This window comes from Parabacteroides sp. AF14-59, assembly GCF_003479515.1.
Taxonomy (GTDB): domain Bacteria; phylum Bacteroidota; class Bacteroidia; order Bacteroidales; family Tannerellaceae; genus Parabacteroides; species Parabacteroides faecis.
In genome coordinates, this window is the sequence record NZ_QUHH01000035.1 from 1 (window position 1) to 57,671 (window position 57,671).

Consider the following 57,671-nt stretch of genomic DNA (forward strand, 5'->3'; position numbering starts at 1 on the left):
TTGTTTTTAGTAATAAATGTTTTATCTGTAAACTACTTTCAGTAAAGGTCAATTGTTCTGTCTTTTCTTTTGTTTGACAGCTATCGAACGCTTATTTGACAATTGAAAAACGCTTGTAGCACATTTGTCAAACAAGCATTCGACAGATGACAAACGATCATATATATATAACCTTCAGAATAGAAGACTATTAGGCCGCCCCTAATTATCAATTAGCCGACTCCTACTTCTTTTCTACCTGTTAACAAAGCAAATTCCTTCATCCCGATCATTATCCTTCAGATGTAAAACAAAGATTATTAATAAGATATCACAGAGATGAAGGAATGAAGGATTCTTATTAAAGAACTTTTATTGAGATAGAACCTGACATCTATCGATCGATCTTTATTTCTATCTTTGTTATCTTTTTACCGTCTTTATCTTTAAAATATTCGTTATCGGTAAATTCTTTTCTTCCTAACTCTTTATCCATTATTATTCCATCCACCCAGAAATCAGGTTTTCTACTGGTCAACGGATTATAGTTCTCCACATAGAAACAAGATTTTATATAGACAGTATCATTAGTATGCTTAACAGGCAACAAAATATCCTGATCCCTTTTCTGGCCTAACGAGCTATAATAAATCTTTAAATCCAATGTATCTCCTACATTCGTTGTTATATCGAATATGGCCCTGCCCCTATTACCTATTTTCAAATAAGATACCGAATCTATTAAAATAGTTTGTTTCACCCACTTACCCTCTTTTCTGTTTTCCCGATAAAAACAGATCGTATAACGGGCATCCTTTTCATTCTCACATTGAGCGAATACACTCAATGTAGAAATAAAGAAAAGCAGAATCAGGCAGAAGACTAATTTCATACTGTATATTGATTTATTGTTTGTGCAAAAATAAACATTTCAGATTAAGCAAGTCTAATCTATTCATATATAAAAGAGCCCCTGAAGCCTTTTTGTTCAACTTCAGGGGTACAACTCTCCACATCTCCTTTACCTATTTCACTTATTCAATCAGCTTTTCTTTGCCAGTTCCGATTCGATCGGATCGTCGTATTGTTTTTGTAATTTATGGAGTTCGTCCATTAATTGTTTCGTGATCTCTTCCGTTCCGGGTTTGTTATAAATATTATTCATTTCCATCGGGTCGTTTTGCAGGTCGTAAAGTTCCCACATATCGATGTCACTATAGAAATGCATCAGTTTATAACGGTCGGTACGTACTCCGTAATGACGTTTTACCATATGTTCCGCCGGGAATTCATAATAATGGTAATACAAGGAAGTACGCCAGTCTTTCGGATGTTCGCCTTTCAGCAACGGCAGATAAGAATCGCCCTGGATATCTTCAGGAACCGGAGCACCCGCCAGTTCCAGGAAGGTAGCAGCATGGTCGATGTTCTGAACCATTTCAGGAATATCGCCTTTTATACCACCCGGATAACGAACCAACATCGGTGTACGGAAAGATTCTTCATACATGAAACGTTTGTCGAACCAGCCATGTTCACCCATATAGAATCCCTGGTCTGATGTATAGACAATGATCGTATTGTCCAGCATGTTATTTTTTTCCAGATAATCCAGGACACGGCCCACATTGCGGTCAACCGAATGGATTACACGGATATAATCATGCATATACTGCTGGTATTTCCATTCTGCCAATGCTTTACCGGACAGTTTCTTTTCTTTGAACTCCTTGATGATCGGTTCGTAATGTTTGTCCCAGGCAGCTTTCTGTTCCGCATTGAGTTTATTATACATTGCACGACCGGCTTTTTCCAGTCCCGGATTGGAATGTATTTCATTCTCTTTGTCAGCCAGTTTCAGGTCATAGACAAGGTCCATATCCTTGATGATACTCATTTCCTGCTGAGAGGCGGCAACACGGCCTTCATACTTGTCATAGAATGTTTCCGGAATAGGGAAAACAACGTCCTTATACAACTCCAGGTCGCAGGTATCGGGCATCCATGTACGATGCGGAGCCTTATGATGGAGGAGCAGGCAGAACGGTTTATCCTTATCCCTTTTCTGATCCAGCCAGTCGATAGCCAGATCGGTCGTTATATTGGTGGCGTATCCTTCTATTTGTTTCTTCTCACCGTTATCGATGAAATGCGGGTTGTAATAATCTCCCTGTCCGATCAGGATATTCCAGTAATCGAATCCGGTCGGTTCGGAAGTCAAATGCCATTTACCGACGATAGCAGTCTGGTAACCGGCTTGTTTCAGCAATTTAGGAAAAGTCTGCTGGCCACCGTCAAACGTTTTCGTATTGTCGGTAAAGCCATTCTTGTGACTATGCTTACCCGTCAACAGACAGGCACGACTGGGACCGCTCAGCGAGTTGGCAACAAAACTGTTGGTAAAACGAACTCCTTCCTTGGCGATCCGGTCAATATTCGGAGTCTCGATGAACCGATTATCGTACGCACTGATAGTCTGGTACGAATGGTCATCACACATAATGTAGAGGATATTCATCGGCTTCTTAGCCTCCTCTGCCACTTTTTTCTCCTTGCAGGAGGGCAACGATGCCAACACCGCTGCTCCTGTCAAAGAAAATAATACTGTAGATCTAACGTTTTTCATATATTTTGCTTATATAAATGAGTTTACCAACCCGGATTCTGCTCCCATTTACCTCCTGTCAACGACAGCATACGAGGCTGGATAGGCAACAGATAGTCGCGACCGACATTAAACTTCCATCCTTGTCCGTAACCGGCCGGATTCGTCGGTACTACGTACCGTAAGGCATCACCCGGTTTTCCTGTGAGGAAAAGATTGTTTCCGGAAGCCTGGTCATAAATCAACTTTCCTTCATATTTCGGATGGTTTTCCAGATCACTTCCGGTATACAACGCTCCTTTCGGCCATTTACCAACGATCAGTTCTTCGGCAGCAGCCCAACGCAGGATATCTTCCAGGCGGCGACCTTCGCAAGCCTTTTCAATGCGGCGTTCGCGACGAACAACCTGAATATATTTATCTAAATGACGGAACGGATAATCAGATTCCTGATTATATTCTCTGTCAAAATCAACGGCAGGCATGCCGACACGGTCACGTAACGGTTGCAAAGCTACAATAATTTTCTGAGCATTTGCGGCTCCATCCAACTCTGCTAACGCTTCTGCATAATTTAACAGGATATCGGCATAGCGGAACTGAATTGCCGGAGTAGCTCCCTTGAATTCGGCATCCAAACTACCGGTATAATCGATCTGCACATATTTCAGCAAAGAATAACCTGTCATATTCTGGTTATAAGAAGAAGAACCGATCAGCGGCGGAACAACATAATAAGGAGGCGTATCATCCGGACGCAGCTGTTGTCCCGGCATACAGATCGTTTGTGACAAACGCGGGTCACGTACGGTAGGTAATAACTCATTACCAAATACCTTCTTTGCATTTATAAGAGCGGCACCGACAAACGGTTTGCCGTCTTTCGTCAGATAATCATCGATCAACGATGCCGTCACTCCGACACTGCCACCACCCTGATTCAAATAACGATTCACATTATTTCCCACCTGGTCGCCATCATACATTTTGAACCAAAGTACTTCCGGGTTAGCCGATAAATCAGTCGTCTGGAACATCTGACGATAGTCATTCAGCTCATTACCTGTGGAATAAATTTTCCATACACCACGGTCCATCACAGCTTGCGCTGCATTAACAGCTTGTGTGAGATAGTCACGAATTTTTTCATCAGTTACTGAAGGATCGAAGAACTTATCTCCCTTCGCTTTGTGATACTTTTCCCAGGTTCCTTCAAAAAGAGCAACTTCACTCTTCAAAGCACGTGCCACATCTTTATGGACACGCATGGAACCGCTGCTATTTTGTTCACCTAAATGAGAGATAGCATTATCCAGATCCGCCAGAATATTATCAGCAATAGTAGTACGGCTGTCACGCGGCAAAAGCATTTCCTCCGCATTCGGATCAAGCGGAGTACTGATCCAGGTCAGTGGCCCGTAATCGATAAACATCTTATAATAATACCAGGCACGGAAATAATAGGCTTCACCCACATACTGGTTATAATCGGCACTACCTTGCTCTGCACAGTTCTCCAAATTAGTCAACAAAAAGTTCAGATTACGGATAGCCGTATAATTCGTCAGCTTGGAAGCCCCGCTCAACGTTGTTTCTCCTGCCAGGCGTGCACTTACGGAACTTGCCGACATATTATCGCTATGTGTATCATAACCGGCAATACCACTTCCTCCACCGGCACCAAAGTCTTGTGTACGCAAGCCGTCACCAAAATTCACTTTTATTTTATCATCTTGATATTTCGGATTACCAGTCTGATAAAACTGGTCCAAATAGTTTCTCATTTCACCTGTACTACTGAAAGGCTGTGCAGTAGAAAGTACTCCTTCCGGCATTTTATCCAGATCGAAACACCCGGAAAGGCTGAACGCCAATGCTAAACCTAAAAATATATTTCTTTTCTTCATAAAAGCTCTAAATTATAAGTTAATAACCAAACCGACAGATAGTACACGATTCATCGGATAATTCTTTCCACCCTCACTGGTGTAATCATTCTTTGTGTAGATCGCTTCCGGATCAAACATACCTTTCAACTTTGTAAAAGTCAGTAAGTTTTCACCCGAGAAGAAGACCTGGGCTTTCTGTAATCCCACTTTATTTGTCCATATAGTCGGAAGATCATAACTGATCGTCAGGTTCTTCAGGCGACAATAGGCACCGCTCTGAATATAACGGTCACTGGTAGTCATTGTCTTGTTACTGAAAGGAACCACACCACCTGCAGTATGGATATAGGGTTTCGGATAATAGGCACCTGGATTCGATTCGCTCCAGTAATCCATATGTTCCTTAAATACGGTCACCTGTGCATATGGACCGCTTCCCCAGAAATAAGCACCAGTTCCCGGATTCCAGTCACGCTTGCCGACCCCCTGGAACATCATGCTCAGACTAATACCTTTCCAACTGATAGAACCGTTCACTGTATACTGATAACGCGGAGTCGTATTACCGATAACCGTCATATCACCCATATCGTCCAAAGTATTGGTTCCGTTATTGATCTTATTGTCATTGTTCAGGTCGCGATACTTCACATCCCCTGGCGTCCAAGGCTTACCACTGATAAATGACAGGTCGTATTTTTCGTTGTAAGCATCCGCTTCTTCCTGTGTCTGGATCAAGCCATCGGCACGGTAACCCCAGATTTCACCGACCTTTTTACCGGTATACCAGTTCTCTTTCGGATTGGTTCCTGTCGGGTTCGCATATTCTGTTACTTCAGATATCGCATCAGAGATAGAACCTCCGACTGTATACTGGATGTCATTACCGATCTGTCCGCGATAATTCAAAGCCAACTCCCACCCCCGGTTACGCATACGGGCATTATTTGTCTTAGGTGCATCTGCTCCGAAGAAATCAGGGAAATCGACACCGGGACCTAACATATCTTTCGTATCACGCTGGAAGATATCGAGCGTACCTGTCAACGAATTCCCTAAGAAACCAAAGTCAAGACCAATATTCTTGCTTTCCACCTTTTCCCAGGTAGTTGTCGGATTTACTACACCCGGCGCTCTTGTAAAAATATGGCGTCCGTCAGAGAAAATATAGTTCCCCAGGACATTGTTGAGTTCCATTGTCGAAGCGAAAGTATATAATGCTGCACCGGCCTGGTTGCCGAGTAAACCATAAGAAGCACGAAGTTTCAGGTTAGACAATACATCTGTTACAGAACTCATGAATTGTTCACGGGTGATATTCCATCCCAATGAAACAGAAGGGAAGAATCCCCAGCGATGTCCGGATGCAAAACGGGAAGAACCGTCATAACGTCCGTTCACTTCCAACAGATAACGTCCGTCGTAATCATAATTGATACGTCCGAAGAAACCACGGGTAGCCCAGCCGTTACGGATATCAGCAACGGTTTTGTCACCGGTTCCCATACCTACGTTCGGGTTGCTGGTCGAATAAAGTCCTGTGATCGAATTTTTCATCAGGCTGTAATCATAATCTTCTTCCTGGAAACCAGCCATTACAGTAAAGTTGTGCTTTTCAGCGATGCTGAAAAGGTAATTTGTATACAAATTGATCGACTGATAACGTGAACGGTCATAACTACGGGTAAATTTACCGTCAGGAGACATACCTAGCTCAGAACGTACCCCTTTGGAAGTACTTACGCCGTCAGCTCCATAAATAAGCGGACTTATATTCAGTGCTTCATATTCCTTATTACCTAATTTATAGGTATAATCAAAAAATATAAACCAGTTCTTCAACGGCTGGATATCCAAACCGGCTGTAATATTCATATTATCACGCTGCGTATTCGTATAAGTTCCACTCTGCAGATAAGGAATCATTGTCAGTTCCGTAAAATGTCCGTTCGGGTCGACAGGAGAAACTGTCGGACGGAAACGGGCCAGTGAATGGTAGAAACCTTCACTGATACCACCGTCACCAAACGGCGTATTCTGGTCAGAATGCATAAATTTCGTATTCACTTTCAGTTTCATCCAGCTCGTCAGCTGTGAAGTGATATTGGCAGCAAAGTTATAACGTTTATAATCCATATCTGCATACCGGAGGATACCGTCTTCTGAATAATATCCGCCGGAAATATAATATTGTGCCGCTTTACCGCCACCGCTCAGGCTGACATTATGATTCTGTTTGAAAGCCCAGTTCTTATAATGTAAATCGAAATAGTCCACATTGCCGACACCAGATTCCGAGTTTTCAAAAGCCGGGTTCATATTTGAGTTAGCCGGCAATTCAAACCAGGGATCGACACTGCTCGGATCTTTGATATATTGCTGTAACAAAGCCATTTTCTCATCACTATACAAACGAGGTGAACCGGCATTGACACAACCTGCATTCCAATATTGTGCAAAAGAGTACGAATCGACCATATCGGGTAAAACTGTCGGAGCACTCCAACCTACCGTACCCTGATAGTTCACACGCATCTTGCCTTCTTCTCCTTTCTTTGTCGTCACCAGGATTACACCATAAGCAGCACGTGCACCATAGATGGCACAAGCCGCGGCATCTTTCAAAACGGATATATTTTCAATATCACTGGGATTTACATCCGAAAGGCTCATTTCCACGCCATCCACCAATACGTAAGGATTAGCATTATTATCCAGGTTTCCCTGCCCGCGCAATGTCAAAGTACCTGCACCTCCGGGACGGCCACCATCCGAATTGCTTACCAACAAACCCGGTACCATACCTTGCAAACTTTGTACAGCATCAGCAACCGGACGACGTTCCAAAGCCTCTCCCTTAACGGCTGATACGGAACCGGTCAGATTCACTTTTTTCTGTACACCATAACCTACAACTACTACTTCATTAATATCAACCGCATCACTGAGCATCTTTACGGTTATATCATTCATACCGCTCTTTATCAGAATTTCCTGTGAGATCATACCGATATAAGAGACTAACAATGTTTGTCCGGGCGATACCGAAATGGAAAAACGGCCATCCGCATCGGCTATCGTGCCACTTTGTGAATCCTTCACCTGGACAGCTGCTCCAGCCAGGGGTTCTGACGTAGCTTCTTCAAGAATAATCCCGGTCACATTTTGCTGAGCAAAACTTACCAGGCAAAATAACATCAAGAAAAATGTTAGAAAAGTTTTTTTCATAAAACACTAAATTTAATAATAACATACTTAATTTCTCAAGACAGACAAGTTTCTTCAAACTTACATCTAATAACATCCAATCAGTCCTATTTCATAAGCACTCTCGATTAGTTAATAATTGCAAAGGCAAAGTTGCATTTTCCGTCATATCCCGACGTCAACAAACGTACTTTTCATGTCAAAAACCATCCTAATGTTCTGATTATGCCGAATACTTTCATCTTTGGACATGTTTTAGTACATTTGCGGATATTAGAATAGGAGACTATGGGGAACAGCTATATTTTTAGGATATTATACATTTTGTTCTTGTTTTTCACCTGCACCGGATATGGAAGGGGAGCTAATCCCAGCTACTATTTCCAGCAGTTGGGGCTCGACAAAGGATTATCGCAGACGACCGTCCATTGTATCCTGGCAGACAACAAAGGACTGATATGGATCGGCACAGCTTCCGGTCTGAACTGTTTCGACCGTTACGACATGAAAAGTTATTATCATGAAAAAGATAATCCACATTCTTTACCCGGCAACACAATCTATTTTATAGCCGAAGATGCCGAAAATAACATCTGGATATCGACCAACAACGGATTAACCCTGTATGATAAAAGCAGCGACTCATTCCGTCCCGCTAAATTTGAAGATAAAGCGATCATCTCCTATTCATTCTGCTCACTTTCCGGTTCGATCCTGTTCACTGCCCATGAAGGGATATATATTTACGACTATAAAAAGCAGACATTCCGCAAAAGGCCGGTCCTACTGGAGGATTCTTCCAATTTCAGTCCTTACTACATAAAACCCTGGGATAAGGACGAACTATTACTGGTTTCCCAATACAAAGGCGTTCTCAAATACAATCCGGTTACCGACCAGCTCTCCCCTACCGACTATCCGGTTCAGACCGGTTTGAATGCCATATACCTGGACAGCAAGAAAAGACTTTATCTCTCCTCTTATAATAAAGGTTTCGTCTGTTATGCTCCGGACGGCAAAAAACTGTATACTATCCACGCCGGAAATTCCAGACTGACCTCGAACCTGGTCCTCGACTTCATGGAGATAAACAATAAACTTTGGGTCACCACCGATGGTGGAGGCATCAATATCATGGATATGGATGATCCTTCCGATATGACCGCTATCATGCACACTCCCGGGGATATGAGTACGATCCCGGTAAACTCCATCAAATGTATTTATAAAGACAAGCAGGAGAATATCTGGGTGGGAACAGTACGAGGCGGTATGATAGGCATTAAAGAAGTTTTCATGAAAACATATAAAGACGTGCCTCTCAATAATACCAACGGATTGAGCGACATATCGGTCAGCAGTATCCACGAAGATAAAAAAGGGCGTTTATGGTTGGGGACAGACGGAGGCGGCATCAATCAGTATAACCCCTATACCGATACATTCAAACATTATCCGGCCACCTACGGAGATAAAGTCGTTTCCATAACGGATTATTCCGATTCAGAACTGCTTGTTTCCCTATACACGAAAGGTCTCTACCTGTTCAATAAAGAGACAGGGCGTTACAGCCGTCCTTTTTATGTGATCGACGAAGCGACCACGATCGACCAGTTTCATGGCGGTAATGCCTCAATGGCTTACCGTATAACAGATGAATGGTCCTATTTTCTCGGCAAAAATGCTATCAGCCACAATCTCCGGACCGGCAAATATTCATTCCTGAAAATCGACGGAAATAAGTTAGCCGTCGGACCGATGAAAATGGTTTGTACCGATAACAGATCCGCATACATCATCCAAAGTAATAAACTCTATGAAGCCCATCATGGCAACGATACATTATATACACTTCTCAGCATAGGAACACACGAAGCCATTAAAGCCGTTGCCCGCGATAAAAACGGTATATTCTGGATCGGGACAGAATATGGTTTCGGCTATTTCGATTCAAAGACCAAAGTGTTCACCAAGATCGAAACCAAACTCTTCAACAGTGTCTCGACTTTGCTGCTGGACGACCAGGACAGACTGTGGATCGGAGCACGTAATATGTTATTCTCGTATGACCTGAAAAAGAAACGGTTTGCCTCATGGGGAGAATCGGACGGTTATACCACGAATGAGTTTATTTATAAATATCAGGTTTCTTCTATTTCGGATTATATTTATCTGGGAGGAGCCTCCGGACTGCTCCGCATCAACAAAAATATATCCACTAAGGAAGCTCCCCTGCCGGAGGTAAGGCTTATGGACGTCTTACTGAACGGAAATTCATGTATCGACCAACTCGAAGCCAGCGGTAAGAACCGGATAACCATTCCTCATACGCACAGCTCGATAGAAATAAAAGTAATCTCTATGGAAAAGGACGTGTTCAGAAACAAACTGTACCGTTACATGATCAATGGGACAGACAAGCAATATACTGAAACATACAACCATATCCTTTCTTTACGCATGCTGGCCCCGGGCGATTACTCCATCCTGGTCTCCTGTAATTCGAAAAGCGGAGAATGGAGCGAACCGGCCGAAGTGCTTCATATCACGGTAACTCCTCCCTGGTATCAACGTCCTTACGTTTTTGCTATTTTTATTATTCTGCTGACCCTGATGCTCTTCTGGACCGACCGTGTATCGCGCCGACGCAGGAACAGAAAGATGCAATGGCAAATGAAGGAGCATACCAACAGGATGAATGAAGAAAAGGTACATTTCCTCATCAATATCAGTCACGAACTACGTACACCCCTGACCCTGATCTATGCCCCGCTGAAAAGGATACTCGACAAAAAAGGATGGAACGATCCGGAAATGATGAAAGGGCAGTTGGCAGGCATATACAAACAAGTGCTGGACATGCGGAACACGATCAATATGGTACTGGACATGAACAGCTTGAAAGAAACAAAGACCGCTTTACACAAGACGCCTTACCAACTGAACGAGTGGATCGTATCAGTTGCCAAAGATTTTGAAAGCGAACTGGAAGCCCGGAATATCAGGATAAAATACCAATTGGATGAAAACATCCGTCAGGTTACATTCGACGGGGCGAAATGTACGACCGTCTTATCGAATTTGTTGATGAATGCCCTTAAATTCAGTCCTACAGATACGACGATCACTGTTTCCAGTCAGTTGGAAGATGGAAAAGTACGTGTCAGTGTAGCGGACCAGGGTATCGGTCTGGGTAATCTGGATGCGAACAAACTGTTCACACGTTACTATCAGGGGAATCACGAACAATCCGGAAGCGGCATCGGCCTTTCTTTTGCCAAAATACTGATCGAGAAGCATAACGGTACCATTGGAGCCATGAACAATGACGACGGAGGAGCTACTTTCTTCTTCGAACTTCCGCTCGGAGACGATCGTGGAGAACAGTTGGACGAAGAGAACCGACAGGATACATGGTTTGCAGTCGACACACCATCCGAACCCGACATGTTCTCTACAAATAACTATTCCATTATTATAGTGGAAGATAAAAAGGAATTAAGTTCTTTCCTGAAAGAAGCCCTGCTCGATTCTTTCAAAAACATTTATGTGGCAGGTGACGGAGAGGAAGCGCTTGAAATAATCAACCAGAAGCATCCGGACATTATCGTCAGCGACATTATGATGCCGAAGATGAACGGATATGAATTATGTAAAAAGATCAAGGAAGATATGGCAACCAGCCATATTCCGGTGATACTGCTCACCGCCAGGGGCGACCTGGATAGCACGACAATGGGATATAAACTCGGAGCAGATGCTTATCTGGCAAAACCGTTCGATATGGAACTGTTGCTAGCCGTCATTGTCAACCAATTAAAGAACAGGGAGGCGATCAAACAGAAATATAAAGAAAGCCATTTGCATCTGGCCGAAGCAATCCCGGCACAAACAAACAATCTGGATGAAGAATTCATGTTGAAACTGAATAAGCTGATCCATGACAATATCTCTTCCCGTGAACTCGATGTCAAGTTCCTGACCACTCAAATGGGCATGAGCCGTACGCCGCTCTATGCCAAACTAAAGGCACTGACCAATATGGGGGTCAATGACTATATCAATATGATCCGTATTGAAAAGGCTTCGCTGTTACTGCTCCATTCGACGATGAATATCACAGAAATATCCGAAGCCGTAGGATTTGAATACCCCCGTCATTTCAGCACGATGTTCAAACAGATCAAAGGAATGCCCCCATCGCAATACAGAAATAATGCAGAGGCAGGAAAAGGGTAGATTCAATATTTATCAATTTCGAGCTATCCCCCTTATCAAAGTGACTTAGCTATTACAGGTCTATTTGCCTTCAGTTTTAACTGACGGTTTACAAGTTTTCTCTCTTTTTTGGCTTCAGCCACATTTCTCTTCAATAGAGAGACTGCTTAAATGGGACTAAAGTCCAATGAGAGAGAGTATTTACTAATCCGTTGGTTAAAACCAGCGGCAAATGAACCTGTAACTAAGCATGTTTTATGTATGACTGATCGCTTGCTCGGATAGTTCAATTATTGCTAAATTCATTTCCAATACGGCAACGTATAAGGATTACGATACTGGTACCAGTATAAACGGTGTGCTGCAGCTTCTTTATCGTCGACGAAGCTTAATGTGGCAGGATTCCATTTTACCGGGCGATTCAGTTCGCGGGAAATATTTGCCAGACAGCAAAGCGTATTGGTACTACAACCCACTTCTACCGGAGCAATCGGATTTTCACGTGAACGGACGCAATCGATAAAGTTCTGCATATGAGGTGAGCTTACTTCATATTCACCCTTGCCAACTTCTTTCTTTTCTGCTTTCAGCAACGACGGGTCAGAGCATTCGATATAACCGCGTGCCACTTTCAACCATCCTTTATCACCGATAAATTGCAGTCCCTGCGCATTCTCGTTATCTTCACGATAAGGCTGTTCGGTCATGACAATACCGTTCGCATATTTCATGGAAGCATATTTCTGTCCGTTATAACCGGCCGGAGCAAATTCTACCGGACCGGAACCATCCATACCGATAGCAGCCTGAGCAATATCGAACATATGAGCACCCCAGTCTGCAGTAAATCCGTTACCTGTTTCCTGATACCAACGCCATGCACCCCACAACTGTTCGTTCTGTTCCGGGTCAAGCGAGATAGGAGGACAAAGATCGGGATGATAATGTACTTTCGGATCATTCAACGGTCCCATCCACTGATTGAAATTCAGATTGCCGGGAACAGGCATTTCCGGTAAATCCAACGGTTTGGGAGGCGCACCGACACGGGCGTATATCTTTTCGATATGACCGATCGCACCGCTACGAACCAGTTCGATCGCTTTCTGAAATTCTGCACTCGAGCGTTGCTGGCTACCCACCTGCAATACCCGTTTGTTGTCACGCACCGCTTTTACCATCGCCAAACCTTCAGCTATCGTATAAGCTAACGGTTTCTGGCAATATACATCTTTTCCCGCCTGGCAGGCATGAATCGTGGCCAAAGCATGCCAATGGTCAGGTGTTGCCACTTCGATCGCATCGATATCCTTGCGTTCCAGCATATCTTCATAAAACTCATAGCTGTCGCAACGAGGCGCTACGCCTTGTTTTTTCTGCCATGCCATTATCCTGCGGGCAAAACGCTCACGTTTCATGGAATCGACGTCACAACCGGCAGCGACCTGCACGCCCGGACAATTGGAAAAACTGGTAAAATCGGACAAACCCTGCTGCCCCAACCCGATGAACCCCAGCACAACACGGTCGCTCGGTGCGATGCGTATGCCATTGATCGACCAGCTGGGAAGGATTGTAAAACTGGCAAGTCCCAGTGCGGACAAACCTAAGAACTCCCTGCGGGAGATCCCTTTCTTCTCGTTCTCTTTCATGGTACTAAATTAAATTGGTCTTAAAAAATCATTACCGCAAATGTATAGAAATTATTACAATTACAAAAAAAAGCGGGAACATTTGATGAAATATTCCCGCTCGCATGATATTGTATTACAATTTAAAACGCATAACCGAAACCCATATTCAAATAGATGGGATACATGGCGAAAGTAATCGTATCGAAATTCTTCTTGAAAATATCATTCAATCCCCAGGTCAGATCGGCGTACACATTCAAATGTTTGAAGGCTCTCCACTCACCTCCCAGCTGTACTCCCCACGCAAAACGGCGCAAGTCATCTGAAAAATCATATGTGGCTTCAGTTACATATATTTTTTCTCCAGTTGGATTCTGATCCCTTAGATAACCGTCATAAGCAGAACCTGAAAAATCTCCATCAATCAGATAACTAGCGTAAAGTCCTCCCTTTACCCGCCAACGATTATTAAATTTATAAGTAGCTAAAACAGGTAACGATAAATATGAATTACGCACATTTGTTTTTACATATCCTGTCCATGCACCTTTCATGTGTCCACCATCGTTTGCCACCATTTCAAGATTGTAGTTTTTGACACGGGCGTCTGTTTTCATATTCTTATTTTCCAAACGAAGACCAACTACCATGCCCCAATCCTGATTGAACCACTTCGTTGCGTTCCCCTCAATGGAAATAGCCACGGTTGGACGATATCCTTCAATAGACCGTATCTCTGCAGGAAGTGGAACCGGTGCTGTTCCTCCGATACTGAATCCGGCTTTTACTTCATATTCCAATCCATGAAGAGATGATCTAATAATAGCCATATTCCGATCTTTTTGCGCCACGGCAGAGAGCGATAAACCAAATAAAATAATCAGACTTAACAATAATGTTCTATTCATTTTCATCTCTTCTTTAATTATTATGAACTAATTCAACTTCATCAATCAGAAGACGGCTTCCTACTGCTCCGCGGAACAAATCACCTTCTATACTCGATGAAAAAACGATTGCTATATTATATTTACCTGCTGTCAACTTTTCTGCATCTACTGTCTTTCCCGGCTGATACACAAACGGTAAATTAAAATAAGTCCATTCATCCGTTTCCTTCTTTTCATCTTCACCGATACGGGCTATTGCGATCAGGTTCGGGCTAGTCAGGAAGTTTGTCCCATCCAAATATTTCACATTATCATCTGTTTCATACAAAATAGAGTAAATATCAAAATTATCCTTAGCATCGGGATTGACAGAACCGTCTTTTTCTGTAAACACTTCTCCACGCTTATATTTATAATACCCGGTTAACGAAACCGGAACAAAACTAAACGGAAGTCCGAAATGAGTTGCCTTCAGAGCATTCGCCATGGCTTCTAGTGGATAAAATTCGCCGATAAACAGATTTCCGGCAGCAATACGCATATTGACCATTGCTCCCAAGTCCCCTGTACTTCGTGTTTCGAGCTTTAGACATTTACCATTTTTTCCAAAGTCATAAGGCGTCGTCGGATATTCATCAGCCGTTTTATTTCCACCAACAATAGCAAAACCGGAATTACCACTAGCCCACATATATTGCTTCTCTTCCCCTTCGAGAATCTCATAAAAGACATAATATTTATTGCCCTCCAATTCTGAATGTTCAAAATCAAACTTAGTCGTAAGTCCTTCCGTCGTACAACGCACCGTATACGTTTTCTTCCAGTTCTTATCTTCCGATGTAACCACATATGACTGGGGAGTCGTAAAATCCCGTACCGTTCCACTAACCGGTTCAATCGTTGCTCCCGGAGTAAGTTCAAATTGCGGTGCCAGATTCGTTAGATCAACGCTATCCTTGACCATTAATATAACAGTTGCGTTTTGGATTATCGGATCCCTTTTTAAAATATCAGAGGAGACAATGCAACTCACTATATCGGCTTCCGCATTTGGTGCTTCGTCTTGAATACAAGACATTCCTATAATACATAAAAAAAGACAGCTTAATAAACGTGTCAGTTTCATTTTGTTCCTTTTTGTGTGAATAATCTAAACTTCTTTTTTACTCAAAAACAGATGCAAATTTACTCTCCTTTTTTGGAATACGCCTCAATATTATATTTTTATTACATATTTTATTGGGAAAAGCCGTCCTTTCTTCCTATTTTTGACACTTTACAAACTATTGTGTATCATCACCAAATTCATTCAGACCATGACAACACGCAGAGATTTTATCCGGCAGGCAGCTATCCTGGGAGCCGGTCTTTCTATGAACCCGTTCTTTATTAAAGCTAGTGGCGAATCTATCGGAGCAAACGACAAAATCAGGGTCGGTCTGATCGGTTGCAAAGGAATGGGATTTGCCGACTTGCAGGCTTTTCTCCGCAATCCGGAAGTCGAATGTATCGCTTTAGCGGATATTGATGAAAATGTGTTAAACGACCGTGCAGCAGAGACCCTGAAACAGACAGGAAAGAAGGTAAAGTATCTTTATAAAGATTGGCGGAAGTTGATCGATAACAAAGATGTGGACGTCGTTATTGTCGGAACTCCCGACCATTGGCATTGCCTTCAAATGGTTGCCGCCTGCGAAGCAGGAAAAGATGTTTATTGCGAGAAACCATTGGGTAACAGTATCGAAGAATGCAACATCATGGTACGTGCCGCCGAAAAATACAACCGTGTCGTACAGGTCGGACAATGGCAGCGCAGCGATCCTCACTGGCAGGATGCCATGGCATTCGTACATAGCGGCCAGTTAGGGAAGATACGTACCGTCCGTGTGTTCTCCTATCAGGGATGGTGTCCTTCTATTCCGGTGGTAGCCGACGAACCGGTTCCGGCTGGCGTCGACTACGATATGTGGCTCGGTCCGGCACCGAAACGTCCGTTCAACCGTAACCGCTTCCATTTTACCTTCCGTTGGTTCTGGGATTACGCGGGAGGATTGATGACAGACTGGGGCGTGCACTTGCTCGATTATGCCTTGTATGGCATGAACGTAACGGCACCGAACTCGATCATGGCTTCGGGAGGCAAGTTCGGTTATCCGGATGATGCCTGCGAAACACCTGACCTGCTCCAGACAATTTATACTTTTGATGACTTTACGGTAATGTGGGATCATGCCATCGGTATCGATGACGGAGCTTACGGACGCAATCACGGCCTGGGCTTCGTGGGTGAGAACGGGACATTGGTCATCGACCGCGGAGGCTGGGAGGTTATCCCTGAAAAGGTAAACGGCAAAGCACGCATGGAAGCTGTCGCCCTGAAAAAAGCATACGGCGAAGGCGGCTTGAACCTGCATGTCAAAAACCATTTGGAATGCATCAAATCACGTAACCGCAACTGTAATGCGAGCATCGAAATCGGTGCACATATCGCTAAATTTTCACAGTTGGGAAATATCGCCTACCGTACCGGGAAGAAATTAACATGGGACGGCAAGAGTTTCCATGATACGGAAGCGGACAAATATCTTTGCAAGGAATACCGCGCACCGTGGGAATTACCGAAAATATGAACCTAAAAATAGAAAGGCAGGCTCGAAAGAACCTGCCTTTTCAATAAACCTTATTTATCTACACATTATGCCGACATTATTGGTGTTCAGGACGCAACAAGTCGTTGACCGTCTTCACCGGATTGAATGTTTCGATAGGAACTTCCACGAATACCGTGTTCCAGTCGCTCATCGCTCCATTCCACAAACCGGGTAATTCCAGCGCCTTCAGTTCACGTCCATCCTTACTCTTATAAGAGATGAACCCTGTATTTTTATCTACATAATCAGGCAGATTATATTTCTCGCCTTTATGATTCTTCAATGCACAAACCAGATCGACCGGATTGAAATGCGTACCTTGTTCAAACATCGCTTTCTTTTCCGGATCTTTCAAATCGATCTGCGAGCTTTCCAGTATCTGCAAAGAGATAGTACCATCCGGATTCTGAGCCAGGAACGGACCGCCACCCGGTTCTCCTACATTCTTCACCATACCGCAAACACGCAACGGACGAAGCAATTTATTCTTGATATAAAGAATCAGTTCCGCATCTTCAAGCAGTTTAGTATCCGGATTCTTTATGCAAAGATCATCCTGAAGGAAATGAATCATTTCTTCAACCTGGTCATGGGAATATTTACCGGTCTCAATCAGATCCAGATAGTTAAATATACGTTCCTGCAAAGTGACCAGCACACCGGCTATCACCTTTTTAAAGATAACGGTCGAACATTTGAAGCTGTCGGGAACGACATTATCGATATTCTTCACAAATACCACATCGGCATCTATATCGTTCAGATTCTCGATCAAAGCGCCGTGACCGCCGGGACGGAACAACAGCTTATCGTTCTTATCGCGGAAAGGATTATTATCCATGTCGGCTGCCACCGTATCCGTACTCGGTTTCTGTACACTGAAAGAGATATCGTAACCAACCGAGAATTTTTCTTCGTAAGCCTGTTTCTTTTCTGATACGAGTTTTTCAAACAACGCTTTATGCTCCGGAGAGACAGTAAAATGGATGTTCACTTCACCCGCATTGTTCTTGGCATACATAGCCCCTTCCGCCAGATGTTCCTCCATAGCCGTACGTATCGTCTCGCCTGACCGGTGGAACAACAACAAACCTTTAGGCAACTGCCCGTAATTCAACCCTTTCCCATCCAACAAATTGGATACAACAGCCTTATAATTACCGGCTGCAACCAGCGCCGGAATATCTTTATCTTCATTCGCCAGGCAAACGGCATTCAACGCGTCATAAAAAGCAAAATGAGTGATCTCATTGAAAAACTTCTTTTCAAAATCGTTTGCCGGTACATCGTAGGAAGCCGATAAAAACTCATACAGGTTCTTGAACATACGGCTGGCGGCGCCGGATGCCGGAACGAACTTCAGGATTCTCTTATTTTTAGCAAGATAAGCATCCCATGCCTCCATATAGGTTGCCTGGTCTTCCTGCGACACGACCCTGACTCCTTTTTCTACTGATGCTGATGCGGCTATCTCCAGATAGGGGAAACCTTTGGCAAAACAAGCCAGTTGTTCTTCGATCTGCTGTTCGCTGATCCCTTTATCAGCCAGTTGCTTTAAATCGTTTGCGTTTAACATAGTATATCTTTTTAAATTAGTATTTTTTGCATTGTTACATAACATTTTCTGCGTATGCTTCTCGCAAATGTATAAAAATACCATTAGAATCGCATTGATATTCCAAGAAAAAAGATACTTTTACAGTATGTTTTACGGCCTGTCCTAAAATGGGCAGTAAAAAAGCTGACGCAACTATGGATATACAACCGTTCTTTACAGAGGAAGAAAGAAAAGACTTCTTCTCGAAATACAGACAATTGGTACGTAGCCTCTACTCCTTTTTGCAAAAAGAGGATATAAGGAAAATGAGAGAGTTGATGCAACGGGTTGTCGCACTCGACTGTTACGGGAGAGACAAGAATGGCATCAACGGCTTGATCCGCAATATAAATACCGCCCTGATAGCAACGACAGAGATCGGCTTGAAACGGACTTCCGTCATCGCCCTCCTGCTCTATCGCCCGGTCCTGAAAAAGGCCATTACGTTGGAAGAGGTAGAAAAAACGTTCGATGCCGATGTGACACTGATCATTCAGCGCCTGTTGAAAACGTCCGACCTGTATGCACGCAATACGGCAGTCAACTCCGAGAACTTCCATCACCTGCTCTTCTCATTTGCGGAAGATGTGAGGGTTATCCTCATCATGATCGCCGACCGCCTCTGCCTGATGCGCCTCGGTAAACAACTGAAGGAAGACGACCGGCTGCGGCTGGCAACGGAAGCCTCTTATCTGTATGCACCGCTCGCACACCGGCTCGGATTGTATAAGATCAAAAGCGAACTGGAAGATCTGTCGCTGAAATATACCGACAGCAAACAATACGATTTCATCAAACGGAAGCTGAACGAGACTAAACGTTCGCGCGACCTTTATATTGCCGGATTCATCGCACCTATCGAGAAGAAACTGAAAGAAGCCGGATTGCATTTCGACATTAAAGGACGTACCAAGTCGATCCATTCCATTAATAATAAGCTGAAAAAGCAGAAGATCGAGTTTGAAGGCATATACGATCTGTTCGCCATCCGTGTCGTACTGGATACGCCGCTGGAAAAGGAGCGTTCGGAATGCTGGCAGGTCTATTCGATCATCACCGACATGTACCAGCCGAACCCGAACCGTATGAAAGACTGGATATCCATTCCGAAAACGAACGGATACGAGAGCTTGCATATCACGGTCATGGGGCCGCAGAATAAATGGGTGGAAGTACAGATCCGTACCCGGCGAATGGACGAGATCGCCGAGCGAGGTCTTGCCGCCCACTGGAAATACAAAGGGGTAAAGGCGGAAAGCGGACTGGATGAATTTCTGAATACCGTACGTGCCGCCCTCGAGGAAAAAGAGAACAACCCGCTCGACCTGATGCAGGATTTCAAAATGGACCTGTATAAGGACGAGATATATGTCTTCACCCCGACAGGCGAGTTGATCAAGCTGGCTAAAGGGGCAACTGTGCTCGACTTCGCTTTCGCCATCCATTCGAAGCTGGGATGCAAATGTGTATCGGCAAAAGTGAATGAGAAGAATGTACCTATTAAATATGTACTCCATAACGGGGACACGGTTTCGATCGTGACCGCTCCCTCACAAAGCCCGAAGCGCGACTGGCTGAATATCGTCGTGACCTCCAAGGCACGTGTAAAGATCAAACAGGCTTTACGCGAAGAGACTGCCAAGGCCGTCGACTTTGCGAAGGAGATGCTCCAGCGCCGTTTCAAGAACCGGAAGATCGAGATGGAGGAACCGCACCTGATGCGCTACATCAAAAAGAAAGGGTTCAAAACCGTCACCGACTTTTATGTAGAACTGGCGGAAGAACGTCTCGACCCGAACAATGTGATCGACGAATACCAGGAATATGTGCGGAAAGAGACGGAAGCCAACGAACGTTCGGAAGTACGCAGTGCCGGGGAATATAGCACGACGACCGAGGTAGAAGAAATATCCACGAACAAGGATGTCCTTGTCATCGATAAGAACCTGACCGGCATAGAATATAAACTGGCCAAATGCTGTAACCCGATCTACGGGGACGAAGTCTTCGGTTTTGTATCCACGCAAGGTATCAAGATCCACCGCCTGGACTGCCCAAATGCGCAGGAGATGTTCAGCCGTTTCGGCTACCGTATCATCCGTGCCAAGTGGAGCGGGAAAGGCGACAACGGCTATGTCGTTACCCTGCGGGTGATCGGACGCGACGATATAACGATCGTGACCAATATCACCTCCGTTATCGGGAAAGAGAGCAATGTGACGCTCCGCTCATTGAATATAGATTCGGTAGACGGCATCTTCCAGGGGAACTTCGCCGTACTCGTCAGGGACACCAATTCCCTGAACATGCTGGTCAAAAAGATCAAAGCGGTCAAAGGGGTTAAAACCGTAGACCGCCTGAATTCATAAGGACTATTACTGAACGCAGATGACGCAGAAAACGCAGAATTGCGCAGATATATTTAAATAAAATCTGCGGGCATCTGCGTATTCAGCGTCATCTGTGGTCCTTAATACGGACTTGTGACATTCTTTTTATAATCAAATAATTAATACTAAAGTAATAAAATAAAGTCCTTAATATTTTTACCTTAAAAACGTTCTCTGTAACTTATCTTTTCAAATTGATAGACAAAGATAAATCTTTTTGCCCAACTTTTTAACCTATTATTACCGGGCAAACAAACCCTGTCGGTTATTGAACAAAAAGATTTATTTTAAGGACAAAATCAGTTTTTTGCCTGATGCACCGTCAGTTGTGGGAAAGGGAAACCGATACCTTCGGCATTGAAGGTCGCATAGATCGCCTTATTCGTGTCGAAGAAAACACCCCAGTAATCCGGACTTTTCACCCATGCACGGACCACCACATTGACACTGCTGTCGGCCAGGGCACTCAGGGCAATGAAAGGAGCCGGATCATTCAATATACGGGCATCCTGTGCCAGGACGGATTCGATAACTCTTTTCACCTGTTCGTAATCGCTACCGTAATCCACACCGAAAGTCCATTCCACACGGCGTGTCGGTTCTCTCCCGATATTCGTTACCACACCGCTGCTCAGGGAACCGTTCGGGATATAAATGTTTTTATTGTCGGCAGTGAGTAGGATCGTATGGAATATCTGTATCTCCTTTACCGTACCGCCAACACCCTGCGACTCGATATAATCGCCCACCTTATAAGGTTTGAACAGCAGGATGATCAGCCCACCGGCAAAGTTAGACAGGTTTCCGCTCAAAGCCATACCGATAGCGACACCGGCAGAGGCAAGCAGAGCTGCGAACGAAGTAGTCTGTACGCCCAGCGCACCCACCACGGAAATGATCAGTAAGACCATCAAAGTGACATTCACCAGACTACCTACAAATGTTTTAACAGAAGGGTCGAAATCACGTTTAGTCAAAATACGGCGGACAAGTTTATTGATCATCCGGATGACAAAGCGGCCTATTATAAAAACAAGGATCGCCTTGATGATCGTCCAGCCTAAATGACTCCCCTGTTCGACCAGGGAATTGACAATTTTTTCCAGCCTCGGACTGGAAGCCAACACATCTAATAATATCATAAATCTATCATTTTTAATTAAACACTTTTATCTTATAACAATCAAAGTCTCGAAAAGTCTTATAAAATGTGGCAAAGGTATAAAGTTTTTTTAATCTGTCCACGGAAGAATATATTTACGTAGCTTTGCGGCGATCAAATAACAGATAAAAACAACAGAATGAGATTACTGCTGATATTCATCACTTTTATACTGGCAACAGCCAATAGTTTTGCTCAGTCATACGAAGAACTGATCGAAAAAAGTTATGACTTTCTGGATAAAAAAGACCTGGTGTCTGCCGAGGAAAGTTTGCGGTCGGCCATGCGTAAAGAACCGGGCAACCCGATGAACTATGCCTTGCTGACCAATCTGGGAAGCATACAACGCCGCCAGGGAAAACTGGAAGATGCTTTGCTATCCTATACAGCTGCACTTAGCGGACGACCCAATAATCCGACTATCCTGGAGAACCGTGCCTCCCTCTATTCTGAAATGGGTGAAACAGAAAAAGCATTGAACGATTACAACGCGTTACTGATCGTCGAACCGACAAACGAAGAAGCTCTTTACTGCCGCGGTCTGATCTATATCCAGAAAAAGAATTATATATGGGCGGAACAGGATTTCGATAAGATACTCGAAATGAACGAGAAGTCTGTGCGTGCCCGCCTGGGACATGCCATTCTGGAGAAGATGCGCGGTAATTACGATGAAAGTGAAAAGATATTCAATTACCTGATCAGCCAGATGCCCCGTGACTGGCTTTTGTATGAAGGCCGTGCCGATGTTTATTTCATGATGGGTAAGAATGCCCGTGCTATGGCCGATATCAATAAGGTATTTACAGAAAGTACGCCCAGCGCTTCTCTATATGTGTTGCGTGGGAAAGTAAAGCTCGCCCAATACGAAAAGGAATCCGCTGCAAAGGATTTCCTGAAAGCGCAGGAGATGGGATATGACCAGACGGTGATAGACGAACTGATGAAAATGACAAAATAATTTTTCTCAAGATAAATTCTTCATTTCTGCATCTGTTATAATCAGTATTGATTACAACCTGTAATATGTCAAAATGCTATTTTAACCGGTACAGGAAACAGGTATACCGGCAAGGGATGGAAGAGATAGATTTTATAGGATTCTCCGAGAGTTTAGAATTATCAAACAGGACGCTTTACAGCGAAATAATGAGCAGATAGACAATATTCTTTTGCTTATTGCATCCGTTTATTTCACAAAACCGATATTCATACCATTTATATCAGTTCATTTTCGACCTGTTTTGATAGTGTCCTAGAGGTAAGAAACTGCTAAAAAGCATATAATTCAGGCTTTAAAAAGCGTCGGACTATCGCGTACGCAACTTCTTTTAACACTTTTCCCGTCTTAAACAAAGCACCTATTCCTTTAAAACAAAAAAAAATTCGTTTTAAACGAAGTGGCAATTTCTTTAAAATGAGTTTCAAGAAATGATTTACGGAGAAATTTGTTAATTATTGTAACAATATATTTTTCAAAAGGGTTATTCCGGTAGATTATGCAGTTACACACCCATTAATATATCTGACATATTAATACTAAAACAAAAGACAAACAAACATTTTGTCACAATCACAAATCATCTGTTATAAATAAGGGATATTAGTTACAGGTTCATTTGCTGTCGGTTAAAATCGACGGCAAATAAACCTGTGATGACTAAGTCACTTTGACCACGGGATAGTTAAAAGTAATAATGAGCTTACTGCTATCTTCATTGAGATATTGGCACATTAGTCAATTGGCCCATTATTGATAACATCCCGACTTTTACTTCTTTGCAATATAATCAGCAATCCAATCCCCTACCTCGCTGGTCTTGTAAGCCTTGCCGTTTTCAGCAATATCCTCTGTTACGACATTGGCATCCATCGAGGCAGTAACAGCTTCACGGATCAGGGCACCTTCTTCCATCAGGTTGAAAGCATATTCAAACATCAGGGCGGCACTCAGGATAGTAGCCAGCGGATTGGCTATATTCTTTCCGGCTGCCTGCGGATAAGAACCGTGGATCGGTTCGAATACGGAAGTATGTACGCCTATGGAAGCAGAAGGAAGCATCCCCAGTGAACCGGTGATCACAGAGGCCTCATCGGTCAGAATATCACCGAACATGTTTTCAGTAACCATCACATCGAAACTCTTCGGCCACTGAACCAGACGCATAGCAGCGTTGTCGACAAACATATATTCAGTTTCCACATCCGGATATTCCTTTTCTATCTCCTGTGCTACCTGACGCCACAGACGGGAAGTTGCCAGCACGTTCGCCTTATCGACAACCGTCACTTTCTTACGACGTTTCTGTGCATACTGGTAAGCCAGGCGGACAATACGTTCGATCTCTTCGCGGGTGTAAACACACGTATCGTAAGCGGTATTTCCGTCTTCGCTTCTTCCCTGCGGACGACCGAAATACATACCTCCGGTCAATTCGCGGATACACATGAAATCAGCCCCTTCGATCAGTTCGGCACGAAGCGGAGACTTATGCAGCAACGACGGGAAAGTAGTTACCGGACGGATATTGGCAAAAAGCCCCAGTTTCTTGCGCATACCCAGCAACCCCTGTTCGGGACGGACTTTCGCTGACGGATTATTATCGTATTTCGGAGAACCGATCGCTCCAAAATAAACGGCATCGCTCTGCATACACAGTTCGTGCGTTTCATCCGGATACGGATTACCTGTCTCGTCAATGGCAACGGCTCCCACCAAAGCGTGTTTGTAACTTAGTTCATGGCCGTATTTCTCACATATAGCTTTTACGGCTTTCATGCCTTGTTCTACAATCTCGGGACCGATACCGTCACCGGGAAGGACTGCAATATTCAATTTCATTTCAGTTTGTTATTTTAGTCTCTTTTAAATAGCACATATTTGGGTTCTGTAGGAACATAACTGTCATCATCCCACAGGGTGCTCGTAATCATCAGGTCGGCACTGTAACGGTTACAAGCGATAGGCACGTTATGAACACGACACTGGCGAAGCAACATCTGAATGTCGGCTTCATGAGGCTGCGGATTCAGGTCGTCGATCAAAAAAATCGCCAGATCCACCTCTTTACGTACTACCATGGCTGCAATCTCGGCATCTCCGCCTAACGGGCCGGAATGCATACAAGTAATTTCCGCACCTACCCCCTTCTCGTCGAAGGCACTGCGTATAAGCCCTCCGGTGGTTCCGGTACATACCAAATGGTGATGGGAAAGGAATTCTGCATTGTGCACAGCCCATTCTACCATGTCTGCCTTACGGTTATCGTGCGCTACCAGCGCAATCGTCAATCTTTTGTTCATAACTATACTTTTTAAGTTGACAGTTGACAAGTGACAGTGGACAGTTATCTCGGCTTTCAGACAATTTGTTTTACCGAGCGCGAAGCTCATCTGTCATCTGTCAACTGTCAACTGTCACTTGTCAACTAGTTTATTGTTCGATCTTATTCAGCATCTTCAGCGTTGCCTTGATAGCGGCTTCTGTCTGGTCGGCATCGAGGCCACGGGTCTTGAAATCTACTCCGGCATAATTCCAGCTGATGATCGTCTGAACGAAAGCGTCGGTACGACCTCCGGGGGGAATGGATACGGAATAGTTCGTCAACATCGGGAACGGACGGCCGAGGTCTGAATAGATCCTGCGGAGGGCACGTACAAAAGCGTCGTACTGACCGTCACCGGAAGCCGATTCTTCGTAAGCTTCTCCGTCGATCTCTATTTTCAGTGTAGCTACGGGCCTCAGTCCCTGTGCCAAAGATAAGGAATAATTTAATATACGGATACGTTGATCTGCCATTGTATCATGGTGAAGGACATCACTGATGATATAGGGCAGGTCCTCGGTCGTCACCATTTCCTTCTTGTCTCCCAGTTCGATGATGCGCTCGGTAATCTTACGCATGGATTCGTCATCCACATCGATACCCAGCGATTCAAGATTCATGCGGATATTCGCCTTGCCGGACGTTTTGCCCAGGGCATATTCACGGACACGGCCGAAACGTTCGGGGATCAGGTCGTTGCAATACAGATTATTTTTGCTGTCGCCGTCGGCATGCACACCGGCACATTGCGTAAAGACATGCTCACCGATGATGGGGCGGTTCGGCGCGATATGAATACCCGAGTAGGTTTCGACCAGGCGGCTTGCCGCATTGATCTTTTCTTCGCGGACAGAGGTCTCTTCACCCAGATGGTCTTTGATCACGGCGATCACACTGCTGAGCGGTGCATTTCCGGCACGTTCACCCAGACCGTTTATCGTGGTATGGACACCGTGTACGCCTGCCCGCACGGCCGAATAGACGTTGGCTACCGCCAGGTCGTAATCGTTATGGGCATGGAAATCGAAATGCAGGTCGGGATAACGTTCGATCATCTGTTTGCAAAATTCGTATGTGTTGCCCGGATTCAGTATTCCCAACGTATCGGGAAGCATGAAACGGCGGATCGGAAGATCTTTCAACGCATCGACCAGCTGGAAAACATAGTCGGGGGAGTTCTTGATCCCGTTCGACCAGTCTTCCAGATAAATATTTACTTCAATACCTTTTTCGGTAGCCAGCGATACAACAGAACGGATATCTGCAATATGCTGTTCAGGCAATTTGCGGAGTTGTTCGGTCACGTGTTTATACGAACCTTTACAGAGAAGGTTTACCACGCGGCAACCGGCCGATTCGATCCAGTTGAGCGAGGCGTCGCCATCTACAAAGCCAAGTACTTCGAGCTTATGCAGATTACCGGTACGTTCGGCCCAGGCAGCCACACGCTTCACGGCTTCGAACTCTCCGTCCGATACGCGAGCAGAGGCGATCTCTACGCGGTTTACCCCCAGATCGCTCAACAGCACTTGCGCTATATTGAGCTTTTCGTGAGCTGCAAAAGAGACACCCGATGTTTGTTCCCCGTCCCGAAGGGTTGTATCCATTATTTCTACCATAATACTAATTTTATTGGTATTTTACTGGACGCAGACTACGCAGAGAACGCAGACTTACGCAGATTTTTATTTGTTTGTGTTTCTAAATATCTTTCTCTTAATTTGAGGGCGAACTCCAAAATTAAGCAACAAACCTATTTCTATATGTGTTGCCTTTAAATAATTCAACAATTGAGACTCATGCTCTGAAGATAATTCGTTTACAGCCTTCAATTCCAATATAATATGATCGTTCACAACAATATCGGCAATATACTCCCCGACTAGCTGATCTTCATAATACACATTTATAGGATGCTGAGCCTCACATGTAAAACCTCGTTTCAATAATTCAAAGAATAATGCATTCTGATAAACTCTTTCAAGAAAACCATATCCTAATGAGCGATAAACTTTATAAAAAGCCCCAATTATCTCATCAGTTTCTTTCTTAAATAAAAAATCTGCGTCAGTCTGCGTATTCTGCGTCATCTGCGTCCCCTTTCAAATGTTTCTATTTTTTCTTTATTAGCCAAGAGGTAATCGATATCGTCCAGACCGTTTACCAGGCAATCTTTCTTATAGGCATTGATATCGAAATGTTCAGTTTTTCCGGTTGCGTTGTTGGTGATTGTCTGGGCAGGCAGATCGACCGTCAATGTCGCTTTCGGATCAGCTTCTACGGATGCGAATATCTCAGCCAGGAACTCCGGAGAAACAACAACCGGAACAAGACCGTTGTTCATGGAGTTGTTCTTGAAGATGTCAGCGAAGAAACTGCTGACAACGACACGGAATCCGTATCCGGCAATCGCCCAGGCCGCATGTTCACGGCTCGAACCGCTACCGAAGTTCTTTCCGGCTACCAGGATCTCACCTTTATATGTATTCTGATTCAGCACAAAGTCCGGATTAGGGTTGCCCGCCTTGTCATAACGCCAGTCGCGGAAAAGATTATCGCCGAAGCCCTCGCGTGTGGTCGCTTTCAGGAAGCGGGCCGGGATGATCTGGTCTGTGTCTACATTTTCCAGAGGAAGAGGTACACAGGTGGATGTTACTATCGTGAATTTTTCTTTCATTTCGTTCTTTTGATTTTTCAGTTCGTAATCTTATTACATTAAATCTCTCGGATCGGTAATCTTTCCCGTTACCGCTGCAGCCGCAGCCACCAACGGACCGGCCAGGATCGTACGTGCACCGGGTCCCTGACGTCCTTCGAAGTTACGGTTGGAAGTAGATACGGCATATTTACCTGCCGGAACCTTGTCTTCATTCATTGCCAGACAAGCCGAACAACCCGGCTGACGCAATTCAAAACCGGCTTCCGTCAGGACTTTATCGATACCTTCCGCACGGATCTGGCGTTCTACCTGCCAACTTCCCGGCACCAGCCATACGATCACATCGTCGGCTTTCTTCTTTCCTTTCACCAAAGAGGCGAAAGCGCGGAAATCCTCGATACGGCCATTCGTACAACTTCCCAGGAAGACGTAATCGATTTTTTTGCCCATGATCGGTTCACCGGCAGTGAACCCCATATAGTCGAGCGATTTTTTATAAGAGATACGACCGGCTTCATCTACGCTTTCCATAGCCGGAATGCTTTCGCGGATGCCCATGCCCATACCAGGGTTGGTTCCGTAAGTCACCATCGGGTCGATATCTTCCGCATGAAATACGATCTCCTTATCGAAAGATGCATCCGGATCGCTGTATAACTCACGCCATTCAGCCAGTTTCTTTTCCCAAGCCTCGCCACGGGGAGCAAATTCACGGTCTTTCAGATAATCGAAAGTGACCTGGTCCGGAGCGATCATACCACCGCGGGCACCCATTTCGATGGACAGGTTACAGATGGTAAGGCGTTCTTCCATCGTCGTATTACGGATCGCTTCGCCGGCATACTCTACGAAATAACCGGTAGCACCTCCGGTAGTCATTTTACTGATAATATAGAGAGCAAAGTCCTTTGCCGTCACACCCGGCTTACGCTTACCGTCGATAGTAATACGCATCGTCTTCGGCTTACGCTGCATAATACATTGGGTAGCTAATGTCATTTCCACCTCGCTGGTACCGATACCGAAAGCGATAGCGCCCATAGCGCCGTGGGTAGAAGTATGGGAGTCGCCGCAAACGATCGTCATGCCCGGTTGGGTCAAGCCCGTTTCCGGTCCTACCACATGGATAATCCCGTTTTTCGGGTGCTGCAAACCGTAATAAGTCAGGCTGAAATCTTTCGCATTCTTTTCCAACGTGTCCACCTGGTTCTTGGAAACCGGGTCTTCGATGGGTTTTTCCTGATGCAATGTCGGAATATTATGGTCCGGCATACAAGTGATCTGTTCCGGACGGAACGGCTTCAGGCCACGGGCACGTAACCCCGCAAATGCCTGCGGACTGGTTACTTCATGGCAGAACAGACGGTCGATGTAAAACTGGATCGTTCCGTCGGGCAGTGTGTCTACCACATGTTTTTCCCAAATCTTCTCAAATAATGTCTTGCTCATTGCTAATTATGTATTATGTTATTTTACGAACTTATTGATTGCGTCGATAAAGGCTTCTACAGAAGCGGCAATAATATCGGTATTGGCGGCAAAGCCGTAGTAGTTGTTTCCATCGTATTCCACCTGCATATGTACCTTACCCATATCGTCGCTACCCTTATTAATCGCCTGAATGAGAAATTCCTGGATAGTCATCGTACGGTGGATGATCGATTTAACCGCTTTGATGGCAGCGTCTACCGGACCGTTACCGGAAGCAGCAGCTTCAAATTTTTCGCCTGCGATATCCAGACATACACTGGCTACAGACTGTAAGCCGACACCCGATGTCACCTGCAGATAATCCAGCTTGATACGGTGCATGGCTGTTCGGTCTTTTCCTGCCAGCATCAACACATCGTCATCGTTGATATCTTTCTTGCGGTCAGCCAGTTTCAGAAATTCTTCATATACCTTATCCAGTTTTTCCTGGCTCAGTTCCACTCCTAACACACTCAGACGATGTTTCAGGGCTGCACGTCCGCTACGGGCAGTCAACACGATGGCATTATCGTCGATACCCACATCTTTCGGGTCGATGATCTCATAGCTTTCACGGTTCTTCAAAACGCCGTCCTGGTGGATACCGGAAGAGTGAGCGAAGGCATTACGTCCGACGATCGCCTTGTTGGGCTGGATCGGCATATTCATCAGGCTGGAAACCATACGGCTGATACCGTAGATCTTCGTAGTATTGATATTGGTTTCAATGCCGCGCTCTTTATGGCTGCGGAAGATCATGGCGACTTCTTCCAGTGAAGTGTTACCGGCACGTTCGCCGATACCGTTGATAGTTACTTCCACCTGGCGTGCCCCGTTCAGGACACCCTGCACGGTATTGGCTGTCGCCATACCCAGGTCGTTATGGCAGTGTGTAGAGATAATTGCATTCTGTATGCCGTCTACGTGTTCCATCAGATATTTGATCTTTGCTCCATATTCGTCCGGCAGGCAATAACCGGTCGTATCAGGGATATTCACAACGGTAGCACCCGCTTTGATCACCGCCTCGACGACACGTGCCAGATAAGCATTGTCCGTACGCCCGGCATCTTCACAGTAAAATTCAATATCTTCAACATATCTCTTCGCATATTTCGTAGCAGCGATGGCACGCTCCAGAATCTCCTCCTGATTGGAATTGAATTTATAACGGATATGATAATCCGAAGTACCGATACCAGTATGGATACGTCCGCGTTTAGCGAACTTCAATGCTTCGGCGGCAACATCGATATCTTTCTCGACAGCACGGGTCAACGCACAGATAGTAGGCCATGTAACGGCTTTGGATATCTCAACCACACTATTGAAATCGCCCGGACTCGACACTGGGAATCCTGCTTCAATCACATCCACGCCCAGCTCCTCGAGTGCTCTGGCAACCTGAATCTTTTCAATACTGTTTAACTGGCAACCCGGCACTTGCTCACCGTCACGCAACGTGGTGTCGAAAATAAATAATCTGTCTGACATAATCTTATACTCTTAAATTTGTTTATATTCTTGTTTGTATCCATAAAAAAGCCTCTCTCACCAGGAAGTGAGAAAGGCTCTTTAATATCTTCATGCATCAGAAAAGCACGTACAGTCTCACTTCCTATCCCGTTCCCAGAGTAGAATAATGTTTAGAGAAATAATGAGACTATTTGCTATGTTCTGTTTCATTGTCTTTTTTTATTTAACGCTGCAAAGATACAGCCTTTTTCCAAACCACCAAATATAAAACGATATTTTTTATGTGTTTTTTCTTATAAACTGAAAGAGGAAACACAATTGAATCTACAATTCATTAGTTTATGTTCCCTTTTTCACTTATAAATTGCTGTCAAACCTTAACAATCGGTATTCCCAGCAGGAATGCAATTTTTTCCAGTTTATCTATCTGATGGCCAATACCTATCGCACAGTGATGGGAAGGTCCTGCTTTGCTCCAGTTATCGATAAATGCGCGGGCGCCGCAGGTAAAACGGTAACGGCTGTTCGTATTACCGATCTTCAGCGTCGGGCCTTCTACCGATTCTCCTTCTGCCGCCAGCAGGAAGATACCGTCTTTTCCTTCGCAGACCGACAACAGGGTTACCGGACCATGTTTTACCGTCATCTGAATGGAAAGTCCTTTACCCGGTTTGCCATGATAGACCGGCAGCGGAACCAAACGGACTTTTCCTTCGGATATCGCGAAATGGGCGGGGCCATCATGTCCCAGCATAACGATATCATCGTTAAAATCAAGTGCATAAAATTCAGAGAAAGAGCCGCCTGCTCCCAGCAAAGACATGATCTTCATTGCCTGGACATTCTTCACTTCACATTCACCGGCAATCGGTATATTCCGTCCTGTCAGCAGGGTATTACCGGCGATAACGGATGTTACTATATTTTCATATTCATTGCCTGCATACCCTTCATAATAATAAGCCATCGCTCCCAGGTCATGAGCATCGATCAAACGGTCCAGCGCGATCGAAGTACGGGCTGCCCGGTCCAGTTCATAAGGTTCACACTGGCTGTCGATATCAAAACAGGCATTGAATTCATCCAGTTTATCCTTTACATCTTCCTCCGTGACATTGTCGCGATAAGCTTTCAGTTCACACATTTCCACGATTTCCACATGCGTCCCGAAAACAGACGACTGCTGTGTTAAATCGGTATATACGTCCAACATGCCACAGTAATAATGGCCCAGAATTCCCATACGGTTATTCTTCATGCCATTCACCACACGGACTGCATCGATCCAGTTATTAATCTGTTTCCACACATACTCTTCCTGCAGATAGCCGCTCACAATTTCATACGGGATGCCGGAACGGTTGAATACGCTGGCAAACTCGGGCACGGAACAAGCCTGGCAATGTGCCAGCCACTCCCCTGTCATTTTTCCTCTGTCACCCAGATTATTTATATAGTCATAGTCGATGGCTGCGGCCGGCTGAATATTCAACAGGATAACAGGTACTTTTACGCGTTGGGCAAGCGGTAAGACGGTCGATGACAACGCATACGTAGAGATAAACACAAACAAAATACTAATATCTTCTTTCTTTAAATCTTCTGCCACATCCACCGCTTTAACCGGATTATCGGCAATCCCGGCATTAATGACTTCCGTATCCGGACGGGACATTTTCGATGCAATCCAATCCTGGTACCCGCAAAGGCGCGCATACAGCCCCTCAAATTGCGGCCAATACGTATCCAGGCCCAGCCCTACAAGGCCGACTTTTGTTTTTCTTTTTTCCATGGTATATATCTTTTCTAATGAATATTATCGATCAGGAATACTGATGAATTCTTTTCTATCGGTAACACAACTGTCGTCGTTTCCATGCCGTGAACATTCTTATGCTTATATGCCACTTTGGCCTGCTGCCCTGTATGAGGGTCCAGCAATACCGGTTTCAGTTTGCCACGTAACACGACATTTGCACGGTATGGCTTCTCTTTTAAATTAGCAAAATAATAGACTGACTGATCTTTCAACTCCTTATGTATATAATTCAATTCGGCCCCTTCTTCAAAAGCCACATCAGGAACACGGCAGGACTCTGTTATGGCAGCCCGCAAAACATCGGGCGCGGGTTTACCGATGAAAAAAGCTTTACCGGAAGCCGAGGAGCCGGCAGCCAATATCCGGGTAATCTTATCTTTCACTTCCTGATCCCGTCCCGGTTCCACTGACTTTTCCGGCAATTGAGTTGTAAAGATCACATTTCCTCCGGATTGGAAGAATGATTCTATCTGCTTCAAGGTTGACAAGGAGATTGTTTTTACTCCCGGAACGATCAGCAACCGGAAAGTTTCTTTGTTCACCTGATTATCCAAATGCAACAGTCCCTTCTCTACCCGGCATTTTTCAGACAGAACTTCCGGATGCAGGTACGTAAAATCACGTCCTAACGTATCCGTCAATAAGGCGGAGATATGCGTATAATCCGTATTTGGAATGATTACTCCCCCCTCATAAAATCCCAGTTCGCCGTCCAGCACATGTTCTCCCTGCAGGGACTCGATCGGATAGAGCACAGCTATATCCGCCACATGTCTTCCTTCCTGCTGTAGGATATAGTTGAGACGGGAAAGAAATTTATTGAATGCCGGAAGAGAGTCCCGGTACAATTCGTTCCGCCAGGAAAGTTCGGGCAGGAAAGTGACATTCTGATCGTTATACCAGACAGCGTGAGGGATAAGTGTGTTGATCCCTTTCGTATATTGTTCCATGGCGATATGGTAAAGCGTCTTTACACTTATATTCCCCATGGCACCATAGGTTTCGGACATGACCTGGCGTTTGTCCCAGTTGTTCGCAGAAGAGGATACCACTTTATAGAACAGTTCTGTCGGGCGACCTCCGCCAATCTTGTCGATACCCGGAATATCCATATATTTTCCACACAGCATCAGGTCGCCGGAAACACTGACCGGATTCGCGATCTCTTCCTGGTCCTGATGGCCGGTAGAAGAAATGCCATGAGCCGATGCCCATTCTGCAATCGTTTTCATAAAACCTTCGGCATACAGATGTGCCCGCAATCCGAACAAACGATTTCGTGCGGATTGGGTTTCTTCACCTATATCATACCATAATGCCGGATACAACAGTTCGGGAGATTCTCCATAACGGGAGATGAACTGCTCATTAAACTTTTCTGTCCACATACGTCCTTTTGCCCGGTACATGGTCGGTTCGTCAAAAAAAGTCTCTATGATCGTATTTCCGAAATAAGACGGAAAACGGTCATAATAAGCCTGATGTGTCTCTTTTACAAACAATTTGACAGCTTCCGGGTTCAGATAATCGACATTCGGATCACCGTCTTTCACACAGACGAAAAACATGATTTTCCAAGCCCCCTCCGGCACTTTCCACTCTAGTTTTCCGGAACGGATATGCTGTTTCAATAAGATACGGGATTTTGTCAGCGTATCCATTGCGACAACCGACATCAGCTTCCCGGCAGGAACTGCCTGCTCAAACACATCTCCGGGAAGTGCCTTATATTCGACCTTATCCAGGCGCTTGATAGTTGCGTCCGGATATTTATTCATAAAACGGGGAACTCCATCGGCATTGATAGCCCCCATGCTTCCGCTGGGAAATCCGTACTCATCGTACAAGGATAAATGCACATCTAATTTCTTAGCCTCTTTTATGATCTTACCATACAGGTTGAAATAATCGTCCGACAAATATTCCGGTTTAAAATCCTGGCCGAAAGGAAGGATGGCACAACCGCCATAGCCGTCTTTTCCGACCATCTGGTGAAACTGATCCAGTAACTCCGTTTCTTTTACCGTCGTGTTATTCCAGAACCATAAAGGGATAGGCTTATATTTATTCTCCGGGTTCGCAAAGTCCGCCTGGCTGATCTGAGCCGATGCACCTAAAGATAGAAACGATATACATATTGTTAAAAAAGAGGTTTTCATGAAAGATTCTATTAATTTGTACAATTATTAAAGTTCTATGATTGCACAAATATAGAATCTCTCATTAACAGTTTCTTTCTAAAACTGATTCAATTCTTTCTATTTTTGATAGTTCAGCCGGAACACCCTAATGCAGAAATGTAGAATATTATTGAAATGAATGTAAATAGCAGGAGCAAACTATTTTATATAAGATTATTGTTTAAATTTGTCGCCAAAGGAGTCGCACACTAATAATTATAATATACTCGATTTGCTTCTAATACGATTATGACCGAAAAATATAATTCCTTCACAATTCTCTATGAGCAGCAGTATGAACGTCTGTTTCGTTTTGCCCTGCACTTCGTTCCCGACCATGAAGATTGTGAAGATATATTGGCGGATGTATTTGTCAGTATCTGGGAAAACTGGGATTCCTTAAAAAAGATAGATAACCTCAACTCTTATCTTTTCACCGCCATAAAGAACAGATGCCTGAAATTTCTGAATAAACGTAATTATTTCGAAGAATATATCGAAGACCTGCATATCCATTTGAGTATCGATCATACAACACCGGAAGCCCTGCTGGACTCAAACGAAATAACCGGAATAATAGAAGATGCGCTGAACCAACTCCCCCAACGGTGCAAACTGATCTTCCTTATGTTAAAAGAGGATAACCTGAAATATAAAGAAGTAGCCGACATCCTGGGTATCTCCGAAAAAACGGTGCAGGCACAACAGATCATTGCAAAGAAAAAACTGACAGAGATTGTGGGACATTATATAAAAGAGAGATAACAAGACAAACCCCTTAACTGTAAACCACGCAGAAACAACAAATCGTTAACAAACACTAAATATCAATTTTCTTTTAGGCATAAATAATCCCCCGAGGATTTTATTTATAAAAGAGAATATATGAGTAGTCAAAAACAGTCAAATCATCCATGGAAAGTTTTATCTGACGTAGAATTAGCAGATAAGCTGGCTGAGCAAATCCGGAGCCAAGTTGATCCGGAAGCCATCCGGAAGCGCAAAGGAAGTGTCCAGGATAAAATTCTTACCCGGATACAGCTACGAAAAAGACAAAAGGAACGGAGGATTCTTTTTGTTTCAATTGCAGCTTCCCTACTCGTACTATTCACTATCGGATATAACTTCTTTACAAATAGTCCGGAAAACGAGCATATGGCCTGGCTCGAAATATCCACCCCCAAAGGGGTACGCGATTCGGTATTGCTAGCCGATGGCAGCAAAATATTTTTAAATGGAGGTTCTAACCTGAAATATCCGAAACAATTTACAGGAAAAACACGCGAAGTGTCTTTTGTAGGGGAAGGCTATTTCGAGATTGCAAAAAATACGGAAAAACCTTTCCTGGTTAACACCGGGCTTATCGATGTGAAAGTTTTAGGGACCAAATTCAACCTGAAAACTTATGCGAACGATATGTCCGTCGAAACGATACTGGAAGAAGGTCGTGTCCAGATCAGCCATCCGGCCTCCAATCAGATGTTGGAGATGAAACCGAACGACTGTGTTACCTTCGACAAACAGATGAATACGTTTTCAAAAAAGCAGGTGGACCCGCTAACTGCATCCATGTGGAGAACCGGTAAATATTCTTTTTACTCCACCCCGTTTCCGGAGTTCGCCCAGACATTGGAAAGAGGGTTTGGTGTAACATTTATCATTGAAAATCCGGAAGTTGCCAACCGCCACTTCACCGGCGATTTTATCCGGGGAGAAACTATTGATGAGATATTGAATATCCTGAAAATAAGTAGTGGACTAAACTATCGAAAGGAAAACAATATTATCACGATTAAATAAGGAATCACTAAAACAATCAGAATATAAACCTAATCTAATATCGCCTATGGTATAACATCTCAAAAAAAGAATAGGAAATATTGGCGTATTTCCTATCCTCTGCGTTTGCAGAAGCAAACACGTAAACTTAATTAGCAATTAAATTTCTTCACAAAAGTATGAAAAAAAAACAAGACAAGCATCTCGTTTCAGGCATTTATTGTCCTAAATTGAAGCGAATTATGAGAATTACAGCCTTTTTTCTAATTTGTTGCGCTTTATATGTTTCAGCAGAGACATACTCGCAAACTAAAGTTTTTTCATTTACCATGAAAAATGCAAGCATAGAAGAAGTTCTATCTGTTATAAAAAAGAATAGCGAATACTCCTTCTTCTATGAGGATTCCCAAATCGACCTCAGCCCCAAAGTATCAGTTTCCGCTAAAAAGGAAACTGTTTCAAGTATTTTAGATAAAGTATTAACAGACAAAAACATCAGTTACAAGATAGAGAACAAACATATCATTCTCTATAAAGCAGAACAAAAAAGCCAGCAGGCGAATAATAAGATTTCGATAAAAGGACAGGTTTTCGACAAACAGGAACCCCCTTCTCCCCTGCCGGGCGTTACCATCCAGATAAAAGGCAGCAACCAAGGTGTGGCCACCGATCTGGACGGACTCTTTCATATCGAAGCCCAACGCGATGATATACTGGTTTTTTCCTATATTGGCTATAAGCCGGTCGAATATCTGGTTAAACGCCACCAGTCGAACCTGATCATTTCGCTGGAAGAAAATATCAGTGCGCTGGAAGAAGTTATCGTAACCGGTTTTACGGAAGAACGAAAACTGAACAGTATCTCTTCCATCTCGCAGGTAAAGCTGGATGCGACACTGAATAACAAACCGATCACCTCTTTATCGCAAGCCCTGCAAGGAGGTGTTACAGGTATCACGGTAACACAATCGAGTGGTTTGCCGGGAGGAGATGCGGCAATAATCAAGATCCGTGGTGTTACGATGGGTAATCTGTCACCCTTGGTTTTAGTGGATGGCATTCCAATGGATATGGATAATCTCGATCCGACCACCATTGAAAGTGTTACCGTATTAAAAGATGCGGCAGCGGCAGCCATTTACGGGGCTCGTGCGGCAAACGGAGTTATCGTGGTAAAAACCAAAAGAGGACAACCCGGCAAAATAAAAGTCAGTTACAATGGATATGGCGGTGTACAAAAAGCTACCTATATGCCGGATTTTGTGAATGCTCCCACTTACATGAGAATGATGAACGAAGCATACAAAAACAACGGGGGTGATCCGGTCTATACAGAGGATGCGATACAAAAAACAATCAACCAAAGTGACCCCTACAAATATCCGGACACCAACTGGACAGATTTATTATGGAAAAATGCGACGATACAAAGTCACTCGATATCGGTCTACGGAGGTAGTAGCATCGCCCGTTTTGCCATTACAGGTAATTATATGGCACAAACCGGTTATGTAAAGGATTTCACATACGACCGTCTGAACCTGCGGGCAAACACCACTGTCAGTTTACGGGAGAATATCACAGTAGGTGTCGACCTGAACGTAATTCGTGGCACACAGCATAAGGCCAGTGTAGACGGTGCGACCGGGGCTTTCAATCCTATCTGGTTATTATACTGGACACCTCCGACTATCGTTGGCAAATATCCGCAAAGGGAAGGAGACCCCAATGAGTATTACGGGAACTACGGATCGAGTATGAGAAATCCCCTGGCACAAATCGAAAAAGGGGGATTCACAGAGAATCTGACAGATAACATAAGTGTAAACTTACAACCCAAATGGGGAATAATTCCCGGTTTAAACCTGGCCGGACAATTCAGTTACCAGGTGAATAGCGGAGCAACCAAAGGAGACCGGCGTGCTGTCAACTTCTTCGATTACGATAACGGACAGCTCATCGCTACATGGGCAAACTTTCAGCCATCGTCAACCTGGCGCTCCAGTTATTATTATATTGGAGGAACTGTCGACTATACCAAAACATTTCATGAAAAGCATCGTCTGTTTGCCATTGCCGGAGTAAATGCCGAACTGAACAACAGTGGTGTATGGGATGAATATGCCATGCAATCCTTGTTAGCAAAAGCAAACTATACCTATGATGACCGCTATTTGTTCGAAGCGACTATTCGCCGTGACGGATCATCCCGCTTCGGTCCCGGAAACAAATTCGGTTGGTTTCCATCCGGAGCCATCGGCTGGAATGTAAACAAAGAGTCTTTCCTGAAAGAGGTTAAATGGATAAACAACCTGAAGTTAAGGGGTTCTTACGGGTTATTAGGAAACGAAAATATCGGAGCCTATAAATACCAAAGCACCATCGATCCGGGAAATGGTTCCGAGATTGTTTTCGGGAATCCGGATATCTCCTGGGAGAAAGTAGCCATGTTCAACACGGGAGTCGACTTCAGCATTTTCAATAATATGATAGACATAACCTTCGATTATTACGACAAACTCACTTCCGATATCATCTTACGACCGCCCTTGTCTGCTGTCGGCGGAATCGGCCAATCGGATATCAATGCCGGGGAAATCAGAAATAAGGGATGGGAATTCAGCATGAATTATATGCAAACATTCGGAGACTGGAGTGTTTCTGCTTTCGGGGGAATATCGCGCAACAAGAACAAAATCGAGAAATTACCGGGAGGCCCTTACGACGGGGGTAGCCATATCGACAAAGAAGGGCATGCGCTGAGCAGCCACTACCGATATGTCTCAAACGGATTATTGCAGGAAAGTGATTTTATCCTGCAAAGCGACGGTAGTTATACACCCAAAGAGGGTATTGTCATCATAGACGGACAACAACCCGGCGACATTCGTTATATGGATCTCGACGGGGATAAAATGATCACGGCAAACGACCGTAAAGTAATGGGAAACGGAGAACCTGATTTCAACTACTTTGCCAATCTGAGCCTGAACTGGAAAAATATCGACTTTGAAATCATGTTGCAAGGTGTATCGGGAGTCGATGCTTATTATGGAGGAGTCTATTCCGATCCTATCGGTAATGCGGCCAGTCCGCAGAATTTCCATCTGGATTATTGGACAAAAGAAAATCCGAATGCCCGCTTTCCCCGCCTGACACCGACTTCCGGAGATAATGGTAAATCATCCGACTATTGGTTTTTCGATGCCAGCTACTGCCGGGTGAAGTATATCCAGCTTGGTTATACGCTCCCCTCTTCCTTTACCAATAGATACTGGGTATCTAATCTGCGTTTTTTTGTAAACTTACAGAATCCGTTCACGATAGCCAAGGAGAACAAGATCGATCCGGAATCAAGAGGAGGAGAAAGTACATATCCTCTGTCAAAGACCTATTCTGCAGGTATAAATATTTCATTTTAAAAGAAATACAGATATGAAAAATACATTATTATTATCGACTCTTATCGTTTTACTATCCGGTTGCAGCGATTTTCTAACACGGGATAATCCATTCGGAGCAACCGACGATACGTTCTGGAAAACCAGCGGTGAAGTAGAATCAGCCTTAAATCTCTGCTATTCGTTACCTTCCGGCTCACTACATTATACATCCCCTTATGCATCGATCATTCATTATGAAGGATTTACCGACAATACGTATCACGGAGCCGATTTCGGAGGTTTTATTACGACCATCGGTAACAGTACCATCACTTCGGATAGTCCCAATTCCTTTGGAGGTATCACCGAGGTATGGAACGCTTATTACAAGAATATCCGGAACTGTTGCCGTATGCTTGAGAATATGGACAAGGCTTACTTTATCGACCCGAATGAAAAAGAACGAATGCGTGGGGAATGCATTATTTTACGTGCATACTATCATTGGGAATTGTTTAAATACTTCGGATATAAAGAAGGTATCCCTGTTGTTGATCATGCTTTATCGCCGAACGAGAATTTTATGGAACGTTCTACCCCCGAAGCTGTTACCGATTTCATGCTGGCGGAACTGGACCGGGCACTGGCTATCGAAGCACTACCTTTCAAATATGAAGATGCTAAAAAAGACAGAATGGATAAAGCCGTAGCCCTGTCCCTTAAGTCGATCATAGCCCTGAACACCAAGCGTTACGATGTTTCCAGACAAGCTGCTGCGGAGATTATAAACAGCGGCCGGTACGAATTATTCTACACCCATGCGGAAGATGACGATCCGGCTCGGAATTTCAGGGATTTATTCCGGACAGTCAGTATGGACGGAGCAAATAAGGAACGAATCCTTATCAAACCGGCAGGATGCAAAGAAGCTTATTTTCGTTTTTCCGGTCCGGGACTGGGGCAACAATGTACCTCATGGCCCACGCTCGACTTCGTGAACGCTTTTGAAACCAAACAGGGAAAGACCTTGGATGAATTAGGAGCTGACTCGTTGGACATCTATACGAAAGATCCTTTATATAATGACAATCGTGACCCACGCCTGTATGCAACCATCGTGACGCCTTACGACAATACAACTTTCGAGCAATATACTTACGACCCGTGGGGTGAAGGACCGGAAGCAGTCGGCAGGCCCAACGCTTCCCGAAGCGGTTTCATGCTAAAGAAGTTTTATGATCCACAGGACCGGACCAGTCAAAGAAACGATTATATGATCATCCGGTATGCCGAGATCCTGCTTAATTATGTAGAATGCCTGATCGAGACCGGTCAATACAATCATGCGGACGTATTAAACTATATAAATGATATACGAAAACGTGCCGGTCAGCAACCTGTTACTGCAGCCGAGTACAACAGTGAAGAAAAAATACGCAAACTGTATCGCCGGGAACGCCGCATCGAACTCGCTTTCGAAGGAACCCGTTATATGGACATCCGTAGATGGGATATCGGTGAAGCAACAATGAATGGTCCTATATATGGGGCAGTAAATCCGGTTACCGGAAAAAAGGTACAGATAGAAATAAGACAGTTCCGGAAAAACAAGAATGAAGTCTGGCCAATACCGGAAAGTGAAATTCTGGCTAACCCGAATTTAAGGCAAAATCAAGGATATGTAGGTAAAGACTAATATCATTTTATACTATGAAAAGAACTCTCTAACCAATCGAACAACAAAAATTCCCGACGGGCAGCAACAACACTGCCTGTCGGGAATCATTTATATCCGGCTCAGTCTTTACTTATTTACAATCAGTTTATCGACCTCTTTTCCATCCTGATCAAGAACCTTTATGCTTAGTTTATTATTTTGAGCCTCAGCTTTCAACACCGTATTATTAGAGTTTACAATAACCGGAAATTTCACACCGTCCTTCGCTTCATTCCGTATATAACGGTGAAGATGGCCACAAAGCATGATATCGACACCGGCATTATTGAGTAACGGTATAAACTTGTCAAGCACTTCCTGATCGCCATGCCAACCACCAAAAGGAGGAATATGGCAAACGACGACTTTGAAAGGTGCTTCTTTATATTCCTTGCTTTCAAGTACGCCTTTCAACCATTCAGCCTGTTCCGTACGGTACTGGTCATACACGTTTATACCGGCATATTCCAGATCCGAATCCGGCTTATCTTCTCCGCTGTCCAGGATCACAAAACAGACAGGTCCCTGGCGAAACGTATAATAGATATGCTCTTGCTTAGGAGAGAAATAATCCTGGAAAGCCGTGGCGAACGAGCCGCGCGTTTCATGATTTCCCCGGGTATAGTACATCGGTATTTCAGAAGCAAAAAGTGCTGTCGCCTTATCCATAAAACCTTCGAATATTTCCTTTTCACTATTGAAAATAGAAACCATATCCCCATTGAACAGGAACATATCGGTCGACTTTAAATCGCAATGAGATATAAGCTTTTCCAATACGTCGCTTTTTCCATGAATATCGTTCACCATCGCAAAATTTACCGTTTGCCTGCCGTGGTCACTGGTCTGAAATGCCAATGGTTCTTTTCCGTAAACAGAGGTGGCGGCTACATTTCCATATATTACCCGCCAGCCCACATGGCTCAGGACTTCCTGCGAATAGACCCGGTAACGATAACGTGTGCCGGGTTTCAATCCCTTCAGATGGACAGCATGAACGGTAGATGTCAACTTGATACCGTTTTTCGCATTAAAGAATTTCGGGCGTTCCGTCTGATAATAGTGTGTTCCGTCGTCAGGCGCCAGTTCCACCCACCCGATCGAAGGCTTGTTGACTGTCCATACAATTGTTACTTCATTCTCACCCAGATTCTGCAGATAGGGGGCATGGGTAATTTTGATATCTTCCTGAGCAAAAATAGGGAGAGCAGTCAATAGAAAAAAGAGAAAGAAAAGACTGATCTTCTTCATGGTATTATTTTAAGTTATTAATGATTTGAATTCTACAAAGATAGAAAAAGACTTTGGAAGAATGGCAAAACGCGAACGAATAAAGTAAGTGTTTAGTAATTAGGATTATTCGGCCTTTTGGCGCTATATTATTCATTTTGCCTATAATGAACAATATAGCGAGGTTGAGCGAAAGTTTAGCTACTAATCCATTGCCTTTTTCTTTCGGTAAGCATGAAATAGTAAATACTCCAAACTACGCCAAAACAATCCTTAAAAAAAGAGTTATGAAACAAGTAATTAAGGTGTCGTTCTACTTTAAAATATGTCGCCATTGATTACAAATTTCGTCAAACGTCATTCCTGTGTTTGCAGGACTTGTGCTTGGTAATACGAAATAAGTTATTTTCGGATTTCTTTGGAAGAACATTGCGAAAAGATTTTGTGCTTTTATTCCGTTGAAACCAATAACTTTTATTTTGTCGTGTGTCCGCACAAAACCGTCAAGGTCGTTTGGTGTTGCGTCAAGAATGTCTGTGTCTAAACTTCCTTTTCTGTTTGCTCCTTCTGCAACGTCCCAAAGTCCGATTTTGTGTCGTCCTAATAATTTCTGTTTGTCCGTGTAAGTTGTCGGAATTTGTTCGTTAGTTATCTCTGCAATTATTTTCCAAAATCTGTTTCTTGGATGTGCGTAATACTTACCAAGTTCAAGCGATTTGTCGCCGGGTATTGTGCCTAAAATCAAAATCTCAATGTCGTCTGTCGCCAATGGTGCGAATGACTTTTTTGAATGGTTTGAAATTGTTGGCTTAACAACAGATTTTGGCAGTGTCTGTGTTTTGGGTGCCGGCTTAGTGGACGAATAATTTGAAGCCAAACTTTTTCCTTTACTCGAATGTGGAATTGTCCAACTTGAACCTTTACCACCTGCTTGAAAAGCGTGTGGTAGTTGTCCTTTCCGCAATAAGTCCCGAAGTGGTTTGCCCGGTCTGTCTTTACTGTCTCGCAAAATCCCTGCTTTTTCAAGTAAAGCGTTAGCTTCAACAGGGTCAATCCCTATTTTACCTGACTTTGTCAGATAGTCGTCTATGAATTTTGTAATTGCACTCATTTTTTTGTTAGTTTATTCTGTCGGTGAGGTTGTCCGTAAACTTGCAACCAACTTGTTTATGGGTGCTCAAATGCGCTTAATTTGAGCACCTATCTTGTTGATTTTTGCATGATAGGTAGTCAAAATAGAGCATCCTATTTCCAATTCACCACATCTCCAAGTTGTCGAATAGAGATTTAATGTTCTGAACTGTTGTAGCTTTACGTCACCATTACTCTTAACCGAGGACAAATTTAGCAAATAATTACAAACCAGTGCAGAAAGGTAACACTTTGCAGGTTCTGTCGGTTTGCGCGGATTCTTCCGTGCTTGAATAACGTAATTAAGAGCTATAGTTGTATGATTTAATTGGTTGCAATAATTAGAGCCGAGAGGTTATAAGGCATGCCTTTAAAGACATGCCTCTCTTCTTTGTTTATATTGTCTACAAGTTAATTTCCTCTAGTATGAGATCACGTATCATTGACCGCTCCAGGGATTCTGGTCAGCTTCTGAGATTGCATCGTTATTAAGGATCTCCATTTGAGGGATCTGGCAGAAGAAACGATAATCATTCGATTCCAGAATTCCCACAGGTTGGGGATCGCTGACATTATAACCATTCAGATATTGCATACCCCACACATAATGTCCGGCAGGATTTGCAGCCGTTTCGCCATAACGAATCAATCGCTTCTGCAAACGAACCAGATCATAAAAACCAGCCTGTCCTTCACAGATCAGCTCTTTACGCCGTTCTTTGTAGATATCTTCCAATAATGCATCCCCACCTCCGTTGGTTGTCGGAGTCGCATTACGTGCTACCTGCAAACGATTCAATAAAGTAAGAGCCTCTCCTGTACTTCCTTTCTGAGCAGCAGCCTCCGCCATGATCAACAGCATTTCAGCACCACGCATCAGACATACTTCAGGACGGGTAGCACTTTGGATCACACTTCCACCATCTTCTCCGTAATGTTTATACTTATCGAACGCCCATTTAGTATTGATCTCTTTGTTTGCGTTCTTTGTACGTTTCCAGAATTGATAACGGTCTTCCTTTTCTTCAAACAATTTCACAAACTGCTCATCTACAAAGTAATCCAGGAAAGAATAGATCGGACCATCCGCATAGCCTTCGCCATAACTTTCATCCTGGTTGTACCAGAAGTTAAACTGCGTACTACCTCCCAGGTTATTGTCGGCAGTATACTTCATCGCCCATACAACCTCTGCATAATTACCGGAAATCATGTCATCGAAACCTGAACGATACTGTTCGCGCGTCATCAACTGACTATGATTGTCATAAACAATCTTAGCTTCATTGTAAGCACCTTCCCAGTTTTGCATCACCAGATATACACGGGCCAGGATACCGGAGCAAATCTCAGAGTTTATAAACCACAGGTCTTCCGGACGATAATCAGTAAGCAACGACTTGGCAGTAGTCAGATCGGATACGATCTGGGTATATATCTCTTCCACGGTTGAAAAACCTTTATGAGACTCATCAGTGGAAGACGTACGCAAGATTACCCCCCGTTTGTTTTTGGCAATAACATACGTCTGCTGGTAATTCTGGATCAAATGGAAATATTGGATTCCACGCATAGCCAGTGCCTGCCCCTTGATATGCTTCTTTTGCGTTTCATCACCGCTGGCATTATCCACATTGGTCAGGATAATGTTAGCACGGTTGATCACGTTATAGCACATCGACCATATCTTGGATGCATTTCCATCCGCCTGAGTCTTTGCATTCGAATATTGATAAGACGTGACCTGATCGCCTCCCATATTGGTATGACTCACAATATCCGCACCTCCTGCATCGACATACATCTGGAAGCCCGGAAGTCCGGCAAATACACGATCGCCTTTATCCGTATTAAAATACAACTGTTTATAAGTCGAGGTCAAGACTTTTTCCAGCTGGGATATATTTTCGAGCACATCCGTATCATTCACTTTCACATACGAACTGGTTGTCAGATCGTCATCACATCCTGTTAGAGTAAAACCTACAAGAGCGAGGGACAGGAAGGATATGTTTATAAATAATCTTTTCATAAATATCTTTTTTACATTTATAATGTGATTTGAATACCGACCATATACAGTCTTCTGGAACCCTGAATACCGTTATCCGTTTCAGCGTTACCATTATAACTGTTACCCATGACACCTGTTTCGGGATCTGTAAAGCGTTTCTTTGCCGGCCCGAAAGTCAACAGGTTATTACCTGTCACATACACACGCAGGTTTTCTACCAATGCCTTACGGCTGATATTCTTTGGTAAAGTATAGCCTAAAGTCAGGTTTCTCAGACGCCAGTAATGGTTGTCGAACACAAAGTTATCGGCGTATTTTACCGTTGCGCCATATTGGTTATACGACCAGCGGGGAATAAGCGTTCCCGCGTCACCCGGCTGTCTCCAGCGGTCTTCCACCAATTCTTGTACGACACCCACACCCGGACGGTTCATGATACGTTCTTTATAGGTATAGTCGGAAATCTTCGATCCATAAGAATAATAGAACATAAACGACAGATCGATCCCTTTAAACTGGAAATTATTGGTGATAGAACCGAATACTTTAGGAATGGCAGAACCGCAGTATACGAAATCATCGGTAGTTACTTTCGCCTGATCTTCCGTACGCACCCAACCACCGTTACCATCACGGATCAACCAACCCGGCAAACCTGTTTCCGGATTTACGCCGTCATATTGCGGGGCGATAAATTCATAGATAGACTTACCTTCCTCCATTTTATAGGTACAAGCCGTACCTGCATACGTATATGCACCTGTCGGCAGATAAGTAACCTCATTCTTCAAAGTACTCATATTGGCATCGATATCCCATCTGAAATCTTTTGAAGTAAAGATATTGGCATTGATCGTTATTTCAACACCGCTATTACGCAGGTCACCGATATTCATATTATATCCGGAAGCCGAGCCAACCTGTGCCGATAAAGGCAATTCTTTATAATACAACAGGTCATGAGATGTACGGGAATAATATTCCACCGTACCGCTCAGACGACTGAGGAAAGAAAAATCCACACCGATATTCCATTGTTTATTGCTCTCCCATTTCAGATCCGGCGTGGGAGTTGTCGATGGCTTCAAACCGGACTTCAGATACAAGTCGTCACTTTCATAAGTGCCCTGATAACCATATAAAACTTCGTCACCCGCTTTACCATTACTTGCATTACGCACGATCAGCTTATCATTACCCGTCGTACCGTAACTGGCACGAAGTATCAGATTGTCAATCCATTTTACATCTTCCAGAAAACCTTCTTTCGAAGCTCTCCAGGAGGCACCGGTCGACCAGAACGTACCCCAACGATTGTCGGAGCTGAAACGGGAAGAACCATCCTCACGAACAGAGGCAGACACATAGTATTTATTCAGGAAATTATAATCCAGTTTCCCAAAGAAAGATAGCAATGAGTATTTATCACGACCGCCGGATACGCCAAAATTCTTTGTCGTATTCGATAATTCGTATTTACCCAGCTCCATAATGCCGTAGCCCCAGCCTTGTTCATAATGAGAGTCCCAGGTATACCACTCATGCCCCACCATACCGGAAATATTGTGATCGCCGATCGACCAGTCGCCCGACAATACATTATTCCAGGTAGTAGAGCGCTTATTATAATCATAACGGCTGGCATAACCTCCATCCGCCAGGATGGAAATACCGTATGGAGCAGTCTGACCGCTACCATGCACAGCAGAAGAATAATTCATCGTACGATACCAGTAATCATCGATATTCAGGGCTGAACGAAACTTCAAACCCAAGGGCAGCTTAAACTCCGTATTAAACTGAGCCGAGAGAATGTGTCCCATATTATTATCGAAACTATCGTCATTCTCATTGTCCCAATAATCACCCGAATTGTTCAGGATATGCGCTCCAAAGAAGTTATTGGTATATTTACCATAATTATACATTCTCTTTCCCGTCTTTTCCGAAACAACCCATCCTGTATTATCTTCATTACGCAACCATGGGGACGAAAGCGATGTGGTAAAGTTTGCAGCACGACTGGCACCTCCCGACACATTCTGACGATGCCGGGAATAAGACAGACTACCTGCCACTTTCCACCAGTCGAACAGTTCGGTACTCAAGTTCGTACGGAAAGAATAACGTTTGTAATACTGGCGGTTTCCATATCCCTGATCATCCAGATACCCACCGGAGAAGAAATAAGCAGTCTTCCCGTTTCCTGTCTGTCCGCTGATATCCACACTATAATCCTGGCGCAGTTTTCGGGAGAAGATAGCCTTATAAACATCCCAGTCATCTTCATCCCATACATATTCCAGATTCGGATTCATGTAAGGATTACCATTACCGTCATGCAATACGTAGTTTTCATTGATATGTCTGAAAGGAGTCACATAAATAGCTTCCCCTTTTGAATTCGTTGTAGCTTTTACCTGCTTGGTCAATGCCTGGGAAGATGCATAATCGCCGGCAGCCTTGGCATCCAGGCCGTCATAAAGTAAAGCATCGTAATACAGGGCATACCAGGTATTTTCCAACTGCTGATACGGATCCGCTTTCTTTGGGTTCTTTACAGCATTATCCGAAGTACCCCAGGCTCCGCGGAAATTAATCTGGGGCTTTGCCGATTTACCCCTCTTAGTCGTGATCATCACAACACCGTTCGCCGCACGCGAACCATACAAAGAGGTAGCCGCAGCATCCTTCAATACCGTCATCGATTCGATATCCGTAGGATTGATCTGGTTCAGACCGCCATCATAAGGCATACCGTCAACAATATACAAAGGATTGGCTTTTCCGGACATGGAAGAAATACCACGAATTTCAACACGGGCTTCTGCTCCGGGATTACCTTGGGTATTCACTACATTTACACCGGCCGACATCCCTTGCAATGCTTCCGTAAAACCGGTACCCATCACCTTTTCCAGTTTCTCCGCTTTCACAACAGAGGCCGATCCGGTAAAGGTCGATTTCTTAGCCGTACCATAGGCCACCACTACCACTTCATCCAAATCCTGTGTCGCATCGCTCAGCTTAACATGTAAGGTAGCTTGCCCGTTCCACGTAATCTCCTGCGTAGCCAGGCCGACAAAAGATATTACAATAACCGATCCCCGCCGGACATTATCCAGGCTAAATCGGCCGTCGGTATCGGTAATCGTACCGACAGAAGTTCCTTTTACTACGACAGAAGCACCGGCTACGGGCCCCATATCGTCAGAGACAAGGCCTGAGACCTTATTTCCCTGTTGCACTACCATCGTTTCGGGACTTGTTGGAATAGCTGCAACTACAGTTCCCGCAGCTCCAAACAATACAGAAAACATGAGTGATTTAATTAGTTTTGAGTCTGTCCACATAGTTAAATTCAAGACTTTAATTAAATAAATTTAATCATAATAGCATTCATTTCATTAGAGGCCACGCTTCTCTCCTTAAAAAGCGCCCAGGTTCACATACATAAAATAAAGTTCATAAAATCAAGATACACAACTTTTTACTCATAAACATCAATCTATTCATCTTGATTAAACACACCATACTTTCTTCAACAAATATAATCTATCATTAATAACTACAAGCATAAAAATATATATTTAATACTTTATTACTTACTATTTAACACTCATCTATTAAGAAAAGCGACTACATAAAAACACCTAACCGATCAAATACAATAAGCATATGAGATCGACAAACCTGCTCCACCGATAATGGGTTTTAACATATAACACGGTGATATTCCATACCGGTGACAGATGACAGATAAAGTTGCAGATAAAAAACGGCTATCTGCAACCATTTACAGTCTAATAACCATATAATTACGAACAATGGTTGCAGATGGCAGATAAATTCGATAAACTTTATGATAGTAGAACTTACTTAACTAAAATATGTCACACAGGTAACCACTATATCTCTTCCCGTCACCTTTTATCGCATAGTCAGGGAGCTTCTAAGTCAAAAGTCCCTACTATTTATTATTACACTGTACAGGGTAGCCAGCCAGGATGTACAGGATGATTCAGTCAGGGTGTACTGGGTAATAACGCAAGATGTACAGGGTAAATTTAATAAGTAAGGACTTTCGTATTAACAAGTCATAAGGAAAGACTTAGTTAGTCATAGGTTCATGTTTAGCCGGGAACGAGAAAGAAAAAGCGGCAACCCGGAACAGACCGGATTACCGCTTTATATCGCAAGATATTTACTGCTTATTTATCGCACCAACTATTAGTTGTTTTCAGGACGAAGTTTACGAACAACAGCACCTGCACGCCACATTTCGCTTTCACGAAGAGCTTTCAGTTCTTTTTCTAAACCTTCACGATAGTCAGGTTTACTGTTTGTATCGATAGAACGTTGAGCTTCGTTACCGCAAGCTACTTCGCTATACAGTTTCTGGAATACCGGTTTTGTTGCATCGTGGAACGGGCCCATCCAGTCCAAAGCACCACGCTGTGCTGTAGTCGAACAGTTTGCATACATCCAGTCCATACCGTTTTCAGCGAACAACGGCATCAATGACTGAGTCAGTTCTTCTACTGTTTCGTTGAATGCTTCAGAAGGTTCGTGACCATTTTCACGTAATGTTTCATACTGAGCCAGCAACAATCCCTGGATTGCACCCATCAAAGTACCGCGTTCGCCGGTCAGGTCGGAATATACTTCTTTCTTGAAAGTCGTTTCAAACAGATAACCTGAACCAACACCGATACCCAATGCGATCACACGATCCCATGCTTTACCTGTTGCATCCTGGAAGATAGCATAGCTGGAGTTCAAGCCACGGCCTTGCAGGAACATACGACGCAATGAAGTACCCGATCCTTTAGGAGCCACCAGGATTACGTCTACATCAGCAGGAGGAATGATGTTTGTACGTTCTTTGTAAGTAATACCGAATCCATGAGAGAAATACAAAGCCTTTCCCGGAGTCAGATACTTTTTGATACGCGGCCAAACTTCAATCTGGGCAGCGTCTGAAAGCAGATACTGGATGATAGTTGCTTTTTCGCATGCTTCTTCAATATCGAACAGTGTTTCACCGGGCACCCAACCGTCAGCAACGGCTTTTTCCCAAGTCTTACCACCTTTACGTTGTCCTACAATTACGTTAAAACCGTTGTCGCGCAGGTTCAGGCTCTGGCCAGGACCTTGTACGCCGTAACCTATCACAGCGATTGTTTCGTCTTTCAATACTTCTCTTGCCTTTTCCAACGGAAATTCTTCGCGGGTTACTACGTTTTCGTCAACGCCGCCAAAATTCATTACTGCCATTTTCTTTTTACTATTAAAATGTATATAAAAATAATTTGTCTCTATATAACGAGAGGATTTATCCTCTCCGGGTTCCTTTGCCGTCGGTTTTAACCGACGGTTTAGATGTTAAGCTCTTGTTTTGGCTTCAGCCACATTTCTTCAAATTCAACGACTGTATCAGTAAGAAATGGGACTAAAGTCCAACGATTATATATCCATTACCTATCCGTCAGTTAAAACTGACGGCAAATGAACCGGGTTATGTCCATGTAACGGCGGCACGGCATATTGCTTTGCCATCGTTACATATTGCCATATTATATTTGCCTTCGGATACTTCCTGGTTATGGAGCGTCAACTCCATGCCGTATTTACCTTCAGACTGATAAGCGATCTCAAAACGGCCAATCTCTTTTTCACGAAACATACCGATGTCGAATAAATCGAGCAGATGTTCCATATATTTGATACTGTTCAGGTGGCCGTTTACATCCAGGTCGCTGTATTTCACACGGTAAAACTCTCCGGATGCATTGTTTTCCACCGGAGCGATCTTTCCGGGTTTCTCGATCGGACAAGGACGGTCGGTCACATACGCACTCAGTCCCTCCACATCGAGTAAGGTCGGACGACGCGTTTCCACATCGATCGCAGCCCAGATAGAGCGGGCAAAGCCAAAAGTCTTACCTTCGCCGTTTACCAACTCAAAGCAACGGCTGGTGAATAACTTTCCTACTTCATCCACCCAGGTATATAAAGTAACGGATTCGGACATAGCAGGATACGAAGTCATCTCGATAGCCAAGCGTGAAAGCACCCATGCTGTATGCCTTTCGGTCATATCGCTATATCCGAATCCACGGTCGGCGGCATGACAGGAAGCTGCATGCAATAAATAATTACCGATCATAGGGATCGTGATGCGCCCCCGGAAGTCCATCAGATAGGACTCTGTTACGAAATGAAATTCTCCTACTTTGTTCTTCTCCATAATTTATACTGTTTATAAATGATACTATCTGCTCTCAGGCATGTTTCTCCTGCAATTTTTTCTCCATCGAAGATAACATGTCGCTCAGACGTTCCACTTTACTCTTTGTTATTGCAACGCGACCGGAGCGGATAAACTGAAGGACACCGATCGTTTCGCTCAGTTCTTTGAATAAAGCCTGAGTCTCATCATAATGACCACTCTTTTCCAACACCACACAATCTTCGTTCATCTCGAGGATACGGGCATTATATTTACGGATCAGATCCTCTACCGTTCCCATCTTGATAAAGAGTTCGGTACTCAGTTTGTAAAGAGCTATCTCCTGATAAACCAGATCTTCGTCCGTATTATAATAAGCTTTCAAAATATCTACACGCTTGTCGATCTGCTTAACGACCTTATCGATCGTATCCTCATCGGCAAAGGTAGTAATTGTAAACTTATGTATTCCCTTTATAGCCGAAGGAGAAACAGAAAGCGTCTCAATATTCAGTTGCCGGCGCGTAAAGATAACGGTTATCTGGTTCAGAAGTCCTACAGTGTTTTCTGAAAAGATAATAACGGTATATAATTTTTTCGTATTCATAATTGTTCCTCCTTACTTAGCTCCTAAAATCATGTTCGTCACGCTTCCTCCGGCCGGAACCATCGGATATACCATACCGCAAGTTTCCACATTGGCGACTAATAGATAAGCCCCGTCGTGATCGAGCATTTCTGCAATCGCATCATCCAGTTCCTCCCGTTTATCTACGGCACGAGAAGCAATGCCAAACGCTTTGGCTATAGCTACAAAGTCAGGATTCTTCATGATCGTATTGGAATAACGTTCGTTGAAGAACAATTCCTGCCACTGGCGCACCATCCCCAGGAAGTTGTTATTAAGAACGATGATCTTTACATTCAGATTCTCCTGCATGATCGTCCCCAGTTCCTGAATAGTCATCTGGATACCACCGTCACCGGTAAAGAAACAAACCGTACGGTCAGGTGCACCCAGCTTGGCTCCGATAGCAGCCGGAAGACCGAAACCCATTGTACCCAAACCACCGGAAGTAACCACACTACGGGTACGTTTATATTTGAAATAGCGAACGCCCATCATCTGGTTCTGACCGACATCGGTCACCAGAACAGCATCGTCATTGGTCGCTTCCGACACTTTACGAACCACTTCTCCCATCTTCAGTTGCCCACTGGCAGGATAAAGCTCTTTTTCAATCACTTTCTCCTGTTCTTCCTTTGCATCAGGTTCAAACTCGGCATTCCATTCCGGACGCTTCCTTTCTTCGAGCAAAGCGGTGATCATCGGAATCGTATGTTTGGCATTCCCTAATACCTTTACATCTACCGGAACATTCTTTCCGATTTCCGAATTATCTATATCGAGATGTATTATTTTCGCTTGTTTAGCGTATGTTTTCAAATCACCGGTCACACGGTCGTCGAAACGCATGCCGATAGCGATCAATACATCACATTCATTTGTTTTCCGGTTAGGACCTACATTTCCATGCATTCCCAGCATACCTTTATGCAAAGGAAAATCAGAAGGTAATGCAGACAAACCTAAAACCGTAGAACCGGCGGGAATATCATTTTTCACCAGAAACTCTTTCAATTCATCTTCCGCACCTCCCAGAATAACCCCCTGGCCTACCAGACAGAAAGGCTTCTTAGCCTGATTGATCAAGGCTGCTGCAGCTTCAATGCGTTCCTGCTTAATATCCGGTTCCGGTTGGTAACTACGAACGTAGTCGACTTTCTCATAGTGATAATCCACAAGTCCAACCTGTGCATCTTTAGCCAGATCCAGAACGACTGGTCCCGGACGGCCGGTCGATGCGATATAGAAAGCGCGCGATACGGCCCAGGCTATCTCTTCCGGTTTACGGATCTGATAAGCCCATTTTGTGATAGGCTGTGTAATACCGATCACATCTACTTCCTGGAACGCATCCGTTCCCAGCAACGGAGACGGAACCTGTCCGGCTATTACCACCATAGGCGTACTATCCATCAAAGCATCGGCTATACCGGTGATTGTATTGGTTGCACCCGGTCCCGAGGTAACCAGTGTGACGCCTACTTTACCGGAGACACGCGCATATCCCTGAGCAGCATGTGTAGCACCTTGTTCATGACGAACTAATATATGTTTCAATTTATCCCTGTAATCGTATAAGCTATCGTAAATAGGGATTGCTTGCCCACCCGGATAACCGAAGATAGTATCTACTCCTTCAGCGATCAGCGCTTTCAGCAAAGCTTCCGAACCGGTTATCTTTTGTTCCATATTTGTTGTTTTATTGTCTGATGTAATCTTTTTTTAATCTTCTACTATTCGTACACCGCCCTTGTCGGCCGAAGCAACCATCTTTGCATATGCTTTCAGGGCTTTCGATACCGTACGCTGGCGGAAAGGAGGTGTAAAGGCTTTGGTTCCGCGTGCTTCTTCCGCCTTGCGACGTTCTGCCAGTTCCGCATCACTTACCTTTACATGGATGGTTCTTTCGGGAATATTTATTTCGATCATATCGCCGTCTTTCACTAACCCTATCGCTCCGCCTGCAGCCGCTTCGGGAGAGATATGTCCTATAGACAATCCTGATGTTCCACCGCTGAAGCGTCCGTCTGTGATCAATGCACATTCTTTACCCAGGTGCTTGCTTTTTATATAAGAAGTCGGATACAACATTTCCTGCATACCCGGCCCACCCTTCGGACCTTCATAGGTGATAACGACGACATCGCCGGAGACGACTTTGTCTTTCAGGATACCTTCGCAAGCAGCATCCTGCGAATCAAACACTTTTGCCGGACCTGCAAAACGGAAGATACTTTCATCTACACCTGCCGTTTTAACCACACAGCCATCCTGTGCAATATTTCCGTAAAGAACAGCCAGACCGCCATCTTTGACATAGGCATGTTCCACGTCACGGATACAACCGGAAGTGCGGTCTGTATCCAGTTCTTTATAATAACTTTCCTGTGATCCGAGTACCAGATTGAAACGATGTGCCGGAGCACTCTTATAGATATTGATCGCTTCGTCGGTTACATTCACGGAAGTGATGCAATACCGGTCGATCGCCTGTCCCAAAGTCAGGCCATCCACACGTTTCACCGAATCGTCCACCAAGCCAGCTTTTACCAGCTCATTCATGATGCCGATAATACCACCTGCCCGGTTCACATCTTCCACGTGATAAGAACAACTCGGAGCTACTTTACAGATAACCGGAGTTTTGCGGGACAGCATATCTATATCTTTCATGGTGAAGTCGGCTTCAGCCTCATGAGCTATAGCCAATAAGTGAAGAACCGTATTGGTAGATCCTCCCATTGCAATGTCGAGCGACATCGCGTTCAGGAAAGCCTGACGGGTTGCAATATTACGAGGTAGAACCGAATCATCCCCATCGCGATAATATTTGAACGCATTATCCACAATCATTTGGGCTGCCTTCTTAAACAGACGCGTACGGTTGGCATGCGTTGCCACAACTGTTCCGTTACCGGGAAGAGCCAGACCGATCGCTTCATTCAGACAGTTCATCGAATTGGCGGTGAACATACCGGAACAACATCCGCAAGTCGGACAAGCCGAGCGTTCTACCTTTTCGACCTGCTCATCGCTCACTGAATCGTCGGCAGCTTCGATCATCGCATCGATCAGGTCAAGTGCACGTCCATCCAGGTTACCGGCTTCCATCGGTCCTCCGGAGACAAAGATGGTCGGGATATTCAAACGCATTGCAGCCATCAACATACCCGGAGTGATCTTGTCACAGTTACTGATACAAACCATTGCGTCCGCCTTATGCGCATTCACCATATATTCAACGCTATCTGCAATGATATCACGTGAAGGAAGAGAATAAAGCATTCCGTCATGCCCCATGGCGATACCGTCGTCTATTGCGATGGTATTGAATTCTGCAGCAAAACAACCGAGCTTTTCAATCTCCGCCTTTACCTGCTGTCCGATCTCATGCAAATGCACATGCCCCGGAACAAACTGAGTAAATGAATTCACAATGGCTATAATCGGTTTACCGAACTGTTCTTCTTTCATGCCGTTGGCACGCCATAAAGCACGGGCTCCCGCCATACGTCTCCCCTCTGTGCTATATGAACTTCTTAACGGATTCTTCATCATATTTGTTTTTATTTTTAAAGGGTGGTTCACGAACCTCCCGTACCATAAAAAAAGCCCTTCTCTGTATGGAGAAAGGCTTAAGAAATATCTTTTACGACTTCACAACTTCTTACACACCTTTCTCCTTACCTACTAATGACTAGAAGGACCACCACGAGAATAATATGTAATACATTGTTCATCATCTTTTCAATTGTCTTTATTTTTGTTTGACGCTGCAAATGTAGAACAATAATTCATATACACAAAGGATTTAAAAGAAAAATCTTACTTTTTCTTTCATTTATCAATAAAAGGAATGATTCATCTTGCATTTTAACAGAGAACCATCCCTGAATCAGTTGAATTCTTACTTTTGAAAGGCTCTCCGCTTCAATTCTTTGAGTAAAGCCTCCGATTTAGGAGAAATTGTTCCATCCTGATAGATCCGGACATTGATCATCGGAAGATTTTTTCGCCTATTGGATTCTCTGACTACCTGTGTCAATTCATCTATCGAAAGTACCGGATCTCCAATGATGGAATCCTTATATATATGTGTCCAGTCACCCGGCTCCAATGTACCGGAGAAAGTAGCCTGCAAACCATCCTGGGGACCTCCATGAAACAGGCCGTCTCCATCTAACGGTAGATAAGGGTCGTCTATACCGGCACTCTCCGGCGACAACCCCAACTCACCGGCATAATAATCCTGAAAATCCGTCAGTTTCGGCAATATCCAGGAATTAAAACAAATAGCCAAATCCTTATTTCCGCTTTTGGCAGCTTTAGCTATCCGTTCGAAAGAGGCACCATTCGGATAATAACCGATACCATCATCCATCCACAAACCTGCCAGACGACTTCC

36 protein-coding genes (1 of these 36 running past the window's edge) are annotated in these 57,671 nt (G+C 44.1%); 8 read left to right on the plus strand and 28 right to left on the minus strand.

Annotated elements, in window-relative coordinates; all coding sequences use genetic code 11:
• Positions 1-373: 373 nt before the first annotated feature.
• From DWW23_RS24445 to DWW23_RS24460, 4 genes are all read right to left on the minus strand, one after another.
• Positions 374-871, minus strand: a complete 498-nt coding sequence (locus tag DWW23_RS24445; protein WP_122357045.1) for a hypothetical protein — start codon at positions 869-871, stop codon at positions 374-376.
• A 150-nt stretch (positions 872-1,021) separates the two neighbouring features.
• Positions 1,022-2,605 (minus strand): sulfatase, encoded by a 1,584-nt coding sequence (locus DWW23_RS24450; RefSeq protein WP_122357046.1) that lies wholly within the window; start codon positions 2,603-2,605, stop codon positions 1,022-1,024.
• Positions 2,606-2,628: 23 nt separating this feature from the next.
• Positions 2,629-4,491: a RagB/SusD family nutrient uptake outer membrane protein gene (locus DWW23_RS24455; protein WP_122357048.1), complete on the minus strand. Its 1,863-nt coding sequence runs from the start codon at positions 4,489-4,491 to the stop codon at positions 2,629-2,631.
• Between the two features lie 12 nt (positions 4,492-4,503).
• On the minus strand, positions 4,504-7,701 hold the full coding sequence (locus tag DWW23_RS24460) for a TonB-dependent receptor (protein WP_122357050.1): 3,198 nt from the start codon (positions 7,699-7,701) through the stop codon (positions 4,504-4,506).
• Positions 7,702-8,010: 309 nt separating this feature from the next.
• Here DWW23_RS24460 and DWW23_RS24465 point away from each other — a divergent pair, with 309 nt between their 5' ends.
• Positions 8,011-11,919 (plus strand): two-component regulator propeller domain-containing protein, encoded by a 3,909-nt coding sequence (locus DWW23_RS24465; protein WP_233564447.1) that lies wholly within the window; start codon positions 8,011-8,013, stop codon positions 11,917-11,919.
• 281 nt (positions 11,920-12,200) lie between these two features.
• On the opposite strand, the gene DWW23_RS24470 is transcribed toward DWW23_RS24465, so the two are convergent.
• The 3 genes from DWW23_RS24470 to DWW23_RS24480 all read right to left on the minus strand — a co-directional run bounded on the left by DWW23_RS24470 (position 12,201) and on the right by DWW23_RS24480 (position 15,548).
• A complete protein-coding gene (locus tag DWW23_RS24470) occupies positions 12,201-13,550 on the minus strand; it encodes a Gfo/Idh/MocA family protein (RefSeq protein WP_122357054.1) in 1,350 nt (449 codons plus the stop codon).
• 122 nt (positions 13,551-13,672) lie between these two features.
• Positions 13,673-14,446 carry a porin family protein gene (locus tag DWW23_RS24475; protein ID WP_122357056.1) on the minus strand — a complete coding sequence of 258 codons (774 nt, stop codon included), beginning with the start codon at positions 14,444-14,446 and terminating at the stop codon, positions 13,673-13,675.
• Between the two features lie 7 nt (positions 14,447-14,453).
• Positions 14,454-15,548: a PCMD domain-containing protein gene (locus DWW23_RS24480; protein WP_122357058.1), complete on the minus strand. Its 1,095-nt coding sequence runs from the start codon at positions 15,546-15,548 to the stop codon at positions 14,454-14,456.
• A 190-nt stretch (positions 15,549-15,738) separates the two neighbouring features.
• Between DWW23_RS24480 and DWW23_RS24485 the strand changes: the two genes are divergently transcribed.
• Positions 15,739-17,052, plus strand: a complete 1,314-nt coding sequence (locus DWW23_RS24485) for a Gfo/Idh/MocA family protein (protein ID WP_122357060.1) — start codon at positions 15,739-15,741, stop codon at positions 17,050-17,052.
• 76 nt (positions 17,053-17,128) lie between these two features.
• On the opposite strand, the gene DWW23_RS24490 is transcribed toward DWW23_RS24485, so the two are convergent.
• A complete protein-coding gene (locus tag DWW23_RS24490) occupies positions 17,129-18,649 on the minus strand; it encodes a DUF4301 family protein (RefSeq protein WP_122357062.1) in 1,521 nt (506 codons plus the stop codon).
• A 176-nt stretch (positions 18,650-18,825) separates the two neighbouring features.
• On the opposite strand from DWW23_RS24490, the gene DWW23_RS24495 reads away from it, so the two are divergent.
• On the plus strand, positions 18,826-21,039 hold the full coding sequence (locus DWW23_RS24495) for a bifunctional (p)ppGpp synthetase/guanosine-3',5'-bis(diphosphate) 3'-pyrophosphohydrolase (RefSeq protein ID WP_122357064.1): 2,214 nt from the start codon (positions 18,826-18,828) through the stop codon (positions 21,037-21,039).
• A 320-nt stretch (positions 21,040-21,359) separates the two neighbouring features.
• Here DWW23_RS24495 and DWW23_RS24500 read toward each other — a convergent pair whose 3' ends face one another.
• Positions 21,360-22,202: a mechanosensitive ion channel family protein gene (locus tag DWW23_RS24500; protein WP_122357066.1), complete on the minus strand. Its 843-nt coding sequence runs from the start codon at positions 22,200-22,202 to the stop codon at positions 21,360-21,362.
• 159 nt (positions 22,203-22,361) lie between these two features.
• Between DWW23_RS24500 and DWW23_RS24505 the strand changes: the two genes are divergently transcribed.
• The gene (locus DWW23_RS24505; protein WP_122357068.1) at positions 22,362-23,183 is read left to right on the plus strand and encodes a tetratricopeptide repeat protein; all 822 of its coding nucleotides are present in this window, start codon (positions 22,362-22,364) and stop codon (positions 23,181-23,183) included.
• A gap of 810 nt (positions 23,184-23,993) precedes the next feature.
• Here DWW23_RS24505 and leuB read toward each other — a convergent pair.
• The 9 genes from leuB to DWW23_RS24550 all read right to left on the minus strand — a co-directional run bounded on the left by leuB (position 23,994) and on the right by DWW23_RS24550 (position 35,131).
• Positions 23,994-25,064: a 3-isopropylmalate dehydrogenase gene (gene leuB / locus DWW23_RS24510; RefSeq protein ID WP_122357070.1), complete on the minus strand. Its 1,071-nt coding sequence runs from the start codon at positions 25,062-25,064 to the stop codon at positions 23,994-23,996.
• Positions 25,065-25,078: 14 nt separating this feature from the next.
• Positions 25,079-25,525 (minus strand): methylglyoxal synthase, encoded by a 447-nt coding sequence (locus tag DWW23_RS24515; RefSeq protein ID WP_122357072.1) that lies wholly within the window; start codon positions 25,523-25,525, stop codon positions 25,079-25,081.
• A 130-nt stretch (positions 25,526-25,655) separates the two neighbouring features.
• Entirely contained in the window at positions 25,656-27,167 is a 1,512-nt protein-coding gene (locus DWW23_RS24520) for an alpha-isopropylmalate synthase regulatory domain-containing protein (RefSeq protein WP_122357074.1), read from the minus strand.
• A gap of 66 nt (positions 27,168-27,233) precedes the next feature.
• Complete coding sequence (locus tag DWW23_RS24525; protein ID WP_122357076.1) at positions 27,234-27,638, minus strand: GxxExxY protein; 405 nt, start codon at positions 27,636-27,638, stop codon at positions 27,234-27,236.
• On the minus strand, positions 27,635-28,225 hold the full coding sequence (gene leuD, locus DWW23_RS24530) for a 3-isopropylmalate dehydratase small subunit (RefSeq protein ID WP_122357078.1): 591 nt from the start codon (positions 28,223-28,225) through the stop codon (positions 27,635-27,637). Before leuD ends, DWW23_RS24525 begins: the two co-directional genes overlap by 4 nt.
• A 33-nt stretch (positions 28,226-28,258) precedes the next feature.
• Positions 28,259-29,656, minus strand: coding sequence for a 3-isopropylmalate dehydratase large subunit (leuC, locus tag DWW23_RS24535; RefSeq protein WP_122357080.1), 1,398 nt, complete (start codon positions 29,654-29,656; stop codon positions 28,259-28,261).
• A gap of 18 nt (positions 29,657-29,674) precedes the next feature.
• Positions 29,675-31,171 (minus strand): 2-isopropylmalate synthase, encoded by a 1,497-nt coding sequence (locus DWW23_RS24540; RefSeq protein ID WP_122357082.1) that lies wholly within the window; start codon positions 31,169-31,171, stop codon positions 29,675-29,677.
• A 352-nt stretch (positions 31,172-31,523) separates the two neighbouring features.
• A complete protein-coding gene (locus DWW23_RS24545) occupies positions 31,524-32,945 on the minus strand; it encodes an L-fucose/L-arabinose isomerase family protein (protein ID WP_122357084.1) in 1,422 nt (473 codons plus the stop codon).
• A gap of 14 nt (positions 32,946-32,959) precedes the next feature.
• Positions 32,960-35,131: a glycosyl hydrolase gene (locus tag DWW23_RS24550; protein ID WP_122357086.1), complete on the minus strand. Its 2,172-nt coding sequence runs from the start codon at positions 35,129-35,131 to the stop codon at positions 32,960-32,962.
• 270 nt (positions 35,132-35,401) lie between these two features.
• On the opposite strand from DWW23_RS24550, the gene DWW23_RS24555 reads away from it, so the two are divergent.
• The 4 genes from DWW23_RS24555 (at position 35,402) to DWW23_RS24570 (ending at position 42,010) form a co-directional block, all read left to right on the plus strand.
• On the plus strand, positions 35,402-35,917 hold the full coding sequence (locus DWW23_RS24555; RefSeq protein WP_122357088.1) for an RNA polymerase sigma factor: 516 nt from the start codon (positions 35,402-35,404) through the stop codon (positions 35,915-35,917).
• A gap of 120 nt (positions 35,918-36,037) precedes the next feature.
• Entirely contained in the window at positions 36,038-36,952 is a 915-nt protein-coding gene (locus DWW23_RS24560; protein WP_122357090.1) for a FecR family protein, read from the plus strand.
• Between the two features lie 308 nt (positions 36,953-37,260).
• A complete protein-coding gene (locus DWW23_RS24565; protein ID WP_158583242.1) occupies positions 37,261-40,353 on the plus strand; it encodes a TonB-dependent receptor in 3,093 nt (1,030 codons plus the stop codon).
• Positions 40,354-40,366: 13 nt separating this feature from the next.
• Positions 40,367-42,010 carry a RagB/SusD family nutrient uptake outer membrane protein gene (locus tag DWW23_RS24570; protein ID WP_122357094.1) on the plus strand — a complete coding sequence of 548 codons (1,644 nt, stop codon included), beginning with the start codon at positions 40,367-40,369 and terminating at the stop codon, positions 42,008-42,010.
• A gap of 108 nt (positions 42,011-42,118) precedes the next feature.
• Here DWW23_RS24570 and DWW23_RS24575 read toward each other — a convergent pair whose 3' ends face one another.
• From DWW23_RS24575 to DWW23_RS24620, 10 genes are all read right to left on the minus strand, one after another.
• Positions 42,119-43,282, minus strand: coding sequence for a metallophosphoesterase family protein (locus tag DWW23_RS24575; RefSeq protein ID WP_122357096.1), 1,164 nt, complete (start codon positions 43,280-43,282; stop codon positions 42,119-42,121).
• 292 nt (positions 43,283-43,574) lie between these two features.
• Positions 43,575-44,372 (minus strand): DNA-deoxyinosine glycosylase, encoded by a 798-nt coding sequence (locus DWW23_RS24580; protein ID WP_122357098.1) that lies wholly within the window; start codon positions 44,370-44,372, stop codon positions 43,575-43,577.
• A 459-nt stretch (positions 44,373-44,831) separates the two neighbouring features.
• Positions 44,832-46,424 carry a RagB/SusD family nutrient uptake outer membrane protein gene (locus DWW23_RS24585; protein ID WP_122357100.1) on the minus strand — a complete coding sequence of 531 codons (1,593 nt, stop codon included), beginning with the start codon at positions 46,422-46,424 and terminating at the stop codon, positions 44,832-44,834.
• A 17-nt stretch (positions 46,425-46,441) separates the two neighbouring features.
• Positions 46,442-49,726 (minus strand): TonB-dependent receptor, encoded by a 3,285-nt coding sequence (locus DWW23_RS24590; protein WP_233564448.1) that lies wholly within the window; start codon positions 49,724-49,726, stop codon positions 46,442-46,444.
• Positions 49,727-50,636: 910 nt separating this feature from the next.
• On the minus strand, positions 50,637-51,683 hold the full coding sequence (ilvC, locus tag DWW23_RS24595) for a ketol-acid reductoisomerase (RefSeq protein WP_122357104.1): 1,047 nt from the start codon (positions 51,681-51,683) through the stop codon (positions 50,637-50,639).
• Positions 51,684-51,924: 241 nt separating this feature from the next.
• Entirely contained in the window at positions 51,925-52,656 is a 732-nt protein-coding gene (locus DWW23_RS24600) for an acyl-[acyl-carrier-protein] thioesterase (protein WP_122357106.1), read from the minus strand.
• A gap of 34 nt (positions 52,657-52,690) precedes the next feature.
• On the minus strand, positions 52,691-53,245 hold the full coding sequence (ilvN, locus tag DWW23_RS24605) for an acetolactate synthase small subunit (protein WP_122357108.1): 555 nt from the start codon (positions 53,243-53,245) through the stop codon (positions 52,691-52,693).
• Between the two features lie 12 nt (positions 53,246-53,257).
• Entirely contained in the window at positions 53,258-54,955 is a 1,698-nt protein-coding gene (gene ilvB, locus DWW23_RS24610; protein ID WP_122357110.1) for a biosynthetic-type acetolactate synthase large subunit, read from the minus strand.
• A gap of 33 nt (positions 54,956-54,988) precedes the next feature.
• Positions 54,989-56,821, minus strand: a complete 1,833-nt coding sequence (gene ilvD, locus DWW23_RS24615; protein WP_122357121.1) for a dihydroxy-acid dehydratase — start codon at positions 56,819-56,821, stop codon at positions 54,989-54,991.
• Positions 56,822-57,173: 352 nt separating this feature from the next.
• Positions 57,174-57,671, minus strand: the 3' portion of a protein-coding gene (locus tag DWW23_RS24620; RefSeq protein ID WP_122357112.1) for an alpha-L-fucosidase. It continues 963 nt past the right edge of the window; only the last 498 of its 1,461 coding nucleotides appear in the window; its start codon lies off the right edge, out of view; the stop codon is at positions 57,174-57,176.

Excerpts from the sequence above, each read along its gene's own strand:
- DWW23_RS24545 (WP_122357084.1), bottom strand. The coding sequence starts at position 32,945 with ATGGAAAAAAGAAAAACAAAAGTCGGCCTTGTAGGGCTGGGCCTGGAT.
- DWW23_RS24580 (WP_122357098.1), bottom strand. The coding sequence starts at position 44,372 with ATGAGTGCAATTACAAAATTCATAGACGACTATCTGACAAAGTCAGGT.
- DWW23_RS24570 (WP_122357094.1), top strand. The coding sequence starts at position 40,367 with ATGAAAAATACATTATTATTATCGACTCTTATCGTTTTACTATCCGGT.
- DWW23_RS24555 (WP_122357088.1), top strand. The coding sequence starts at position 35,402 with ATGACCGAAAAATATAATTCCTTCACAATTCTCTATGAGCAGCAGTAT.
- DWW23_RS24540 (WP_122357082.1), bottom strand. The coding sequence starts at position 31,171 with ATGTCAGACAGATTATTTATTTTCGACACCACGTTGCGTGACGGTGAG.
- ilvC (WP_122357104.1), bottom strand. The coding sequence starts at position 51,683 with ATGGCAGTAATGAATTTTGGCGGCGTTGACGAAAACGTAGTAACCCGC.
- DWW23_RS24485 (WP_122357060.1), top strand. The coding sequence starts at position 15,739 with ATGACAACACGCAGAGATTTTATCCGGCAGGCAGCTATCCTGGGAGCC.
- DWW23_RS24495 (WP_122357064.1), top strand. The coding sequence starts at position 18,826 with ATGGATATACAACCGTTCTTTACAGAGGAAGAAAGAAAAGACTTCTTC.
- DWW23_RS24560 (WP_122357090.1), top strand. The coding sequence starts at position 36,038 with ATGAGTAGTCAAAAACAGTCAAATCATCCATGGAAAGTTTTATCTGAC.
- DWW23_RS24460 (WP_122357050.1), bottom strand. The coding sequence starts at position 7,701 with ATGAAAAAAACTTTTCTAACATTTTTCTTGATGTTATTTTGCCTGGTA.
- DWW23_RS24515 (WP_122357072.1), bottom strand. The coding sequence starts at position 25,525 with ATGAACAAAAGATTGACGATTGCGCTGGTAGCGCACGATAACCGTAAG.
- DWW23_RS24475 (WP_122357056.1), bottom strand. The coding sequence starts at position 14,446 with ATGAAAATGAATAGAACATTATTGTTAAGTCTGATTATTTTATTTGGT.
- DWW23_RS24600 (WP_122357106.1), bottom strand. The coding sequence starts at position 52,656 with ATGGAGAAGAACAAAGTAGGAGAATTTCATTTCGTAACAGAGTCCTAT.
- DWW23_RS24450 (WP_122357046.1), bottom strand. The coding sequence starts at position 2,605 with ATGAAAAACGTTAGATCTACAGTATTATTTTCTTTGACAGGAGCAGCG.
- DWW23_RS24445 (WP_122357045.1), bottom strand. The coding sequence starts at position 871 with ATGAAATTAGTCTTCTGCCTGATTCTGCTTTTCTTTATTTCTACATTG.
- DWW23_RS24585 (WP_122357100.1), bottom strand. The coding sequence starts at position 46,424 with ATGAAAAGATTATTTATAAACATATCCTTCCTGTCCCTCGCTCTTGTA.
- ilvB (WP_122357110.1), bottom strand. The coding sequence starts at position 54,955 with ATGGAACAAAAGATAACCGGTTCGGAAGCTTTGCTGAAAGCGCTGATC.
- DWW23_RS24455 (WP_122357048.1), bottom strand. The coding sequence starts at position 4,491 with ATGAAGAAAAGAAATATATTTTTAGGTTTAGCATTGGCGTTCAGCCTT.
- DWW23_RS24550 (WP_122357086.1), bottom strand. The coding sequence starts at position 35,131 with ATGAAAACCTCTTTTTTAACAATATGTATATCGTTTCTATCTTTAGGT.
- DWW23_RS24520 (WP_122357074.1), bottom strand. The coding sequence starts at position 27,167 with ATGGTAGAAATAATGGATACAACCCTTCGGGACGGGGAACAAACATCG.
- DWW23_RS24565 (WP_158583242.1), top strand. The coding sequence starts at position 37,261 with ATGAAAAATGCAAGCATAGAAGAAGTTCTATCTGTTATAAAAAAGAAT.
- leuD (WP_122357078.1), bottom strand. The coding sequence starts at position 28,225 with ATGAAAGAAAAATTCACGATAGTAACATCCACCTGTGTACCTCTTCCT.
- DWW23_RS24480 (WP_122357058.1), bottom strand. The coding sequence starts at position 15,548 with ATGAAACTGACACGTTTATTAAGCTGTCTTTTTTTATGTATTATAGGA.
- leuC (WP_122357080.1), bottom strand. The coding sequence starts at position 29,656 with ATGAGCAAGACATTATTTGAGAAGATTTGGGAAAAACATGTGGTAGAC.
- DWW23_RS24575 (WP_122357096.1), bottom strand. The coding sequence starts at position 43,282 with ATGAAGAAGATCAGTCTTTTCTTTCTCTTTTTTCTATTGACTGCTCTC.
- DWW23_RS24505 (WP_122357068.1), top strand. The coding sequence starts at position 22,362 with ATGAGATTACTGCTGATATTCATCACTTTTATACTGGCAACAGCCAAT.
- ilvN (WP_122357108.1), bottom strand. The coding sequence starts at position 53,245 with ATGAATACGAAAAAATTATATACCGTTATTATCTTTTCAGAAAACACT.
- ilvD (WP_122357121.1), bottom strand. The coding sequence starts at position 56,821 with ATGAAGAATCCGTTAAGAAGTTCATATAGCACAGAGGGGAGACGTATG.
- DWW23_RS24490 (WP_122357062.1), bottom strand. The coding sequence starts at position 18,649 with ATGTTAAACGCAAACGATTTAAAGCAACTGGCTGATAAAGGGATCAGC.
- DWW23_RS24470 (WP_122357054.1), bottom strand. The coding sequence starts at position 13,550 with ATGAAAGAGAACGAGAAGAAAGGGATCTCCCGCAGGGAGTTCTTAGGT.
- DWW23_RS24590 (WP_233564448.1), bottom strand. The coding sequence starts at position 49,726 with ATGTTTTCTGTATTGTTTGGAGCTGCGGGAACTGTAGTTGCAGCTATT.
- DWW23_RS24500 (WP_122357066.1), bottom strand. The coding sequence starts at position 22,202 with ATGATATTATTAGATGTGTTGGCTTCCAGTCCGAGGCTGGAAAAAATT.
- DWW23_RS24525 (WP_122357076.1), bottom strand. The coding sequence starts at position 27,638 with ATGACGCAGAATACGCAGACTGACGCAGATTTTTTATTTAAGAAAGAA.
- leuB (WP_122357070.1), bottom strand. The coding sequence starts at position 25,064 with ATGAAATTGAATATTGCAGTCCTTCCCGGTGACGGTATCGGTCCCGAG.